At 53.4% G+C, this 57,671-nt stretch carries 48 protein-coding genes and 1 riboswitch (1 of these 49 running past the window's edge); of the genes, 30 read left to right on the top strand and 18 right to left on the bottom strand.

Translation table 11 applies throughout. From position 1 onward, the window contains the following. Positions 1–473: 473 nt before the first annotated feature. Both ACFQ2I_RS10665 and ACFQ2I_RS10660 read left to right on the top strand, forming a co-directional pair. Complete coding sequence (locus ACFQ2I_RS10665; protein WP_377564131.1) at positions 474–1,292, top strand: Cof-type HAD-IIB family hydrolase; 819 nt, start codon at positions 474–476, stop codon at positions 1,290–1,292. 67 nt (positions 1,293–1,359) lie between these two features. Continuing rightward, complete coding sequence (locus ACFQ2I_RS10660) at positions 1,360–2,241, top strand: protein-glutamine gamma-glutamyltransferase (protein WP_377564130.1); 882 nt, start codon at positions 1,360–1,362, stop codon at positions 2,239–2,241. 138 nt (positions 2,242–2,379) lie between these two features. Here the strand turns inward: ACFQ2I_RS10660 and ACFQ2I_RS10655 are convergent, their stop codons facing one another. Next, positions 2,380–3,060, bottom strand: a complete 681-nt coding sequence (locus tag ACFQ2I_RS10655; RefSeq protein WP_377564255.1) for a peptidylprolyl isomerase — start codon at positions 3,058–3,060, stop codon at positions 2,380–2,382. A gap of 313 nt (positions 3,061–3,373) precedes the next feature. Here ACFQ2I_RS10655 and ACFQ2I_RS10650 point away from each other — a divergent pair, with 313 nt between their 5' ends. Next, positions 3,374–4,063, top strand: a complete 690-nt coding sequence (locus tag ACFQ2I_RS10650) for a class I SAM-dependent methyltransferase (protein ID WP_377564129.1) — start codon at positions 3,374–3,376, stop codon at positions 4,061–4,063. 92 nt (positions 4,064–4,155) lie between these two features. Here the strand turns inward: ACFQ2I_RS10650 and ACFQ2I_RS10645 are convergent, their stop codons facing one another. The 4 genes from ACFQ2I_RS10645 to ACFQ2I_RS10630 all read right to left on the bottom strand — a co-directional run bounded on the left by ACFQ2I_RS10645 (position 4,156) and on the right by ACFQ2I_RS10630 (position 8,012). Beyond that, positions 4,156–4,620, bottom strand: coding sequence for a MarR family winged helix-turn-helix transcriptional regulator (locus ACFQ2I_RS10645; RefSeq protein WP_377564127.1), 465 nt, complete (start codon positions 4,618–4,620; stop codon positions 4,156–4,158). 120 nt (positions 4,621–4,740) lie between these two features. Continuing rightward, positions 4,741–5,694: a 2,3-diaminopropionate biosynthesis protein SbnB gene (locus ACFQ2I_RS10640; RefSeq protein ID WP_377564126.1), complete on the bottom strand. Its 954-nt coding sequence runs from the start codon at positions 5,692–5,694 to the stop codon at positions 4,741–4,743. 34 nt (positions 5,695–5,728) lie between these two features. Then, positions 5,729–6,694, bottom strand: coding sequence for a 2,3-diaminopropionate biosynthesis protein SbnA (gene sbnA / locus ACFQ2I_RS10635; RefSeq protein ID WP_377564124.1), 966 nt, complete (start codon positions 6,692–6,694; stop codon positions 5,729–5,731). A gap of 13 nt (positions 6,695–6,707) precedes the next feature. After that, positions 6,708–8,012, bottom strand: coding sequence for a hypothetical protein (locus ACFQ2I_RS10630; RefSeq protein ID WP_377564123.1), 1,305 nt, complete (start codon positions 8,010–8,012; stop codon positions 6,708–6,710). Positions 8,013–8,192: 180 nt separating this feature from the next. On the opposite strand from ACFQ2I_RS10630, the gene ACFQ2I_RS10625 reads away from it, so the two are divergent. Beyond that, positions 8,193–9,005 (top strand): YheC/YheD family protein, encoded by an 813-nt coding sequence (locus ACFQ2I_RS10625; protein ID WP_377564122.1) that lies wholly within the window; start codon positions 8,193–8,195, stop codon positions 9,003–9,005. Between the two features lie 72 nt (positions 9,006–9,077). Here the strand turns inward: ACFQ2I_RS10625 and ACFQ2I_RS10620 are convergent, their stop codons facing one another. After that, entirely contained in the window at positions 9,078–10,307 is a 1,230-nt protein-coding gene (locus ACFQ2I_RS10620; protein WP_377564121.1) for an S-layer homology domain-containing protein, read from the bottom strand. A 345-nt stretch (positions 10,308–10,652) separates the two neighbouring features. Between ACFQ2I_RS10620 and ACFQ2I_RS10615 the strand changes: the two genes are divergently transcribed. The 12 genes from ACFQ2I_RS10615 (at position 10,653) to deoC (ending at position 25,358) form a co-directional block, all read left to right on the top strand. Further along, positions 10,653–11,228, top strand: a complete 576-nt coding sequence (locus ACFQ2I_RS10615; protein WP_377564119.1) for a TetR/AcrR family transcriptional regulator — start codon at positions 10,653–10,655, stop codon at positions 11,226–11,228. Between the two features lie 82 nt (positions 11,229–11,310). Next, positions 11,311–13,335, top strand: coding sequence for a YhgE/Pip family protein (locus ACFQ2I_RS10610; protein ID WP_377564118.1), 2,025 nt, complete (start codon positions 11,311–11,313; stop codon positions 13,333–13,335). Between the two features lie 186 nt (positions 13,336–13,521). Next, positions 13,522–14,640, top strand: coding sequence for an ABC transporter ATP-binding protein (locus ACFQ2I_RS10605; protein WP_377564116.1), 1,119 nt, complete (start codon positions 13,522–13,524; stop codon positions 14,638–14,640). Further along, a complete protein-coding gene (locus tag ACFQ2I_RS10600; protein WP_377564115.1) occupies positions 14,630–15,448 on the top strand; it encodes an ABC transporter permease in 819 nt (272 codons plus the stop codon). Before ACFQ2I_RS10605 ends, ACFQ2I_RS10600 begins: the two co-directional genes overlap by 11 nt. After that, positions 15,435–16,241, top strand: coding sequence for an ABC transporter permease (locus ACFQ2I_RS10595; RefSeq protein ID WP_377564113.1), 807 nt, complete (start codon positions 15,435–15,437; stop codon positions 16,239–16,241). Before ACFQ2I_RS10600 ends, ACFQ2I_RS10595 begins: the two co-directional genes overlap by 14 nt. Beyond that, positions 16,238–17,311, top strand: a complete 1,074-nt coding sequence (locus tag ACFQ2I_RS10590; RefSeq protein WP_377564111.1) for an ABC transporter substrate-binding protein — start codon at positions 16,238–16,240, stop codon at positions 17,309–17,311. The genes ACFQ2I_RS10595 and ACFQ2I_RS10590 overlap by 4 nt, the downstream gene beginning before the upstream one ends. A gap of 221 nt (positions 17,312–17,532) precedes the next feature. Then, entirely contained in the window at positions 17,533–18,195 is a 663-nt protein-coding gene (locus ACFQ2I_RS10585) for an HAD family hydrolase (RefSeq protein ID WP_377564109.1), read from the top strand. A 217-nt stretch (positions 18,196–18,412) separates the two neighbouring features. Further along, positions 18,413–19,672: a Glu/Leu/Phe/Val family dehydrogenase gene (locus tag ACFQ2I_RS10580; protein ID WP_377564108.1), complete on the top strand. Its 1,260-nt coding sequence runs from the start codon at positions 18,413–18,415 to the stop codon at positions 19,670–19,672. Between the two features lie 36 nt (positions 19,673–19,708). Next, positions 19,709–20,686 (top strand): diaminopimelate dehydrogenase, encoded by a 978-nt coding sequence (locus ACFQ2I_RS10575; protein ID WP_377564105.1) that lies wholly within the window; start codon positions 19,709–19,711, stop codon positions 20,684–20,686. A 596-nt stretch (positions 20,687–21,282) separates the two neighbouring features. After that, positions 21,283–23,007, top strand: a complete 1,725-nt coding sequence (locus tag ACFQ2I_RS10570) for an ABC transporter ATP-binding protein (protein WP_377564103.1) — start codon at positions 21,283–21,285, stop codon at positions 23,005–23,007. Positions 23,008–23,081: 74 nt separating this feature from the next. Beyond that, a riboswitch (cyclic di-AMP (ydaO/yuaA leader) is annotated at positions 23,082–23,255 on the top strand. Positions 23,256–23,443: 188 nt separating this feature from the next. After that, entirely contained in the window at positions 23,444–24,559 is a 1,116-nt protein-coding gene (locus tag ACFQ2I_RS10565) for a KamA family radical SAM protein (protein ID WP_377564102.1), read from the top strand. Between the two features lie 109 nt (positions 24,560–24,668). Then, a complete protein-coding gene (gene deoC, locus ACFQ2I_RS10560) occupies positions 24,669–25,358 on the top strand; it encodes a deoxyribose-phosphate aldolase (protein ID WP_377564100.1) in 690 nt (229 codons plus the stop codon). A 183-nt stretch (positions 25,359–25,541) separates the two neighbouring features. Here deoC and ACFQ2I_RS10555 read toward each other — a convergent pair whose 3' ends face one another. Further along, on the bottom strand, positions 25,542–26,423 hold the full coding sequence (locus ACFQ2I_RS10555) for an aldose epimerase family protein (RefSeq protein ID WP_377564254.1): 882 nt from the start codon (positions 26,421–26,423) through the stop codon (positions 25,542–25,544). A 128-nt stretch (positions 26,424–26,551) separates the two neighbouring features. Then, positions 26,552–27,730 (bottom strand): peptidylprolyl isomerase, encoded by a 1,179-nt coding sequence (locus ACFQ2I_RS10550; protein WP_377564099.1) that lies wholly within the window; start codon positions 27,728–27,730, stop codon positions 26,552–26,554. Between the two features lie 235 nt (positions 27,731–27,965). Between ACFQ2I_RS10550 and ACFQ2I_RS10545 the strand changes: the two genes are divergently transcribed. The 3 genes from ACFQ2I_RS10545 (at position 27,966) to ACFQ2I_RS10535 (ending at position 34,169) form a co-directional block, all read left to right on the top strand. Next, the gene (locus tag ACFQ2I_RS10545; protein WP_377564252.1) at positions 27,966–31,838 is read left to right on the top strand and encodes a response regulator; all 3,873 of its coding nucleotides are present in this window, start codon (positions 27,966–27,968) and stop codon (positions 31,836–31,838) included. A 107-nt stretch (positions 31,839–31,945) separates the two neighbouring features. After that, positions 31,946–32,659 carry a response regulator transcription factor gene (locus ACFQ2I_RS10540; RefSeq protein ID WP_377564098.1) on the top strand — a complete coding sequence of 238 codons (714 nt, stop codon included), beginning with the start codon at positions 31,946–31,948 and terminating at the stop codon, positions 32,657–32,659. Between the two features lie 193 nt (positions 32,660–32,852). Then, a complete protein-coding gene (locus tag ACFQ2I_RS10535) occupies positions 32,853–34,169 on the top strand; it encodes a putative bifunctional diguanylate cyclase/phosphodiesterase (protein ID WP_377564095.1) in 1,317 nt (438 codons plus the stop codon). 102 nt (positions 34,170–34,271) lie between these two features. On the opposite strand, the gene ACFQ2I_RS10530 is transcribed toward ACFQ2I_RS10535, so the two are convergent. Together ACFQ2I_RS10530 and ACFQ2I_RS10525 are read right to left on the bottom strand one after the other, a co-directional pair. Continuing rightward, positions 34,272–34,490 (bottom strand): hypothetical protein, encoded by a 219-nt coding sequence (locus ACFQ2I_RS10530; RefSeq protein WP_377564093.1) that lies wholly within the window; start codon positions 34,488–34,490, stop codon positions 34,272–34,274. A gap of 129 nt (positions 34,491–34,619) precedes the next feature. Then, the gene (locus ACFQ2I_RS10525) at positions 34,620–34,952 is read right to left on the bottom strand and encodes a hypothetical protein (RefSeq protein WP_377564092.1); all 333 of its coding nucleotides are present in this window, start codon (positions 34,950–34,952) and stop codon (positions 34,620–34,622) included. A gap of 94 nt (positions 34,953–35,046) precedes the next feature. On the opposite strand from ACFQ2I_RS10525, the gene ACFQ2I_RS10520 reads away from it, so the two are divergent. Next, a complete protein-coding gene (locus ACFQ2I_RS10520; RefSeq protein WP_377564091.1) occupies positions 35,047–35,931 on the top strand; it encodes a serine/threonine protein kinase in 885 nt (294 codons plus the stop codon). On the opposite strand, the gene ACFQ2I_RS10515 is transcribed toward ACFQ2I_RS10520, so the two are convergent. The 3 genes from ACFQ2I_RS10515 to ACFQ2I_RS10505 form a co-directional block, all read right to left on the bottom strand. Then, positions 35,896–36,522 (bottom strand): TraX family protein, encoded by a 627-nt coding sequence (locus tag ACFQ2I_RS10515; protein WP_377564090.1) that lies wholly within the window; start codon positions 36,520–36,522, stop codon positions 35,896–35,898. The genes ACFQ2I_RS10520 and ACFQ2I_RS10515 overlap by 36 nt on opposite strands. A gap of 259 nt (positions 36,523–36,781) precedes the next feature. Further along, positions 36,782–37,078, bottom strand: a complete 297-nt coding sequence (locus tag ACFQ2I_RS10510) for a hypothetical protein (protein WP_377564089.1) — start codon at positions 37,076–37,078, stop codon at positions 36,782–36,784. 94 nt (positions 37,079–37,172) lie between these two features. Beyond that, positions 37,173–37,739 (bottom strand): helix-turn-helix domain-containing protein, encoded by a 567-nt coding sequence (locus ACFQ2I_RS10505; protein WP_377564087.1) that lies wholly within the window; start codon positions 37,737–37,739, stop codon positions 37,173–37,175. 175 nt (positions 37,740–37,914) lie between these two features. On the opposite strand from ACFQ2I_RS10505, the gene tdh reads away from it, so the two are divergent. Together tdh and ACFQ2I_RS10495 are read left to right on the top strand one after the other, a co-directional pair. Next, positions 37,915–38,973, top strand: a complete 1,059-nt coding sequence (gene tdh / locus ACFQ2I_RS10500; protein ID WP_377564085.1) for an L-threonine 3-dehydrogenase — start codon at positions 37,915–37,917, stop codon at positions 38,971–38,973. 55 nt (positions 38,974–39,028) lie between these two features. Continuing rightward, complete coding sequence (locus tag ACFQ2I_RS10495) at positions 39,029–40,207, top strand: glycine C-acetyltransferase (protein WP_377564084.1); 1,179 nt, start codon at positions 39,029–39,031, stop codon at positions 40,205–40,207. Positions 40,208–40,454: 247 nt separating this feature from the next. Here the strand turns inward: ACFQ2I_RS10495 and ACFQ2I_RS10490 are convergent, their stop codons facing one another. Next, positions 40,455–41,990 (bottom strand): FAD-dependent oxidoreductase, encoded by a 1,536-nt coding sequence (locus tag ACFQ2I_RS10490; RefSeq protein ID WP_377564083.1) that lies wholly within the window; start codon positions 41,988–41,990, stop codon positions 40,455–40,457. Positions 41,991–42,063: 73 nt separating this feature from the next. Next, complete coding sequence (locus ACFQ2I_RS10485; RefSeq protein ID WP_377564081.1) at positions 42,064–44,277, bottom strand: helix-turn-helix domain-containing protein; 2,214 nt, start codon at positions 44,275–44,277, stop codon at positions 42,064–42,066. Between the two features lie 383 nt (positions 44,278–44,660). Here ACFQ2I_RS10485 and ACFQ2I_RS10480 point away from each other — a divergent pair, with 383 nt between their 5' ends. The 6 genes from ACFQ2I_RS10480 (at position 44,661) to ACFQ2I_RS10455 (ending at position 54,842) form a co-directional block, all read left to right on the top strand. Next, positions 44,661–45,524 (top strand): ABC transporter permease, encoded by an 864-nt coding sequence (locus tag ACFQ2I_RS10480; RefSeq protein ID WP_377564251.1) that lies wholly within the window; start codon positions 44,661–44,663, stop codon positions 45,522–45,524. A gap of 18 nt (positions 45,525–45,542) precedes the next feature. Further along, a complete protein-coding gene (locus tag ACFQ2I_RS10475; protein ID WP_377564079.1) occupies positions 45,543–46,409 on the top strand; it encodes a carbohydrate ABC transporter permease in 867 nt (288 codons plus the stop codon). 62 nt (positions 46,410–46,471) lie between these two features. After that, positions 46,472–48,040, top strand: coding sequence for an extracellular solute-binding protein (locus tag ACFQ2I_RS10470; RefSeq protein WP_377564078.1), 1,569 nt, complete (start codon positions 46,472–46,474; stop codon positions 48,038–48,040). A gap of 94 nt (positions 48,041–48,134) precedes the next feature. Beyond that, positions 48,135–52,718 (top strand): heparinase II/III domain-containing protein, encoded by a 4,584-nt coding sequence (locus tag ACFQ2I_RS10465; protein WP_377564077.1) that lies wholly within the window; start codon positions 48,135–48,137, stop codon positions 52,716–52,718. Next, a complete protein-coding gene (locus ACFQ2I_RS10460; protein ID WP_377564076.1) occupies positions 52,715–52,948 on the top strand; it encodes a hypothetical protein in 234 nt (77 codons plus the stop codon). The genes ACFQ2I_RS10465 and ACFQ2I_RS10460 overlap by 4 nt, the downstream gene beginning before the upstream one ends. After that, positions 52,938–54,842, top strand: coding sequence for a hypothetical protein (locus ACFQ2I_RS10455; RefSeq protein WP_377564074.1), 1,905 nt, complete (start codon positions 52,938–52,940; stop codon positions 54,840–54,842). The genes ACFQ2I_RS10460 and ACFQ2I_RS10455 overlap by 11 nt, the downstream gene beginning before the upstream one ends. A 346-nt stretch (positions 54,843–55,188) precedes the next feature. Here the strand turns inward: ACFQ2I_RS10455 and ACFQ2I_RS10450 are convergent, their stop codons facing one another. The 3 genes from ACFQ2I_RS10450 to ACFQ2I_RS10440 form a co-directional block, all read right to left on the bottom strand. Then, entirely contained in the window at positions 55,189–55,590 is a 402-nt protein-coding gene (locus ACFQ2I_RS10450) for a hypothetical protein (RefSeq protein WP_377564073.1), read from the bottom strand. A gap of 13 nt (positions 55,591–55,603) precedes the next feature. Then, positions 55,604–56,221 carry an ImmA/IrrE family metallo-endopeptidase gene (locus ACFQ2I_RS10445; protein WP_377564072.1) on the bottom strand — a complete coding sequence of 206 codons (618 nt, stop codon included), beginning with the start codon at positions 56,219–56,221 and terminating at the stop codon, positions 55,604–55,606. A gap of 90 nt (positions 56,222–56,311) precedes the next feature. After that, the gene (locus tag ACFQ2I_RS10440; protein ID WP_377564071.1) at positions 56,312–56,746 is read right to left on the bottom strand and encodes a helix-turn-helix domain-containing protein; all 435 of its coding nucleotides are present in this window, start codon (positions 56,744–56,746) and stop codon (positions 56,312–56,314) included. Positions 56,747–56,959: 213 nt separating this feature from the next. On the opposite strand from ACFQ2I_RS10440, the gene ACFQ2I_RS10435 reads away from it, so the two are divergent. Both ACFQ2I_RS10435 and ACFQ2I_RS10430 read left to right on the top strand, forming a co-directional pair. Continuing rightward, the gene (locus ACFQ2I_RS10435; protein WP_377564070.1) at positions 56,960–57,445 is read left to right on the top strand and encodes a hypothetical protein; all 486 of its coding nucleotides are present in this window, start codon (positions 56,960–56,962) and stop codon (positions 57,443–57,445) included. 199 nt (positions 57,446–57,644) lie between these two features. Continuing rightward, positions 57,645–57,671, top strand: partial view of a phage tail terminator family protein gene (locus ACFQ2I_RS10430; protein ID WP_377564069.1) — the 5' portion only. Its footprint extends 393 nt past the window's final position; only the first 27 of its 420 coding nucleotides appear in the window; the start codon lies at positions 57,645–57,647; the stop codon falls past the right edge of the window.

Genomic DNA, 57,671 nt, shown 5'->3' with positions numbered 1-57,671 from the left:
CAATATTGGTAAGTTAATAGCAAGAAATACAGTTGGACGAGATGACTAGACGAGATGACTAGAGATGACAAGGTGAGTTGACTAGACGAATGACTGGATGAGATGACTAGATGAGTGTACATAGCGAGCACTGCATATATTGCTCCGGCGTTCGCCATTAACGGATTTGAGGTCGCGGATGAAGTGGGATTGGTCGTAGCAGCCGAGCGTTAAAGCCAACTCCATCCAGTCTCCCGCATACCCTTTGTCCAATTGCTCTGCTACGATCTGCATGCGGTACAGCTTGATGACCCGCTTGGGGCTGACGCCGACATAGTGGGTAGAGACGGGCAAGACGATCGATTATGGGTGGTAATGGAAAAATCGAGATGGCGCAAATAGTTGGCAGGAACCTCTCCTATTCTTTATACTGATGTATAAAGAGAGCTAGCGGATAGTTATGCCGTACAGGAAATGGGAGAGGATGAACCGCCATGAAATGCAAAATCGTGTTTTTTGATATCGACGGTACCCTGGTCAATGAGCAGAAGGATATTCCGCAGGACACCGTTGAAGCGATTCGTGAATTGAAAGCAAGCGGAGTGGAGCCTGTTGTCGCCACCGGACGGGCTCCTTATTTTATTGGACCGATACTGGAAAAGCTGGGCATTGAATCCTACGTCTGCTTGAACGGCGGTTACGTCGTCTATAAAGGGGAGCCGATCTATCGATTCGCCATTGCTAGAGATATAATGGGCAAATTGGTCGATAAGGCTGAAGAGCATGGGCATGGCCTGGTGTATGAAGGGGCAGAAGCTTATTACGCCAATCAAGAGACGAATACGTTCATGACCGATTCGGTGCTCTCGCTTAAAGTGAATCCTCCTGGCTACGACCCGGAATTCTGGCAGAAGGAAGACGTGTATCAGACGTTCCTGCACTGCGAGGCGCAAGAGGAGACGCTGTATGAGTCGCTGAAGGATGAGTTGACCTTCATCCGTTGGCATGAATGCGCAATGGATGTGCTGCCGAAGGGCGGCTCCAAGGCGAAGGGCATTGAAGCGATGTTGAACAAGCTGGGATATGATGCTTCCCAAGCCGTCGCCTTCGGAGACGGGCTCAACGACAAGGAGATGCTGGAATACGTCGGGTTCGGCATTGCGATGGGCAATTCCCATCCCGATCTGCTGCCGTATGCCGACTACGTTACCGCCCATGTCGACGATTCCGGCATACGCCGCGGGTTGGTGAAGGCGGAGCTGCTTCCGGCCAAGGCTGTTGCTGCGGCGCATAGGGGCGCGGGCGCGGTGTAACACTCACCAATTGTCACGGGCATACGTACAATAACCTAACCATATCAATGGCTTGGGGGTAAGTGACGTGATTGTGATCATGAACGACAGCATTAATAATCTATATCCCGGCGTGCTGACGGGTCTGGAACAACGAATTGTGAGCAAGAAGCAGGCCAGTCCCATGATTTACCGGTATCCCAGCATGGATGCCTTATTATTCGAGCTGAGGATGCGTTCCAATATTGTGCAAGCTGCCAAGGATATGAATGCCAGCGACGTGGGCTTCGCCACATTCAGCAATTCCCGCTGCAACCCTCAATACTGGATACGAACGCCGAATGGAGGCTTCCTGCTTAGACCCGGCGTACCGCCTTCGATAGGCATCAATGACATTTTCCAGAACGGTCAGCTGTATGCGTTTGAATGCGCAGGCGCGATTATTATCATGCTGTACAAGGCGGTGCTGTCGACGATCGGTGAACCGTTGTTCAACTATTATTTTCAGAACTTGTTCCTGAGAGATTGGCAATATGACAGAGATCTGCGCTTGATTACTACCTATAACCTGGCTGAGACTTATCCTGGCGACGTCCTGTACTTCAAAAACCCGGATCATCATCCCGCTAATCCGGAATGGCAAGGAGAGAACGTCATTATGATGGATGAAAATCTGTACTTCGGCCATGGAATCGGCATGGGGACGGGGCAGGAGATGATCGCAGTCTTGAATCGCGCAAGGCGGCCGGGCAGCATGGTATCTGCCTATCTGCAAAATCTGGTGCTGACGCCGGACTTCGAAGCTGTTCGCAGACTGACGATGCGGGAGCAGGTGGAGGCGGAAGAGGTGGCATTGGCGGCGATGTCGACAGCTGATGGAGATGAGGGCGTTGGGATTGTTGGCGCAGCGGATGAAGCAGCAGCTGTAATGGCTGCGGAGGATGCTGACGACGAGCAATTGTCGGTATGAGGTGACAGGAATAGAGGGGCTTAAGTCGTGCTGCATTTGATGCGGTGCGGCTTTTTGTATGTTCATGTGCCGGGTTCGGGCGCTGTCTAAACAAAAATGCCCCGAAGCCCATATGGACACGGAGCATTTGTAATGTCGTTAACTTGTTTTCTTCGGCTCCTCGAACGTCATGCCTTTCTTATCCACCGTAACTTTCTTCATGGAGATCGGCTCCAGCGGCTTGTTCTGCCCGTTGCTGTCCTGATTGACAATTTCATCGACTGCATCCATGCCTTCGATGACTTTGCCGAATGCCGCGTAATCTCCATCCAGATGAGGCGCTTCATCGACCATTATAAAAAACTGCGAGCCGGCCGAATCCGGCATGCCCGATCTAGCCATGGAGATAACGCCGCGGTCATGCTTTAAGTTATTTTCGAACCCGTTTTTGGTGAATTCGCCAGGGATCGAATAACCCGGACCGCCTGTGCCAATCCCATCCGGATCTCCGCCTTGGATCATAAACCCGGGAATGACGCGATGGAAGATGACATCGTCATAGAAGCCCTGGTCAACGAGTGCAATGAAGTTGTTCACCGTATTGGGCGCAACCTCGGGATACAGCTCCACTTTAATAATGCCGCCGCTGCTCGTCTCGATAGTGACCTCAGGATGTTGGTCGGAGCCAAGCAACACGGGCTCCTTGTCTGCCGGAGCCACTGTCTCCGCAGGAGGTTGAGTTTCCTTTGGCGCTTCCGAGTTTGTAGCGGAATTACCTGCGGAGCCTTGCGAATTGTTCTGCTTCGCCTGATTTACACCGCAGCCTGCCGCCACCAGCATAGTGAGCGCGATAACAAGCAGGGCGCATAATCGCAGTGTTGTTGTAAGTTGTTTCAATGGGGTAGCCTCCTTCTTCATGTTCCACAGTCCATATTATCACAGTGATGGAAGCCAAGCCAATGGGTGCAGCCGGTGCAGTGCGGACGGTTGCAAGCGGACTCTGATCCGCGCAGGAGCAAGTGTAGCGGTTGCCACAGCGCCTAATCGGCTCGAATATGGACAGATTTGATCCTCATCCGGTTAAGGGGCTTGACCTTCTCGCAGCGTCAACGTATACAGTGTGAAGGAACACATGCGAGAAGGAGATGGAACAATGCCGAATCATGAGCAAATTTATGCAGAACAAGCGACCCGTTATGAAGCGATGATCTCGAAGCAGCCCGATCTGCTGGAGGTTGTGAAGGGCATATGCCCTGTGCGGGGGCTGGACGTCGTGGATATGGGAGCGGGGACGGGACGGCTGACGAAATTGCTGGCGCCGGATGCGAAGTCGATTGCCGCACTTGATGCGTCGGTAGCGATGCTGCAACTGACGGCTGCAAGCCTGCGGCAGTCCGGGCTGGTGAACTGGAGCGTGCATACGGCCGATCATCGTACACTTCCGCTGGAAGACAACTGCGCCGACCTGGTCGTATCGGGCTGGAGTATTTGTTATCTGTGCGCGACAACTCATGAAGAGTGGAGGAGCAATCTTGCTGCCGTCATGAATGAAATTGAACGAATTCTGCGACCGGGCGGAACGGTCATTATTTTCGAAACGATGGGAACGGGGTGTGAGACGCCTTCGCCGCCGTCCTTCCTCGTACCTTATTATGAAGCGCTCCAGGCAGAGTACGGCTTCCAGCACAGCTGGCAAAGAACCGATTATACGTTCGGAAGCGTGGAGGAAGCAGAGGAAATGACGAGATTTTTCTTCGGTGACGAGCTTGCCGATGCGGTGGCGCGGAGAGGAGAGTATGTCGTGGCGGAATGCGCAGGGGTATGGTGGAAGACGCTTGAATGAACGGAGGTGACAGAAGGTGTGCGGGGCTGAAGCGTGAAAACGGTGAAAAGGCTGGTTGTAGGCAATGTGACTTCAGCTGGAAGGGCGAGATTTTATCTGTTGTTTGATGAATCGCTGCCGGGCGCTTTTCTCATTCTGTCTAATAATGTATGTACTTGATCCAGCAGCGCCGCTCCCTCTTGAGGGGAGGCGTTCAACTGACAGGCAAGCTTGTGGGGGATGGAGACAGCCTTCTCACGCAGCGCTCTCCCCGATTCTGTCAGGGTGATCACAACGCTTCGCTCATCCTGTATGTCCCGGGTGCGGACGATCCAGCCCGCTGCTTCCAGCTTCTTCAGCAACGGCGTCAAGGTGCCGGAATCCAGATACAGCTTATGGCCGAGTGTATTGACGGTAACGCCATCTTCTTCCCATAACGCCAGCATCGTGACATATTGTGTATAAGTTAAGCCCAGGTCTTGCAGCAAAGGCCGATACAGCTTCGTTATTTCGCGCGAGCACGCATATATGGCGAAGCATAGCTGCCGGTCTAGCTGCAGCGGGTTGTTTGTCGTCATCGTGATCCTCCCGACAATTGAGTGGCTCTCAATTCAATTGTATTAAATCCAATATAGCGAACAGGCTGGTTGAAGTCAATTTTGAAGAGGTTGGCAAGTGTTGTAATGTACGGAGTCCTCTTATTCCAATGATAAGCCGATATTCAACCGACGGCTTTCCCGGACGAACCAGCCTGCCACGGCGATATCGAATACAGCCATGCCCATGGGAGCGAACAGCACGGATTCCTTGCCAGGATCGGTCAGGACGACCGACAAGGCGTTCCGGCAGACGACATCCCGGAGCGATAGCGTATCCTCTTCCTTCAATCCGTGAAGAAGATGCAACTGCTCGATATCCGTATTCTCCCGGCACACTTCCGTCCAGTCATCTACGACGATGTGGGCTACAGACTGCAGGGCTTCTGCTTCGTAGTCGCGCAGCGAGACATGCAGCAGCAGACTCCCTGGTCGCGGAGGGACATTCACATAACGTGAATGGCTTGCCGTACAGGTGATTACGACACTGCATTGCCGATACAAGGATAACCAGCTATCGGCAATCGAAGTTACGGCTTGCAGCGATGGCGGTACAAGCTCCAGATCAACCGGGCGAATGTCGTGGATGAGCACTTGGCTGACGGCATCGGGGAATAATGCGGCGCACATCTCCAGGTGGAGACGACCGATAGGTCCCCAGCCGATAATACCGATACGAAGAGCTGCCGGAGCGGGATGAATGTCTGCATAACGGCGCAGCATAACCCCGCTTACCGCTGCCGTGCGGACCGCGCTGACCAGTGCGCCGTGCAGTAAGGCGAACGGCGCTCCGCTGTCGGCGTCGTTCAGGATGGTGACGCTGTGCGCCCGAGGCAGCCCCTGTCGCAGATTGTCCGGGAAGCTGGCGATCCACTTCAAGCCTGCCGTATGAACGGCTCCGCCTACATATGCCGGCATAGCGATGATACGGTTGCGCGGATCGCCGTATCGCAAGTAGGGCTTCAGCGGCTGAGCGCAGTCGCCGTTATCCAGCAACCGTACAGCTTCTTCTATCTCCTGCAGCAGCGCCTGCCAATCAGTCCCGATCCGCTTCATATGCCTCTCTCCCAAATAGATCAAGCCGCATCCCTCATTTCTCTGACAAGCGTGTTCCGAATTGCTCCTCTACCCATGCTTCATTGTATACCGTGTCCAAATAGCGCTCTCCGCGATCGTGAATGATGGCTGCGATAACGGACTCTTCAGGCAGACGGTCCATGAGCGTCTGCACAACCGATATAACGGCTCCGGAGGAAGGGCCGGCCAGAATCGATTCTTGCCGCAGCAGACGATGGCAGCCTATCGTCATGTCCCGGTCCGTCACCTTCACAGCATAATCCATTGCGATGCCTTCAGCGAACGGGGGGACGATGCCGGCTCCCAATCCGGGGTAGAGCCGCTTGCCCGGCGAACCGCCGAGAATGATGCTGCCGGCAGCGTCGACGGCGATTGATTTGGTCGGCAGACCGTGCTTTCGGATATATTGCGAGCAGCCCAGCATGGTGCCGCAGCTGCTGACGCCCCCTGCCACGTAATCAACGCTGCCCAGTTGCTGGGCAATCTCACGCATCGTTCCTTCTTCATGCGCAAGCGGATTGTTGCTATTGCCGTATTGATTGGGCCAGAAGCTGCCGGGGATATCCTCCAGCAGCTCCCGCACCCGCTGCAGTCTCGCGGGCAGGAATTCCCCGGTGTCCGGGTCCGGCTCTGCCACATAAGACACTTCCGCTCCGTAGATCCTCATAATGCGAATGTTCTGATCCGTCGTGCGGGGATCGATGACGCTGATGAATCGCATGCCCATGCAGGAGCAGATCGCCGCCATGCTGATGGCCATATTGCCGGAGCTGGATTCCACGACGACAGAGCCCGGTCCGACCGTTCCTTCGCGCCAGGCGTGCTGCAAAATGCGCAGAGCGGGGCGGTCCTTGGCGCTGCCGGTAGGATTCATCAGCTCCAGCTTGCCGTACACTTGAATTCCGCGTCGATTAGCGAACAGCTTCGACAAGGGCACCAACGGTGTGTTCCCGATATGTTCAAGCCAACTGCGATCCATACGCCAATTCCCCCTACGAATAAATGCGCTTCCCCTTCACGGCGCCGCCGGGGAGCTGCTCATGCTCCTCCAGGACGATGATCTCGATGTCCTCCAACAACCCGTTGCGGATCATCATCCCGATAGCGGGTATCTTGTCTCGCAGCTCCGACTGCAGAAGCGCCAGCTTCCTGCCGTCCCCCCGCAGCTCAGTACTCTTCACGACAAGCTTCAGCCGGTTGCCCTCCACCATGACGCGCAAGGCCGCATCCTTCAGCACACGGCTCGTCACTTCTTCAATGTCATACAGGCTGATCTTCTCGCCGTGCTTCAGCTCCGTTCCGATTCGCTTCACGATAGCGGAGAAGGCGCCTCTTCGCTGTCCGTTCACTTCTACCGTCGTAAAGTTCCTGACCACATCGTAGGTCACGTAGCGTATGGCGGGGAATTGCTCCCGTATAAGGGAAGTGAGCACGAGTACTCCTTCGTTGTCCGCCAAGTCTGCGAGGCTATGCTCAAGCTCTGGCAGATCATCCGGCAACGGATCGGGAGTCTGTTCGCTTGCATCCAGCTGTTTCATCGCCTGCAGACCCTTCCAAGTTATACACTCGCCTTCGACGCCCTTCGCCAGCACATACAGACCCAGCTCATGGTCATAAGCGGCGATGGAGCCGATCTCGATGGAGCCGTAGGTGTCCAGCACATCGCACTGCGACAGGCCGAAGCGCGCGGCGATGTTGCGCTGCCATTCCGGCGGTGCGATCTCGCCGACCAGAATGATCTTGCGGATGCCGAGCCAGCTCGGATCGGGCGCAGCTGCGGCGATGGACTCCAGCAGCGACGGCATCGTGTAGAGCAGCTGCGGGCGGAAGTCCGCCAACTGCCGGACATGTTCTTGTATCGGTGCGGTGAACGGGATGCTTCTTCCTTCCATGCCCATGCCCATGAAGATAGCCAGCGCCGTGCTTGCGGCATGGCCGGTGCCCAGATCCGCTATGGCTCGGCCGCCGCTCAAGCTGCTCCCGAGCCACCTTTGGAACGTTTGCCGTTTGCTGCGGATATATTGCTCCTCGTCTTGCCAGGAGTAGCGAATCTCTTTCCTATGACCGGACGAGGTGCCCGATGTGTAATAGCGCGACAGCTCTTCTCCTGCCTCGCAGCACTGATTCAGATGATATGGCTCCAGCCGCCTCGCGGTGAGAAGGGGAAGTCGTATAAGTGCGATATTCTCATTGCCGGACGGCATGCCGCTCGGGAACAATTCTCTATACCAAGGGTGATAGTGTGCAATCATGTGCAGATGCGTTCCTGGCACGCGCCAGTTTGCCAGTTTTGTCATACAGCGTTCGTTCCCCCTTCGCGCAACAACGCCCTTTCCATAAGCATATGTGATTATCGCCTGTTGGTTCGCCTTGGATGTCAGCTGCCTACAGCGAATTTTCTATTCTTTCGTATAGTAATAGTAGGGAAGTCTCATAGAGATACCAGTCTAGCGAAGAGAGGAGATTAGATGAGGAGCATGGCGAAGTCGAGTGTGAAATCAAGCGGCGTCTACCGGATTGCGGACAAGTGGGCCAAAACGAATGTCATGCTGACTGATGAAGGCTTGCGTTCATATATCCCTGTTACAAAAAAGCTGAGCAAGCAGATGTTATCTACTATGCTGGAAAAGCACGGGATGGTCTATGTGAAGCCGGCATTCGGTTCGCTGGGAAAAGGCGTCATGAGGGTCGAGCGACTGTCGGGCGATCCTTCATCCGGGTATATCTATCAGTTGGGCGGCGAGCGCAAGACCTTCCAGAGCTTCCAGCCGCTCTATCGATCTATTATGAAGGATGCAGGCGGCAGAGTGTATTTAGTGCAGAGAGGGATACATGTATTGACTTATAACGGCAGGCCGTTCGACCTTCGTCTCGTTGTCCAGCAATCGCCAAGCGGTGGCTGGGAAGTGACAGGAACGGTAGCCCGTGTAGCCCATCCCGGGAAAATCGTTACTAATGGAAGCCAAGGCGGCACGATTGTACCGGTGGAACAAGCGCTGCAAGGATATGGGAATCCTCTTCAGCGAATCAAGCTGATGAGACAACTGGAGCGAATAGGCGTGAGTACGATGCGGAAGCTTCATCGCCGCTATCCCGGGCTGCGTGAGCTCGGCCTTGATATTGCGCTTGATCAGGGGCTGAAGCCTTGGATTCTGGAAGTGAATACGACGCCGGATCATTGTCCGTTCGCCATCTTGCGAGATCAGACGATGATTACCCGTATTGTGCATTATGGCAGCCAATATGGCCGCAAGTACCGGCTGAACTGCTTCAAGGCGCAGAGGGGGTAAGGTTCGATCGGGAGAGCGGACTTAATAGTAACATAAGAGCAGTCCCTGCTCATACGGGACTGCTCCTGCCATTCAAGCTTTCTTCGCGATGGAGAAAACGACTGTGTCGCCGTCGATCATAATCTGAACGGTATCCTTACCGATAAAGGCTTGCTCGGATTCAGGGATTTCACCTTTCTCGACACGATTGCACACATTGGCGAACAGCTCACGGAATGCGCTGGCGTTGTAGCCGAACAGTCCGTTCGCGAAGCCGTCGACGACCTCCTGATTGCGTGCAAGCGCTCCTTCTCTTAGCGAGATTGTCACGCCATATGTATTGTATTGCGGGTCTAACCAGATCGCAGCTTCTTCACGAGGGGAGGTTGATCCGGACGGCCTGTTCTGAACGCTGTCCTTCTCCGTCCGATCGCGATACAGGCGCAAGGTCGTGCCGTACAGATCGTGATTGCTGCCACGCAGCTCGCTGATGACTGTCAACGTCTCATAGGCGTCCCACATTATTTGATCGGGGAAGACGATTATTTTGTTGCCGCCCTCGGCTGTAGGAACGATTCGCTCCAGATTGTCTGGCGACACTTCGATGGCGATGCGCTTCGTCTTGTCCCGCAGTCGCTGGAGGATGACGAGCGCTTCTGCACGGGTTACTTGCTCGCCTACGCCGAAGAAGCCGCTGGGGTAGCCTTCCATAATCCCTTTCACAAGCGTCTCGGCGATGAAGCGCTGTTCTCTCTCCGAAGCGCTTATGATATCGCCGTAGGCTTCCGCCATACGTTGGCCGAATCGGCTATCTTCAAGAAATTCGGTTTCTTGAAGCGTATAATAGATAATTTCAGCTACATTCTCACGCTTCATGTCCGCCTGGAAATCGGCATAGCGCTCCTTGTTCATAAAGTGCAGGTCGCTGGCGATATCGATAAAGTCCTTCGCCCAATAGCCGACGGTGTTCGGCTTGAAGCTGAAGTAACGGTAATCCTGCTTTATAATGGCTTGATTCTCGAGGCTGAGCGCATCCAGAAATCCCTTGTTCCAGCTGCGCGAGCCGTTCTCGTGGAGCTCGCTGTAGGAGAGAATAAGCATTTTGACGAATTGATCGACTTTCACAGGGTCGTTCGGCCGGAACGTTCCGTCCGGATATCCATTCAGTATGCCCTTGCCCACCATCTCCTGTATCGTATCCCTTGCCCAGTGCTCGTCAATATCGTGGAAAGCTGCCGCATCTGACGAAGCTGCAGCGGCAGAGAGGCCGAGCGACGACAGAAGCAGGGCGATGCTAATCGTGAATAAGGCCCATCGTTTCATGTGAATATTTTCCTCCTTATATGGATATAATCCGACATTCTCTAGATAACCATAACTAGTAATGAATGAGAATGGGCTATATGATGCAACTATATCAGGGGATAAGGTCCTAATTCCAATGGTGAAGGCGGGATGCAAGTTATACGAGCATGGCGATGAATGGTTCTTTTCTCTCGGTGGAGGGCGCGGTTGGGGGTCTGGGGTCACGAGTGTGGCCGCGCCTCATGTCAGCGACTTACTATTGATTTTCCCTCGTGAGACGTGTTACTATTTTTTTGGACGAATTGACCGCAATGGTATTGTGGTCATTCAGTTCGTGACGCGATAGAGTCGGGAGGTGGCAAGATGGCTGTTGATCGCAAGCAGCAAGTGATGGAGGCAGCGGCGAGATCGTTCGCTTTATTCGGATATAAGGCTACGACGATGGACGGCGTGGCCAAGATCGCAGGCGTCGGGAAAGGAACGATCTATACGTTCTTCGCGAATAAAGAAGAGCTGTTCCAGCATATTATGAACGCGATGCTGCAGGAGATGAAGCGAGTCGCCGAGCATGCGTATGACGAGCGGTTGACGTTCTTCGACAATCTGCACATTGTTCTGGAGCGGCTGCTGGAATTCAGGGAGCAACATGAGCTGGCCTTGAAGCTGTCGCAGGAGGTTCGGGAGATCGGCACGCCGGTGGCGGTCGAAGCACTGCAGCAGATGGAGAGAACGGTCGTGAGCTATATTGCGAATCAGGTGGCTGTCGCGGTAGAGCGGGGGATGATCAAGCCGTGCGACCCAGAGATGACGGCATTCATTATGCTGAAGCTGTACATGGCGCTTACGGTGGAATGGAAGTTAAAGCATGAGCCTCTGGAAGAGAAGCGGGTTGCGCAATATATGCGGTTTTATTTGGAGCAGGGCTTGGCGCCGGAATGAAAGGTGCCGTTTTTTTCTGAAATAATCGACCAAAAAACTAAATTAGTCAACTAGTGCTATATAAGGGATAGGAGTGAAAGCTATGAAGTTAAGAGGAATGAGGCAATTCGGCCACGAGCTGGCTGCAATTGTTCGCAACAAGAAGGTGCTGATCCCGGTTATTGCGGTGCTGCTGATTCCGGTCATGTATGCCGGTATGTTCCTGGGGGCGTTCTGGGATCCTTACGCCAAGCTACAGGATTTGCCCGTCGCTGTCGTTAATTCCGATGTCGGCACGGAGCTGAATGGTGAGAAGGTGCATATCGGGAAGGAGTTCGAAGAGCAGCTTCGCGAGAACGAAGTGTTCCGATGGGACTTCGTCACCAGGGATGAAGCGCTGGAGGGTTTGAGGGAGAATCGTTACTATATGGCGATCGAGATTCCGGCGAACTTCTCCGAGAAGACGGCATCTCTTACATCGGAGGTGCCCGAGCCGGCCAAGCTGATCTATCTGCCGAACGAAAGCTTTAACTTCCTCGCCGCCCAGATCGGCAATACGGCTGTGGAGCAGATGAAGGGAATGCTTAATAAGGAAGTGACGGAAGCTTATACAGAGACGGTATTCGACAAGCTGCAGGAAGCGGCCGACGGTATCGTTGCGGCGAGTGAAGGGGCGAGCCAGATTGCCGACGGTACATCGAAGGCGAAGGATGGCGCCCAGCTGCTGATGCAAAATCTGAACAAGCTGTCGATCGGCACCACTTCATTGACGGAAGGAACGGCGAAGCTGAACGATGCCGGCAAGCAGCTGCACGGCGGCGCGGCCGAGCTGAATGCGGGAGTCAGCCAGCTGGCTGACGGGCTCGGACAATTGTCAGCTGCAGGCGGGAAGCTGGCGGAAGGAGTCTCCGGAGCCAGACAAGCGGCTTCGGAGCTTGAAGATGGTCTACAGACATCGGCAGATGGCACGGCGCAGCTGAATGCTGGCGTGAAGCAATTGATCGCCGGGCTGGAAGGAGTGGCCGCTTCCAATGAAGAGCTGGCGGCCAGTGAGCAGTTCGCTTCGCTGTTGGCAGCGGGCAAGGAGCTGTCAGCGAAAGTATCCGCAGCGGCAGCGGGACAGGATCAGCTGCATGCCGGTGCAGAGCAGCTGGCGAGAGGATTGGATGAGCTGCAAGCGGGAGCGGGCACGCTGCAGCAGAAGCTGGCTGGCGCGCAGCAAGGCGCGGCTGGTCTGGCGGAGGGAAGCGGCAAGCTGGAGGCCGGCTCTCAGGAGCTGTCCGCAGGTCTGCAGAAGCTGAATGACTCTGCCGCATCGCTGTCCTCCGGCTCCAGACAGCTGGAGAACGGAGCGTCGGAGATCGCCACGGGACTGCTTGAGCTGGACAATGGCTCGCATGAGTTGTCGTCGAAGCTGAGTGACGCTTCTAAGGAGACGGCCGACATGGCGCTGTCCGAGGAGCAGAGCGATATGTTCGCTGATCCGATTCGGCTGGAGGTTGACCGCATGACGGAAGTGCCGAACTACGGTACAGGCTTTGCGCCGTACTTCCTGTCGCTTGGCTTGTTCGTAGGCGCCTTGCTGATTACGATTGTTTATTCCGTGCGCGAGCCGGTCATTAAGCCGGACAACGGCTGGAGCTGGTTCTGGAGCAAGTCGCTGACGCTTGTAGCGGTCGGCGCGCTACAGGCGCTCATTGCAGATGCTGCGCTGCTGCTGGTGCTGAAGCTTGAGGTGCAGAACTTGCCATCGTTCCTTCTGTTCTCCATTATCAGCAGCATTACGTTCATGATGCTGACCCAGTTCTTCGTCACCTTCATGGGGAATCCGGGCCGCTTCGTCGCTATCGTCATTCTCATTCTGCAGCTGACGAGCTCGGCGGGCACGTTCCCGATGGAGCTGACGCCGAACTGGCTGCAGAAGGTGACGCCTTGGCTGCCGATGACGTATTCCGTCGCGGGGCTGAAGGATGTCATCTCCGGCGGCGACATCAGTCGGATGTGGGACGATGCGGGCATGCTTGGTCTATTCTCCTTGCTGTTCGCAGTATTGACGATGGCTTATCTGATGATCAGCCATCGCCGCGAGCATGCAGCAGCAGAGCAGGCTAACCCGACAACGGCATAATGAGAGACAAGGGCGGAAGCGCCGGGAATCGTTCCCTGCCGCTTCCGCTCTTCGGCGTAATGTAAGCAAGCTGGCGACGGATTCATTAGGGGAAATATGGGGATGATGAAACAAAGCAGATGTGATAAGATGGTTAAGTTTGTGATTAGTAAGGGCAATAGAAGCAGGGGTAAAGGAGAAGGCGGAATGTCGGAAAGCAAAGGAAATACCATTATACAATTCCAGCATGTGACCAAGCGTTACGATGCGCGCGAGCCTGCCGTGCTCAATGATGTAAGCCTCGAGCTGGAACGTGGCAAATTTTATACGCTGCTGGGACCGTCCGGCTGCGGCAAGACGACGATATTGCGTCTGATTGCAGGATTTACGGAGCCTTCGGAAGGGCATATTTACTTCAACGGGGAGCTTATCAATGAAGTGCCCGCCAACGAACGGCAGGTCAATACGGTGTTCCAGGACTATGCGCTGTTCCCTCACTTGAACGTGTTCGAGAATGTAGCGTTCGGGCTGCGGATCAAGAAGCTGAAGGAGCCCGTCATTCGGCAGAAAGTGGAGGAGTCGCTTCGCTTCGTTAATCTCAAGGGGTATGAGAATCGCGAAATAACAGAAATGTCAGGCGGACAGCGCCAGCGCGTCGCTATTGCCCGTGCGATCGTCAACGAGCCGGAAATATTGCTGCTGGACGAGCCGTTGTCTGCGCTTGACCTGAAGCTGCGAACAGAGATGCAATATGAACTTCGCGAGCTTCAGCGACGTCTGGGCATTACGTTCGTCTTCGTCACGCATGATCAAGAAGAAGCGCTTGCCATGTCCGATGAGATCTTCGTGCTGAATGAAGGTCGCATCCAGCAGTCCGGCACGCCGAACGATATTTATGACGAGCCAATTAACCGGTTCGTAGCCGACTTCATCGGGGAGTCCAACATCGTCAAGGCGCGCATGCTGCGGGATTTTCAGGTGGAGATCGCGGGCAAGGTGTACGAATGCGTCGATCAAGGGCTGAATCCCAATGAAGCGGTCGATGTCGTCATCCGTCCGGAGGATCTGGAGATCGTGCCGCCGGAGCAAGGCAAGCTGCAAGTGCGAGTCGATACGCAGCTGTTCAGGGGCGTGCATTACGAGATAAGCTGCTATGACGACTCCGGTAACGAGTGGCTTGTTCATTCCACGCGCAAGGCGACGGTAGGCGAGCGGATCGGACTGCGATTCGACCCGGAAGCGATTCACGTCATGCGGCTCGGAGAGACGGAGGAGGAGTTCGACAGACGTCTTGAATCTTATGAGGAGCATGATGATGGAGAATAGAAGCCGCGCTTTGTACCTCATTCCATATATGCTGTGGATGGTCGTCTTCGTCGTCGCCCCCATTGTGCTTATCGCCTACTATTCCTTCTTTGATGTGGAAGGTTCATTTACGCTCGGCAACTACGCCAAGTTTTTTACGCCCGTATATTTGAAAATGACGGCAAGCTCATTCTGGTATGCGTTCCTCATTACCTTATTTGCACTCTTGATCGCGTATCCCACGGCTTATCTGCTGACGAAGACGAAGCATAAGGAGTTGTGGCTGCTGCTCATCATTTTGCCCAGCTGGATCAATCTGCTGTTGAAGGCGTACGCTTTCATCGGACTGTTCGGTACATACGGCTTGGTGAATAGCTTGCTGGAGGTGACAGGCATCGGAGGCAGGCAAATTCTGTTCACGGATTTCAGCTTCGTATTCGTATCTGTGTACATCTTCATTCCGTTCATGGTACTGCCTATCTACAATGCGCTGGAGAAGCTGAATCCTACCCTCCTCTATGCTGCGAAGGATCTGGGCGCTTCGTCATGGACGGCATTCAAGCGCGTCATCTTCCCGCTCACAATCGGCGGTGTGAAGGCAGGGTGCATGGCTGTGTTCATTCCTGCTCTGTCGCTGTTCATGATTACCCGGCTGATTGCAGGCAATCGGGTTATTACGCTGGGAACGGCGATTGAACAGCATTTTCTGGTGACGCAGGACTGGGGAATGGGCGCTACGATCGCTGTATTCCTTATTATCGCGATGGCGCTGATCATGGTGCTAACGGGGAATCGGAAGCGAGGGTTGATCGACATTGTCAAAAAATAAATGGAAGCTGTCCCGCTTCTATCTGATTGCTGTATTTATCATCCTGTACGCGCCGATCTTCTATCTGATGGTATATTCGTTCAACAGCGGCGGGACAATGCACAGCTTCGAAGGCTTCACCGGGGAGCATTATGCAGAAGTGTTCCAGGATACGCGGCTGCTTATCATCGTGCTCAATACGTTCGTCATTGCGCTGCTGTCAGCTTCCGTCTCTACGATTATAGGCGTTCTGGGGGCTATCGCCATATTCTATATGCGCAGGTACCGTCCGAAGCAGACGTTGCTGACGCTGAATAATGTGCTGATCGTCAGTCCGGACGTCATCATCGGCGCTTCCTTTCTGATCCTGTTCACGATAGTGGGCATTCAATTGGGCTTCGTCTCAGTATTGCTGTCGCATATCGCGTTCAGCGTGCCGATCGTCGTCATTATGGTGCTGCCCAAGCTGGAGGAAATGAGCCCATCCTTGATCGATGCTGCCCGCGATCTGGGAGCAGGAACGCTGCAGGTACTGACGAAGGTGGTGCTGCCTTCTATCAGCCCCGGTATTTTTGCAGGGTTCTTCATGGCATTAACGTATTCCATGGATGACTTCGCGGTCACGTTCTTCGTCACAGGCAACGGCTTCTCCACGCTGTCCGTCGAGATCTACTCACGGGCGCGGCAAGGGGTGTCGCTGTCTATTAACGCGCTGTCCACGCTGATCTTCTTGTTCACGATACTGCTGGTGATCGGTTATTACTTCATTAACAAGCGCAATAACCGTCTGGAAGGGAAGGGGGCTGGAGCATGAGTAAGCTGCTGAAGGCGCTGCTACTGGTAATCGGCACGGCGATTGCGCTCATGTATGTGACGGCCTACTTGAACTCGAGCGAGGGTTATACAGGCGACAATACGCTGACGATCTATAATTGGGGGGATTATATCGATCCCGAGCTGATCGATCGCTTCGAGCAAGAGAGCGGGATCAAGGTCATCTATCAGACGTTCGATTCCAACGAGGCGATGATGACGAAGATTAGCCAGGGAGGTACGACGTTCGATGTCAGCGTGCCTTCCGAATACGCCATCAGCCGCATGAAGGAAGACGGGCTGCTGCTGCGGCTGGACCATGCCAAGCTGCCGAACCTGAAGCATATTGACGACCGGTTCATGGATCTCAGCTTCGATAAGGGCAATGCCTATTCCGTTCCGTACTTCTGGGGGACGGTCGGTATCGTCTATAATCCGGAGCTAGTCGGAGAGCTGGACTTCCTGAGCTGGAACGATCTGTGGGACGCTTCGCTCCGCAACGATATTCTGCTGCTGGACGGAGCGCGCGAGGTAATGGGAATGGGGCTGAACAGTCTCGGCTATTCTCTGAACGATACGGACAAGGCACATCTGCAGGAGGCGCTTCGCAAGCTGTCGGAGCTGACTCCCAATGTGAAGGCAATCGTCGGCGACGAGATCAAGATGCTGCTGGCCGGCGAGGAAGCGGCCGTCGGACTTGTCTGGTCCGGTGATGCGTCGGAGATTATGAGCGATAACGAGAAGCTGGATTACGTCGTGCCGCGCGAAGGGTCCAATCTATGGTTCGACAACATGGTCATTCCGAAGACGGCTCGCAATATCGATGGGGCCCATCAATTCATCAACTTTATGCTGTCGCCCGATGTTGCGGCGCAGAATGCCGAATATGTGGGGTATTCCACGCCCAATCATTCTGCGCTTGCACTGCTGCCGGAGGAGATTGCCGGCGATGAACGGTTTTACCCCGACGAGGAGCTGACACGCAGGCTGGAGGTATATGACAATCTCGGTCCACACATGCTGGCGCATTATAATGAGCTGTTCCTGGAATTCAAGATGCACAGGAAATGATTGCGATGAGATATAGAAGAACTTATTGCCGGCTCTATAAGCTTGGAGGAGTGGAGGAGTGAACAATTATTCCCCATTGCAGAGACTGCCTGACCGATAACGGAAGTGCAGTCTTTTTTTGTTCACTAGAGACTGAAGATAAGCTATGATTATAGGATAGGGGGAAGTAGCGGTCTGTTGTTATAAAGAGCCACAATAGGATCTGAAAGGAGGAAGCGAACATGATAAAAGCAATAATATTTGACTTTGATGGCACAATAATTGATACAGAGACACCATGGTATTACGCGTTTCGCAATGCGTACGAGGAGCATGGGGTGGAATTGTCGCTGGAGCAGTATTCGGAATGTGTCGGAACGAGCCACCATGCATTCAATCCTTATGAATATTTGATGACGGAGCTGAATCTCCCGATCGATAAGGAAGAATTCCACAGGCGCATTCACAACGATCATGCACGGCTGATGGAACAGCAAGGAATCCGCGAGGGCGTGTTAGAATATCTGGAGGCGGCGAAGGCGGCTGGAATGCGCATCGGTCTTGCCTCAAGCTCCAGGCGCAAGTGGATTGACAGATATCTGTCACAGCTGAAGTTGGCGGATTGCTTCGAAGTGATCTGCACTGCGGACGATGTCGATCAGGTGAAGCCGGACCCGGCACTATATAAGATGGCAGTAAAGGGACTTGGCGTAAAACCAGAGGAAGCAGTTGCGATAGAGGATTCTCCGAACGGGGCCAAAGCTGCTGTAGCGGCGGGACTGGCCTGTATTATCGTGCCCAACGCACTTACGAATCTGCTGCAATTTGATGAGGCGGAGCGCTGCAAGTATGGCCAATCCTTAATGGATATTGATTTTAACGAAGTGGCGGCAGGCCGATTTTAACGCTTGCTCTCTTTCCTTGATCAATGATTGCCAGGCCTTGTGTGAAGTTACATGACATGTAAACTATGAATTTTTCGTTACAGTTGAATGGACTTTTTTATGAAGAACTTGCATTTTTTCGATAATAAAATCTTTAAAAATGCTTTATTGTCGGTTAGAATCAAAAAAGCGGCTAATAATTGGAGTCGAAAACTAGAATCGAAAGGTAGAATGAAGGATGACAGTAACAACTATGCAAGAAACATTGAATCCCTATGAAATTGCCCAACAGCAGGTAGATACTGCTGCGAAGCTGTTGAATCTGCCGGAGCACATTACACACATCTTGAAAAATCCTAAACGTGTCCTCTCCGTCAGCTTCTCCGTGAAGATGGACGACGGCTCTGTGCGGGTATTCCAAGGATACCGTGCGCAGCATAATGATGCTGTCGGTCCGACAAAAGGAGGCATTCGCTTCCATCCCGACGTCACGCTTGACGAGGTCAAAGCGCTCTCCATGTGGATGAGCTTCAAGTGCGGCGTAGTGGGCCTGCCGTATGGCGGAGGCAAAGGCGGCGTTATATGTAACCCGCGCGAGCACAGCAAGGCAGAAGTAGAACGGATTAGTCGCGGCTTCATGGAAGCTATCGCTGACTTCGTGGGGCCGGACAAGGATATTCCTGCTCCAGACGTGTACACAAATGCGCAGACGATGGGCTGGATGATGGACACTTACAGCCGAATGAAAGGTGTATATTCGCCAGGCGTCATTACAGGGAAGCCGCTTATTATTGGCGGTTCCAAAGGTCGGAATGAAGCTACGGCGCAAGGCTGCGTATATACGATTCTCGCAGCTCTTGAAGATATGGACATTCCAGCTGACACAGCAACGGTTGCGGTTCAAGGCTTCGGCAATGCGGGCCGGATTGCCGCTAGATTGCTGGCGGAGGCAGGCTGCAAAGTAGTAGCGGTAAGCGACTCCAAGGGCGGCGTCTATCAACCAGACGGACTTGATGTTGCCGTGCTTGAAGAGCTGAAGGATAATGCTTCGATCGCGGATTACAGCGGGGCGCAGCAGATCTCGAATGAAGCGCTGCTTGAGCTGGACGTTGATATTCTGGTGCCGGCTGCTCTGGAGAATGTCATTACCTCCAGTAATGCCAAGCGGATTAAAGCCAAGCTGGTTGCGGAAGCGGCGAACGGACCAACGACGCCAGAAGCGGATCGCGTCCTGTCGGAGAAGGGCATCATCGTCATTCCGGACGTGTTGGCCAATGCGGGCGGCGTAACCGTTTCGTACTTCGAATGGGTGCAGAACTTGCAGCATTTCTATTGGAGCGAGGAAGAAGTGCTGGAGAAGCTGCAGGGAAATATGATACGGTCTTATCAAGCTGTGCGCGATCTGGCAGCGCAGTTCGAAGTAGATCTGAGGACGGCTGCGTATATGATCGCCATGAAGCGTATTGCTGCTGCGATGGAAGCGAGAGGCTGGGTGTAGCGTCGACAATACTTTAGAGAAAAGGTGTGTGACAGCATGAAGGAGCAGATCCGTATTGGGATCGTCGGGTATGGCAATTTGGGCCGAGGCGTCGAGCTTGCCATCCGTCAGAATCCGGATATGAAGCTGGATGCCGTATTTACGCGTAGAGACCCTTCCACGATTCCTTCCGAGGCGAAGGTATATCCGATTGAGGATGCTGAGAAGTTCAAAAATGATATCGATGTGATGATCTTGTGCGGCGGTTCCGCGACAGACTTGCCGGAGCAAGGTCCGCAGTTCGCTTCTATGTTCAACATTGTAGACAGCTTCGATACGCACGCGAAAATTCCGGAATACTTCGAAGACGTGGATCGTGTGGCGCGTGAGCATGGTCATGTCGGCGTTATCTCCACAGGCTGGGACCCGGGCTTATTCTCCATGAATCGCCTGCTTGCGGAAGCTATTCTGCCTGAAGGCAATGAATATACGTTCTGGGGCAAGGGCGTCAGTCAAGGACATTCCGATGCCATTCGACGGGTGAAAGGCGTGAAGTATGGCGTTCAGTATACGATTCCTAGCGAAGCGGCTGTGAATCGTGTACGCGCCGGAGAGAACCCTGAGCTGAGCACAAGAGAGAAGCACATTCGTTCTTGCTATGTTGTGGCAGAAGAAGGGGCTGATCTGGCAGCGCTGGAGCAAGAAATCGTATCCATGCCGAACTACTTCGCGGACTATGATACGACTGTGGAGTTCATTAGCGAAGAGGAAATGAAGAAGAATCATTCCTCTATGCCGCATGGCGGCATGGTGCTTCGCAGTGGCAAGACTGGCGAGAATACGACGCAGATCATCGAGTTCGGCTTGAAGCTGGAAAGTAATCCGCAGTTCACGGCAAGCGTCCTGGTCGCATATGCTCGCGCGGCGCATCGCTTGTCCCGGGAAGGACAAGCGGGTGCCAAGACGGTGTTCGATATTCCGCTCGGCCACTTGTCTCCGAAGTCTGCTTACGATCTTCGCAAGGAATTGCTGTAGATTTTATCCGTTATAACCATAGTTATGAAGTACCGTTCCCCCAGTGTGCCATTGGGAGCGGTACTTCTTTTGCTATATGAGTGTTTATAACATTACGAAGTGGGATTGTCTTCCCCCTTGTTTAGGCGATGTAGCCTCGGTTGGAGGGTTGAAAGTGTCCGAATGGTGGGCTGTTCCGCTTGGCGAGGTAGTGTGCGTTTATGCAGGTAAGGAGTGTGCTAAGTGGATTTCGTGCAGTTGTTGCATCCGAAATCGTTATTGTGTCGTCGAACAGATGGAATTAGTACAGTTGAATGATGTGAAATAGCACAATTTTCTTGTGAATGGTCGGATTAATGACATAAAATCCAGTTGATTGTGTCCGAGTGGAGTCAATCCAAGAAATTAAGGGCATTAAATCCAGTAAGTAGATACATATTGAATCAGTCAGAGGATATCTAATCAGTGAGTGGATATGTGATACGAGGTATTTTTCTGTTAAAAGCTAAAGCTTGGATTGACAGCAACCTCACAATTGTATACCATTCTATTGATAACCATTATCAACACTTGTCGGTTAATTCGACAGAACACAGAAGAGAGAAGAGGAGCAAAGAATGCTGCGACGATTTTTTTCTTATTATAAACCGCATAAGAGATTGTTCCTGCTGGACTTCTTCAGCGCGGTGCTGCTTGCGATACTGGAGCTTGTATTTCCGGTCGCAGTCGGATATGTGATCAGAGAGCTGTTGCCGAACGGCGATTGGGGGATCATCGTTGCTGCTTGTGCCGTGTTGCTCGTCATATATGCCATTAATACGGTGCTTACCTTTGTCGTCAACTACTGGGGACATATACTTGGCATCAATATCGAGACGGAGATGAGGCGGCGGCTGTTCAATCATATTCAGAAGATGTCCTTCCGCTTCTTCGACAACAATAAGACAGGTCATCTGTTGTCCCGCATGACCAACGACCTGTTCGAGATCGGCGAGGTGGCTCATCACGGTCCGGAGGATATGTTTATTGCCATCATGACGTTGCTTGGCGCGCTTGGCATCATGGTCTATATTAACCCCGAGCTTGCACTGCTCACCTTTGCTATTGTGCCACTTATCTTGTGGTTGGTGTTGTTTTTCAACAAGAAAATGACGGTTGCGGTTCAGAGGCTGCTGAAGGATATGGCGGATTTCAACGAAAGGGTAGAAGATACGGTGGGCGGCATTCGCGTCGTACAATCGTTCGCTAACGAGAAGTATGAAAGAGGTCTGTTCATGGAAAGTAATCTGCGCTTCCGCCTGGCGAAGATTCTATCCTACAAAATTATAAGCATGAACAATTCCATCACCTATATGCTAATGAGACTTGTATCGCTGTTCGCCCTCTTGGCGGGCGCCTATTATGTGCTGCAGAAAGGAATGAACTACGGCGATTTTTTCACCTTCCTGCTGCTGACGAACATATTCTTCAAGCCGATTGAGAAAATTAATGCCGTTATCGAGAGTTATCCAAAAGGCATTGCCGGATTTAAACGCTACATGGAGCTGATGGATACGAAGCCGGACATTGTAGACGCTCCCGGCGCCATAGCAGTCGATCAGTTGAGAGGCGATATTCAATATCGCAACGTGACGTTCGGTTATGAAGGCGAAGCGAAAGTGCTTCGGGGCATCAATCTGACGATAAAAGCCGGAGAAACAGTTGCCTTCGTTGGGCCGTCCGGTGCGGGCAAGACGACGCTGTGCAGCTTGCTGCCTCGTTTCTATGAGCTAGACGAGGGAAGCATCTCGGTGGACGGCTATGATATTCAAGAGATGAAGCTGGAGTCGCTGCGCAGAGGGATTGGCATTGTTCAGCAGGATGTATTCATGTTCGGAGGCACGATACGTGACAATATCGCCTACGGCAAGCTGGATGCCAGCGACGAGGAAGTATGGGCTGCGGCGCGCCGTGCGCAGCTTGAGAGCTTTATCAGCGAACAGCCGCAAGGACTTGAGACGGTGGTGGGGGAGCGAGGCGTCAAGCTGTCCGGCGGTCAGAAGCAGCGTCTGGCGATCGCCAGAATGTTCCTGAAGAATCCACCGATTCTAATTTTGGATGAAGCGACTTCCGCGCTGGATACCGAGACGGAAGCGGCGATTCAGCAGTCGCTGGCCGAGCTGTCCGCAGGGCGTACGACACTGGTCATTGCCCATCGACTTGCCACGATCAAAAATGCGGATAGAATTGTCGTGGTCACAGAGGATGGCATTAGCGAGCAAGGCCGTCACGATGAATTGGTTGCGGCGGGCGGTATTTACAGCCGTCTGCATGCGGCACAATTTGCCACTGCTGCGCACTGATCGACTTGTTAAAACATTGTGAATGCTGTTGAATCGCGTTCGGAGCAGTTGACGTCTGTCAAATGTTGACTTACACTGGAATAGCGCTTAATTTCCAATGCTAGGCATTGGAAAGCGGGGGAACCAATTGTTGCGAAGCTGCCTGGCAGCTACGCACGGGGCGAATAGATGGAGCGGCAGCGCTCGTCTTAGGGGACCATCTTACCCGAGTCCGTCAGCTAACCTCGTCGGCAGTGGATGGGTCACAAGCATAGTGAATCGTGAATACGTTTGATCTGACCCTGGTGCATCAAGGGCGGATTCGGACAGGATGAACCTGCCCGCTCCGCTTCAAGATGCTCGGACCGCTTGCGTCCGAATGCTGGGGTCATTTTTTGTGGGGATCGGTACCATCCACTGGCATAACGCGCAGACCAAATTCTGAGGAGGAGTTGGAATGCCGCAGCCTAAATACATTATGAAGCTGGACAAGATTGCAGAAATTCCAGAACGCGAGCGGGAACTGCTAAAGCCAATTACGGAGAAGTTCGCGTTCAGGGTGAACGATTATTACTTGTCGCTGATCGACTGGAATGATCCCGACGATCCGATCCGCAAGCTCGTTATTCCGAACGAAGGCGAGCTGATGGAATATGGCAAGTGGGATGCTTCGGACGAGGAGGCCAATTATGTCGTGCCGGGCTGCCAGCATAAGTACCGGACGACGGCGCTGCTCATCGTATCGGAAGTATGCGGGGCTTATTGCCGTTACTGCTTCCGCAAGCGGCTGTTCCGTAATGACGTGAAAGAAGCCGTCTCTAATGTGGAACCGGGTCTCGCTTACATTGAAGAGCATCCGGAGATTAACAACGTGCTGCTGACGGGGGGAGATAGCCTGATTCTGGGCACGCCGAAGCTGCGATCCATTATCGAACGGCTGCGCAGCATCGATCATGTGAAGATTATCCGTCTGGGCAGCAAGATTCCCGTATTCAATCCAATGCGCATCTATGAGGATGAAGCACTGCTGCAGCTCATCTCTGAATTCTCCACCCCGGAGAAGCGAATCTATGTCATGGCGCATATCAATCACCCCAGGGAGATTACAGAGGAGGCCAAGCGCGGCTTCGAAGCGTTACATAAGGCAGGGGCGATCGTCGTGAACCAGACGCCGATCATACGGGGCATTAACGACGATCCCGAAGTGCTGGCTGAGCTGCTGGATCAGCTGTCATGGGCGGGCGTGACGCCGTATTACTTCTTCATTAATCGACCGGTCGCAGGTAATCGCGACTTTGTCGTGTCGCTGGAGAGGGCATATCAGGTAGTTGAGGAAGCGAAGGCCAGGACGAGCGGTCTCGGCAAGCGAGTCAGACTGTCTATGAGCCATTCCTCCGGCAAGATTGAGATATTGGCGATTGCGGGTGGCAAGGCCTACTTGAAGTACCATCAATCGCGGGAAGGACAGTATGGGCAGTTCATGGTGCTGGATTGTCCGAAGGAAGCGGCATGGTTCGACGACTTGCCGGGCAGCGAGCGTTATTGGCAGGCGAAGGAGGAGGTTACGGTCTAGGCAAGTAGACAAAGGCCTGTACGCGTCTGTGATATAATATATTCGTCTGTAGTAAAGACTAGGAAAGCGGAACATATCAGAACAGACAGCAGAACAGGGGGCAATGGCGATGGGGAGCGCATTACAAGCATCGGAGGCTAATATAGCTGCATTGATCGATCATACATTGTTGAAGGCCGACGCTACGGCAATGGAGATTACGAAGTTGTGCGAGGAAGCGCGGGACTATTCATTCGCGACAGTGTGCGTCAATGCTAGCTGGGTGAAGCTTGCGGCGGAACAACTGAAGGGGGGCCCAGTCGGCGTGACGACGGTCGTGGGATTCCCTCTTGGTGCGACAAGCTCGGCGTCCAAGTCGTTCGAAGCGGCTCAAGCAATCACGGACGGTGCGACGGAAGTGGATATGGTGCTCCATATCGGTAAGCTGAAGTCGGGCGATCTGGAGGCGGTAGAGGCCGATATTGCAGCTGTCGCTGAAGTGTGCAAGGGCAAGGCGGTGCTGAAGGTTATACTGGAGACGGGCATGCTGACGGATCAGGAGAAGGTTGCGGCATGTGAGCTATCCAAGCGTGCGGGAGCAGACTTCGTGAAGACGTCGACCGGATTCGGGAAAGGCGGAGCCACGGTAGAGGACATTGCGCTGATGCGAAGCGTGGTGGGGCCGGAGCTTGGCGTGAAGGCGTCAGGAGGCGTTCGTGATCTGAAGACAGCGCAGCAGATGATTGCTGCAGGGGCGACTCGTATCGGCGCCAGCTCCAGCATCGCAATCGTAACCGGAGGTCGAGGCGAAGGGTACTGATGATGGAATACGTATGCTGAATAGGCAAGCTGACGATTTCGATAGACCATCCACAAGTTTGCGTGGATGAAGGTGACGATCACATGCGCTTATCAGGTTCATACAGTATAAGGACAGCCGGGAAGCAGCCGTAAACGGTCGCTCCCCGGCTGTCCGAGTTTATTTATGGTATGCCTTCAGCCGTTATGCCCGGCTAATGATCAGGTTACAGGAGAGCGTCTCTCCCGCTTCCAGCAGGACCAGCTCTTCCTGACGATTCAATTCGCCCGTCTCGGCCATCCATGGCTCTACGCAGATGAAGGGATGGTCAATTACAGACCATAGCACAACATATTTGAAGGGATCGTCATAGCGCATTCGCACCTTCACGCCTTCACGTATCGGGAAGGCGATCTCACGTCGCTCGGCGTCCAGCAGACAGACGGATGCCCCACGATTGTTCAGATCGATCACGCCGGTGTAAGGCTTCACGACATTATCGTTGTAATCCACATAGCGAGTAGCGTCGGTATCATAAGGAATCGACTTGCTTCCCTCGATGGCGAAGTAGGGATGGAACCCTGCGTAGAACGGCATGGCGCCGGAGCCCGCTTGTCCGCAATTGCGGTAGTGCTGGCGGGTATGCAGCTCGCCGCCGACAAGGGCATAGGTGAATTCCAGCTCGTAGTGGAAGGGGTAAGCGGACAGCGACTCCTTGTTGCTCTGCAGGCGCAAAGTTATTGAAGCTTCGCTATTCGTGCTCGTGCTGATCACTTCCCAAGGCGACGTGCGTGCGACGCCATGATTGGCCATCTCATAACGTGTCCCAGCCCACTCGTAGCTTCCATTCTTCAGATGTCCGCAGATCGGGAACAGGATAGGATTGCCTCCCCGGATATTGGCGGTTGGGTGCTCTAATGTCGCCTTATCCAGATAGAAGAGCTCTTCTCCATGCAATTGGCAGCCGATGACGATGCCGCCCCGCTCCGGGCAGACCAGCACTCTGGACGAAGTGCCCGGCTCCTTCAACTCGTATATCGTGTACGTATCCTCATATTGGCTTACTTCGAATTGGCTCACGATCATGACCTCCATTTAAAATAAACTTCTACGTTCTCATTCTGCCCGAAACGGAGCAATGCGTAAAGGGCGGATCGCCGGAAGATACGAGGTATCCTCAAGCAATCCGCCCGAATGGCTAGTATAACGACGTATTATTCCGCCGAAGCTTCGCCGCTTTCACTGCCTGCTGTACCGGAAGCTTCTGATTCAGCTTTCTCCTCAAGCGTATTCGTAATGATGGCTTTCTCGTGCTTCTCCTGCAGCCACGTATTGGTCAGAGGATTAGCTTCCTGGTTGAGCAGCATCGTGCGGATCGCAGCTCTCTTCTCTTCGAAGACCGGCTCCTCAGCCGGCTTGCTGTCCGTCTTCTTAATAATATGATAACCGAAGCTCGACTGGACGATATCGCTCACTTCGTTCACTTCCAGAGCGAAGGCCGCTTCTTCGAATTCCTTCACCATTTGGCCCTTTCCGAAGAAGTTCAGATCGCCGCCGGCAGCAGCCGATCCTTCATCCTTGGATTTCTCCATCGCCAGCTCTGCGAAGTCAGCGCCGCCTTCCAGCGCCGCAACTACCGCTTTCGCCTCATCTTCCGTTTCTACAAGAATGTGGGAAGCGCGGATCTGTTCCGTAGTAGACCAGGTCGCTTTATTCTGATCGAAATATTGCTGCACCTCATCGTCGGTTACTTCAGTCTGCGGCTCCAGCAGCTTGATCAGCAACGTCTGAATGCGCATGTCTTCGCGCAGCTCTTCTTCCGTAATGCCTGCTTGCATCAATTGCATGTCGAACACTTCCTGAGAAGGGAAGCCCAGCTTCAGAGCGTCCAGCTGATTGGTCACGTCATCTTCTGTAATGGTAATACTTGCCGCTTCCGCTTCTTGGCGAATCAGCTCTTCCGTAATCATGTTGTCCAGTGTGGCGGTTCCATAACGCTTCACCATGAATTCGTACAGATCTTCCTTCTTAATATTGGTGCCGTTCACTGTCGCTACATTGCTGTTGTCCACGCCGAACGGCGGCTTTAAGATAACAACGACTAACGCGACAGCCAGCGCTGCGGATAAGAGTATCCATCCCCAAGGGCTCCTCTTGACGACAGTAGTCGGAGCTTCCGCCGTAATGGAAGGTACGGCCGCGATGGCAGCAGCAGCTACCTCGTCTTCCGAATGATGCTTGTCCGTCTCCGTCTCTGTCTCTTGTTCCGACGCGACAGGCTGTTCGGCGGCAGAGGCAGTTTCCTCTTCGTACGTATAACGCTCTTTTTTGACGGACTGCTCGTCCGCTTGATCCCCTTTATTCTCGTTGTTCAGCGAATCCTTGTTATTCATCCTGCAAGCTCCCTTCGAATATACAGTTTCTACATTACTATAACAAATGGTGTTCCAAAAAACCTTAATCTTAAATAAAAAAAGCTTACAGGAAATGTCGAATCTTAGGCAAGCACTTGCTATACTATGAATGACATGGCTGAACGGCGCAATATGGAGAGGCTATTATATATGGTCCAAATGCAAGGAACGGCATAAGGATGAGAGATTAAGAGGGGGATGCTGGTTGAATAAGATGTCGCTCAGAACGAAAGGTCTGCTTCTCATTGTATTAATCTCGTTTATTCCCCTGCTTCTGGCAGGCGTCGGCAACTACTCCGCGGTAAAGCAGTCTCTGTTGCAGTCGGAGAAGGATAAAATGATGAGCCAGCTTCGTAGTCAAAGTAATGATATCGCGGCATGGATGCATATCCGCAAAGCCGAGGTGATGGTGATGAGCAGAACGGATGCGGTGCGCTTCGGCACGGAAGAGCAGAAGCTTGATTACTTCACAAGCGAGATGGATCGCAATGGGTTCCAGTACCATAACATTGGCTATATTGACATGCAGGGCAATGCGTTGCGCAGCGACGGCAAGCGACTGTACCAGGGCTTCGAGTCGTTCTATCATGCGGCGAAGAGGGGCGAGATTCATATGACGGATCCCTATATCCCTACCTTCTTGGATACGCGGCAAGCCATTATTGCCGTGCCGGTATACAATCATTCAGATGTAGTGTCAGGGGTCATCTATGCCTCCATTCGCTACGAATCCTTCCACGAATACTTCGACTTCGATAATTGGCCAGCGCCGGTATTCGTCTATAACGATCAGGGCGAACTTATCTACAGCACAGATCCAGAGCTGCACCCTTCCCGTTCTCTGACGGATCGGGAGTCTCACTTCAGCGACAATGCCAGCCTCATGCTGAGCGGCGAAGGCGGAGAGGTGAAGCTGGCGTCGAGTGGACAGCGTTATGTCGTGTTCTATGCGAAGGTAGCCGGCACGCCTTGGCGGCTAGCGCTTCAGGCGCCGCTGCGGATGCTGGAGGCGCCGCTTGCGCCGGTATTCTGGCGTACGGTGATGACGATCGCCGCATCGGAGATCATTATTGCATTGTTCTTCTATCTCTACTTTGAACGGATCGTGAAGCGTCTGGAAGGCGTGCTGAAAGTAACCGAGCAGGCGGCTTCGGGGCAATTCCAGGCACAGCATCTGGATACTTCTGAGCGGGATGAGATCGGTAAGCTGGCGGGCTCCGTCAACGGGATGATGGAGCATCTGCAGGAAATGTTCGACCGGCTGAACGCAATCATTAATCAGAATCAGTACGCCTTCATCGTGCTGGACGACCAGTATCGCGTCGTTCATATGAATAAAGCTGCCGAGGAAATGCTGGGTTATCAAGCGGAAGAGCTGGTAGGACAAGCGACGCCGCTTGCCTTCATCGATTCGGAGGAATTACGCAAGGAAGCGGAGCGGCTGACGCAGCTGCTGGGCAGAGAAGTGCTGCCCGGGCTGGAGGTGTTCAAGGAGCTGCGTAAAGAGCACTTCTCCTATGAGCGGGAGTGGACCGTTATTCGCAAGGATGGCAAGCGAGTGCCTACGCTTCATAGCTCGAATGGTCTACGCGGCAGCGACGGCAAATTCTCGGGCGTCGTAGGCATGCTTCGGGATATAACGGATCGCAAGCACGTCGAGAAGGCACGCAATCGATTGCTGGATATCGTAGAGTCCGCCAAGGACTTGATTGCTTCTGCCGATATGAAGGGTCGAATTATCTATATGAATCGTGCCGGAAGGGAAATGTTGGGTCTTAGCAATGAAGAACGGACCGTGGAAAGCCTTGCGGTGGAGCATTATGTCGATTCCCAGACGTACGAGCAGCTGCTGGAAGGGGCGAGGCTGGCCAAGGAGTACGGCTATTGGGAGGGCGGCGCGGAGCTGCTTAAGAGGGGCGGCGAGCCGTTGTTCGTATCGATGGTCGTCGTAGCGCATAACGATCCGCTGACGGGCGAGTTGTTCTTCTCCTGCATCGCCAGAGACGTCTCGGAGCAGAAGCTTGTGCAGGAAGAGCTCGTTCGCGCTACGCTGGAGGCGGAAGAGGCGAACAAGACGAAGGGGCGCTTCCTGGCGATGATGAGCCACGAGGTGCGGACGCCGCTTAACGGCATCATTGGCCTGACACAGCTCATGCGCAAGATGGAGCTGACCGAGCTTCAGCGCGATTATATGGACAAGATGGAGACTAGCTCCGAGAGTCTGCTGCGGATCATCAACGATGTGCTGGATTTCTCGAAAATTGAAGCGGGCAAAATTGAAGTAGAACGGCTTCCGTTCCAACTGGAAGAAGTGCTTGAGAAGCTGGCAAACGGACTAAGCGTGTTCATGGGCGGGAAAGAGCAGTTCGAATTCATGATCCGCCAATCCGAACAGCTGAAGTATATGCTAGTAGGAGATGCGATGAGACTGGAGCAGGTGCTGCTTAATCTGTGCATGAACGCGATTAAATTCACCCCGAAGGGGATTGTGAAGCTTGAGATTGATGTGGAAAGCCGCAGTACAGAGACAATCAGCCTCTCCTTCACCGTGGCGGATACGGGAATTGGCATGAACGAAGAGAAACGACGGCGTCTGTTCCAGCCGTTCACACAAGGCGACAGCTCTACGACGAGACAATTCGGGGGGACGGGGCTCGGTCTTGTCATCTCCAAAAATCTGGTAGAGCTCATGGGAGGATCTCTTGAGGTGAACAGCGAGGAGGACGTCGGCAGTGTATTCCGCTTCACGCTTCCATTTGCAATCAGCCCTTATCGCCATGAACAGACCGCTGTCTTGGGCGACATCGGAAGGGAGCAGCCGATATGGGTCGTAGAGGACAATATGCAGATGATGCGCTTCTGGGAAGAGATGCTGGAGCAAGCGGGATTATCCAGTCTGACGTTCAAAGATTGGCATTCTGCGCGTGACCGACTTCGTGACCTGGGGGAAGGAACCAAGCCGCAGCTGCTTGTCATGGACATGGAGATGCCCGATATGTATGGTATCGACACATGGCTGGAATTCCGTCAGGCAGCGGAACAAGCGGCTATCCCGATCATTGCCGTAACGACGACTTATGGCCGGGATGAGTTGCTTCAGTTACAATCGCACCAGCAGCCGATGGCAATACTGATCAAGCCCGTGACGCGATTGGCACTATGCCGTGCGCTGAATGTAGTTTTGGCTAATAAGGAGAAGGACGTTGAGCAGGCAGAGGAAGACAGGAAGATTGCAGTCGTATCGAGAAAATATCAGCCAACTGTTAGAATATTGTTAGCGGAAGATAACAAAATCAATCAACTGGTTGCGGTCGAGCTGCTAAAGGAGCTTGGCTACGAGGTCGGGGTAGCGCAGAATGGCGAGGAAGCGCTGGAATTGCTCGCAGACGGGCAGTGGAATCTGGTGCTGATGGATATTCATATGCCAGTCATGGATGGTACGGAGGCGGTCCGTATCATGAGGAGCAAGAGGAAGTATGACCATATTCCGGTCATTGCCGTAACAGCGAATATGGTGAAGAAGGACCATGAATATTATATCCGGCTTGGTATGCGCGATGTCATCACGAAGCCGTTGTCGCTTGATACGCTGCAGGAGAAGATTAACGTCTGTCTGGATGAGGCAGCCAGCGGCAACAAGCTGTCTATTGCGAACGGCGACGGACTGCTGCCCGGTACATTGTCCTACTATAGCGCTCCCTCCGGCATTCCCTCCTCTCTGGGCGGTATAGCGGGAATGGATGTGGCAAGCGCACTGGAGCGGGTTAACGGAAAAGTGCCGATATTGCTGCATATGATCGGACAATTCAAGATGGATTATGGACGGTTCATGGATCAGCTCCGGCTAAAGCTGGATAACGGCGATTCGCATGCGGCCATACGTATGCTTCATACGCTGAAGGGAGCCGCCGGTTACTTGTCCGCTTATGAGTTGTCGGATGCCGCCGGTGAAGCGGGGAAGTGGCTGAATGGCGAAGCTGGGCTGTCTACCGGAAAGAGCATGCAGGCATTACTCGCGCGGCTGGAGAAGGAACTGACGAAGCTGCTGATTGGATTGAAGGATGTGCCGACCAAATTCGACAAATAGTCTAACATTTTTCTAACAAAATATTGTTCCTTATGTTTAGGTATTGTATAGTAGAGTTACAGAAATGATTGGACAGAAATCTTCAATCCTATTTAAGGGTGACTGCAATGTATAAAGTATTAGTTATTGAAGATGACGTCATGATGAGCAATATGCTGTCTATGTATTTGTCTGAAGAGGGCTACCAGGTGGAGCAAGCGGATTGTGGAGAAGAGGGCTTGCACAAGGCTGCGGACTTCGTTCCCGATCTGATTTTGCTGGACCTCATTCTTCCGGATTTGGACGGAATGGAAGTATGCAAGCAAATACGGGAAACGTCCAATGTCCCCATAATGATTCTCTCGATGAAGAGCGAGGTATCGGAGCGTGTGCAGGCGCTAAAGGCTGGAGCGGATGATTATCTATGCAAGCCGTTCAGCATGCATGAGCTAACCGCGCGGGTGGAGGCGCTGATTCGCCGTTCTCATACGGTACAGGCGGAGATGAATGAGAAGAAGGAAGTCACCTCGTCCATCGGGCCATCAGAGCTTATTCAATTGGATGCGAATAGAAGGCTGCTCATCGTAAGGGGTCAGCGTGTGGAGACGACGTTCTCGGAGTACGAGCTTATAAAGCTGTTAATGGCTCATCCGGGGAAGGTATTCAGCAGGGAAGAATTGATTAATGCGATACGGGGATTTGATTCCTTCGTGACCGATCGTGCCATTGACGTTCATATCGTCAATCTCCGTAAGAAAATCGAACTGAACCCGAAGGAACCTCGCCTGATCAAGACGGTGTGGGGGTTCGGGTACAAGTATGTGGCCGAGCCAGCCATGTAGTTGTGACGGGATCCGCAAGCTGAACAGGCTTCAGGTGAAGAGCATTCCGGTTATCCGGGATGCTTATTTTTTATTTTCGGGAGCAATCATTAGGTTTTCTAACAAAGATGCGATCCGGGCTGCAGCATTATTCTAATAATTGTATGTGAATATTAAGCTTAATAATGATGATTAATGAAAGGAGCTTTTTGTGATGGAGGCAGCTATTGATATGCCTGGACGGAAAGCGGCATTTCTTGAGCTTGAACTTGCCATCGAGCATGCAAGGACGACGGGACATCATATGCTGGTTGCCCTTGTGGATATGGATCGTTTTTATCGCTTGAATGAAACAAAAGGGAATGACTTCGGGAACTATGTGTTGGGTGTGATAGCGAACCGTCTATGCGAGGCTGGCGCGACGCTCTCCGGTGGCCTCTTCAACGAGACGAGTAGATTTGGCGGTGACTGCTTTCAAATTGTGATCGCTTTCCATGAGCAGGAACTGGTTCGGGTCACGCATGTGCTGGAGGCGATCAAGTTCGCCGTTGAACGCCCCATTGCAGATGGGGAGCAGGAGCTCTATCTGACCTCGAGCATAGGGGCTAGCTTGTATCCGAAGGACGGACTGACGAGCGAGCAGCTGTTATGTCATGCAGAGCTTGCGCTCTACCGCTCTAAGGAAAGTGGCGGTAATCGGGTTGAAGTATACAGTAGTGAAGATACCGTTCAAATGAACAGGAAGATTACGATCGAATCTTCGCTTCGTCCGGCATTGGTTCAACGGCAATTCCACTTGAGCTATCAGCCGGTCTATCAGTTGGACAACGGCCGGTTAAGAGGGTACGAAGCGTTAATTCGATGGCAGCATCCGGAGCTCGGCAACGTCAGTCCGGAAGAGTTTATTCCGATTGCGGAATTCAATGGATTAATTGTCCCCCTCGGCGAATGGGTGCTTCGAGAAGTATGCAGGCGATTGTCGGATATGCTTCGGTATGAGGGGTTGGACCACCTCCGCATATCCATTAATATTTCTTCGCAGCAGCTGATATCCCCCTCCTTCGTCTCCACGGTCATCAATGTTGTTGACGAATATGAGCTGAAGGCGGAGTCACTGGAGCTGGAAATATCGGAGCGCCGGATGGCTCTTCATGACATTCAACAGGTGGCTGAAGCGTTAAGCGAGCTTCATGCTGCGGGCGTGCGAATCGTATTGGATGACTTCGGGAAGGGATATTCGTCTTATACAAGTCTAAAGTACTTGCCCATACATAGTGTGAAGATTGATAAGTCTTTTGTGAAAGATATCGATCTAGGGGGGGCGGACCGTTATATTGTGGAATCTATGATTCAACTGGCTCGGAGGCTTGGGCTTGAAGCGATAGCCAAGGGAGTGGAGTTCGAAGAGCAGATGCTGCTCCTGAAGGAGTGGGGTTGTCATTATGTGCAGGGATACTTACTGGGTAAGCCGATGGACCCTACTCAGCTGGACGCTTCAGTGTTCCGCAGAACCGTTGAGAACGATGGCTAATCGATGCCACAGGGACTGCTATTCGCTGTAAGAATCAATGGAAGAAGAAAGGGCTGTTCCGGGGTCGTTTGACCATTGGACAGCCCTTCATCGATTATCAGGTTAGCTGACTTCCAAGTAAAGCTTGGTTCCATCATTATATTGGAAAATAGCGACGTCGCGCACCATTTCAACCGATCGGATTCGCTTCCACTTTTTCCGGAAATCAAAGTCTAGTTCCAATTCGTTCAATTTATGATGAAGAAGATCGAAGGATGTTGATTGCTCGTTAGGGCAATAGACAGGTACTGAACGATTTTTGAAGGTAATGATTTTCATCATTGCACCATTCACCTCCGTTGCGTTTTTCCCATTATACCGCTAACGTTTTAGCCCCTTATGAAGCTGTCGTCAGGTTATTGTTTATTTTGTTAATACTTTTCTAACAATCCCTTCATGACGTTAATCTGCCTAAGAGCTGCTGTATTTCCACTTCTTCTTGTAATAGCCGTGCCCGTAATGATGATTGTAGCGCGGCGGGTGCTGCGGGTAATACGGCTGCTGCGGATGTGGCGGATGCTGCGGATAATAGGGCGCTCCTTGCGGCGGCGGAGCTCCGTGATGATGGCTCGGATGCTGCGGCGGCCCTGCTGGATATTGCCCGTTGGGATAAGGCGGGTGCGGCGGCGGATATTGTGGTGGATACGGATGATGCGGATGATAGTATCCTTTCTTATAATCGCTGCTGCTATAGAAGTGATGACCATGTCTGCCTGCCAAGGAATAGAAGATTCGTTTCAACATCGTAACTTCTCCTTTCTTCTCTGCAACTTCATATACTTTACGACCGTGTAAATAGAAAGTTTCTAAAAAAATGATAAGCTAGTGGGAGGAGTTGATGAAGATGTGGCACGCAATGATGCGACTCGCCTCCCGAACCTGGCATAGATGGCGGGAGATTCGCAACAATTGGAGCGATTATCCTCTACAAGAAGGAACGGTATGGGGAGGACAGTATGAAGTGCGGCGTTTTCTGGGGATGGGCAGCTACGGTCAAGCTTACGTGTGCCGAGATCAGAGAAGCGGGGCGACCGTTCTACTGAAGCGGAATAAGCCGAGCAAGCGAATGCTTGGCATCCAGCTTCTGCAGCGTGAGAGGGACGTGATGCAAGCGTTGTCCCACGAGCAGATTCCGCGTCTCGTCGCATACCGGTCAAGCGGCTCCGAGGAAGCGATCGCGATGGACTATATTGAGGGGCATAATCTGGAATATATCATTTATGAGCAGGGAGACAGCTTTACGGTTCAAGAAGCGCTGCAAGTGTTGAGGGGGCTGCTTCAGCCGTTGAAGCATCTTCATGACTCCGGCTACGTGCATCGCGATGTACGTATACCGAATGTGCTGATGAGGGATGGGAAGCCGTATCTGATTGATTACGGCCTGGCATGCCGTATCGGCGAGCAGTTGCCGGGGCCGCTGAAGGAAGCATTGGGTGAGACGGATGCTCCGGCGGATAGCGCCGCTGCGCTCAAGACGCGAATGCGCCGCGCGCATCCAGCAAGCGACTGGTTCGGGCTTGGTCATCTGTTCCTGTTCCTCATGTATGCGGGCTACACGCCTCCCAAGGATGGGATGGAACGAAGCTGGGAGGAAGAGCTGGAGCTGCCCGATGCGGTCAAGCTGTTCCTGCGCAAGCTGCTGAATGAAGATCAAGGCTGGCCTAGTACAGCGGAGTGTGAACGGGAGCTAGATGATCTGCTGAAGCGCGGCGATTGCGATTAGATGAGCCGGATAGAAGCTGCGCCAGATCCATCTGGGCATGCGGATGCGGTCCATACGGATCAACAGCTGCGGCATATAGAAGATAAGCCCCGTCCCCAGCAAGCTGAACGGCTGCAGAGACACCCCGCCCGTAAAAATGGACAGCAGCTCCAGACCTGCATGCATGAGCAAGGCAAGAGAAGACGGTGCGTAGCGGTAGATGAGCATCAGCAGCAGAGCGTAGCCGCCGTAGTCGAACGGAAGCGCCTCAAGCGGGATGAATGCGGCTCCCGCAATGAGGAACTGAAGCGCTGGCGAATCCTTATATCGATCCAGCAGACGCAGTGCGAGCAGACAGACGAATAAGGTTGCAATGACATTGATCTGCGTAATATGGAAGGCCCATTGATAAGGGAGCTGCGAGAGCAAGGCCAGCAGGCCGACCCGCAGGAAGTAGCGGTTCATATTACGGGTTCGCTTATAGCCGATAACCATGGCGTATATGTACAGCGGCATGGCAAGTCTGCCGATGATGCGCCATAGGGGATCGGAGGGGTACCATACAGCGCCAATATGATCGATAAGCATCGTGAGCATAGCTAGAAATTGCATGAGAGACCACCTTCATCTGTCGGGTTTACGGCTAGTCGGAATAGTCATTCTAGCGATCTTCAGTATAGCAGAAAATGGGCGTTCGCGCGGTATGCAGTGAAAAAGTGGCTTCCGCAAGCCGCGCACAGAAAGAGCAGGACTTATTACAGTCCTGCTCTCTCTGCTGCTTGTCGCAGCCATGCCGCATAACTGCAGCGATTCTGCAAACAAAGCGTCATGTCTGTTCCTTTCCTCCGACGGGCTGCAATCGCCGAATCCCCTACAAGAGCAATGTAATGACGAGCAGCTCGAACAGCACGAGAGGAAGTATGGCGTTGAAGCGGCTGTTATAGGATCTGGGGTCTTGAATCGTGCACTGCAGATAGAGAATGTGCTGATCGACATGCAGAATCATCCCTTCATACACATGGCCGTCGATCGTCTGTACGCGTACGAACCGGTGCATATGTCCCCCGCACATCTTCATGAGGCGCTCCCGAATTTCCTGTACCGTAGCTGTATGCTGCGGATTGGCTTCGTAAATAACCGAAGCTTCGTTATCCCGTTGTTCGGACAATGCGATAACCTCCTATCTCAAGCATTCTAGTCTATAGCTATGCAAGAGACGGGAAAGTCATGCCGTTCATAAGCGCATCGCGCCTGTCGGCCGGTCAGCGGTTGGAGGAAGGGTAATGGATAAGGGTAGTGAAGCGGATCGTACGGTCCGTATCGTTGCAATAGGTGTGAGGCTGATCGCCGGAGAAGCGCATGGCCAGGCTTGGCTTCAGCAGATAGCTGTCTCCTCCCACTTCGACGCGAAGCTCTCCGTCCATCGCGATAACGAACTCTTCGACCCCTTCATAGTGTGCTTCCGATGTATGGGAAGTGAACGGCTCAATCACCACGGTGTATACTTCGAATCCTCGATCCTGCTTGAATGGGAAGATGGGATATGTGCGATAGGCGCCATCCTCGGCAATAAGCGGCGATGTCTCCTCCAGCTTGACGATGGATACTTGCGGAGACGAGTCCTCCATTAACGCAGCGAACGAGATGCGAAGACCGTTGACAATTTTCCACAGGATGGAGATGGTCGGATTGGACTCTCCCCTCTCGATCTGCCCTAGCATTCCTTTGCTGACTCCGCTAAGCTCGGCTACGGCATCCAGGCTTAGACCGCGGGATTTGCGGATATCTTGCAGGTTTTTGCCGATTTTCTGATGAATCGCTTCTGACATGGCTGTACTCCTTCCAATTACCTCACAAAAAATAATAAAAAATAATAAAAAATATACACAAAGGTATGTACATTATAATGCACAAACGTGTAATATATTATACAAGATAAAGTGGTAAGCGTTCTATTTTCGGTTTCACTCTATTGTAGACGAAAATGCGAGGAGGGGCAAAGAGATGTCTCAAGGCAAAACGATGATTGGGCTGGTGAAGGAGACGCGCGGTCCCGGAGCGGTGTTGAAAGAAGTGCCAGTGCCGGTATGCGGAGTGAACGAGGTGCTGGTGCGGGTGAAGACCTCTTCGATCTGCGGCACGGATGTGCATATCTATAAATGGGATGACTGGGCGTCGCGCACTGTACGTACACCGAATGTATTCGGACATGAATTCGCGGGCATTGTGGAAGCGATCGGCAGTGAAGTGACGAATGTCAAGGTGGGCGACTATGTATCGGGAGAAGGCCACGTCGTATGCGGCATCTGCAAAGCTTGTCGGACTGGTAACGCCCATGTATGCAAAAATACATTAAGCTTCGGTATTACGATTCCGGGCTGCTTCGCGGAATATGCAGTCATAAGGGCCAGTAATGTGATCCACAACGACGCAAGCGTGCCGCCGGAAATCGCTTGTCTGCAGGATCCGCTAGGCAATGCGGTGCAAACGGTGTTAAGCGGAGACGTGGTAGGCAAGAGTGTCGTCGTCGTCGGAGTTGGACCCATTGGCCAGATGGCAATTGCGGTGGCGAAGGCTTGCGGAAGCGGCAGAGTGTTCGCTGTAGACATTAATCCTTACCGCCTGAAGATGGCCGAGGCGATGGGGGCGGACATTGTGATTGACAGCAGCAAGCAAAGCTTCGTGGATGTCATTCGTGAAGCAACAGGCGGAGAAGGCGCAGAGGTCGTTCTGGAGATGTCGGGTCATCCCGTAGCGATTCGAGATGCGCTGAAGGCGGCTGCACAGGCGGGGCGTGTTAGTCTGCTAGGCATTCCGACGCAAGAGGTGCCGTTCGATTTGGCGCAGGATATTATATTTAAAGGTCTGAATATTCAGGGAATTACAGGCAGGCGGATGTATGATACCTGGTATCAGCTGAAAGGGCTTCTAGACCGGAAGCGCATAGATTTGACGCCGCTAGTGACGCATCACTTCACGCTGGATCGTTTTGAGGAGGCCTTCGATCTGATGGCGTCCGGCAATTGCGGCAAAATTGTGTTTTGGCATGATCGCGTGTCTTGAAGCGAGATTAGAATGATTACAAAAAGGCCGACTTTGACAAACGGGAGGAATTGTAATGGCGGATTTTCGACATATAGAGGAACAATTGAGAGAACTGAAGGAAGCAGGGCGCTATCGTCCCATGACGGTATGGAAGGACGGCTCCGATGCCTGGATGACCGTTGAAGGCGGGAAGCGCGCGCTGCAGATGTCCTCCAACAACTACTTGGGATTCACGCATCACCCCAAGCTGAAAGCGGCAGCAATCGCTGCTACGGAGAAGTACGGCGTCGGCTCGGGCTCGGTGCGGACAATTACGGGGACGCTGTCGATTCATGATGAGCTGGAGTGGAAGCTCGCAGCATTCAAAGGGACGGAGGCGGCACTGGTGTTCCAGTCCGGATTTACGACGAATCAAGGCGTGCTCGGTACAATACTGGGACCGGACGACGTGGTCATTAGCGACGAACTGAATCACGCCAGCATTATCGACGGCATCCGCCTGACGAAGGCAAGCCGCCGCATCTTCGCGCACAAGGATATGAATCAGCTGGAAGCGGTGCTGAAGGAGTGCGGCTCCTATCGGCAGAGAGTGGTCGTGACGGACGGCGTATTCAGCATGGACGGGGATATTGCGCCGCTGCCTGCTATCGTTGAGCTGGCGGAGAAGTATGATGCGCTGGTCTATGTGGATGACGCGCATGCCAGCGGCGTACTGGGCAAGCATGGCAAGGGCTCTACGGACCACTTCGGCCTGCACGGCAGAGTCCACTTCCAGATCGGCACCTTGTCCAAGGCAGTGGGCGCGGTAGGCGGCTATGTAGCGACGGCAAGGGCGGCCAAGGAGCTGATGATCAATAGCGCCCGTTCCTTCCTGTTCAGCACGTCGCTGCCGCCGTCTGTAGCGGCAAGCTGCATCGCGGCTCTGGAGGTGCTGCAGGAGGAGCCGGAGCTGACGGAGCGGCTGTGGCGGAATGCGGATGGCTTCCGCCGCCGTCTGCAAGCGCTCGGCTTCGATACCGGCGAGAGCGAGACGCCGATCATCCCGATCATTGTCGGCCAGCCGGAGCGGGCGCTTGCCTTCTCGAAGCGGCTGTTGGAGGAGGGCGTCTGCGCGCAAGGCATCGTCTATCCGACCGTCGCGATGGATAAGGGCAGGGTGCGGCTTATCGTGACCGCGCAGCACAGTGAAGCGGATCTGCGCTTTGCCGCTGATGTGCTGGAGAATGTAGGCAAGGAGTTCGGGCTGGTGTAACACCGTGCGTCCGGTACGTCTGATCATCACATAAGCAAAGCTGAGCCAGCTATTTTGCATAGCTGGCTCGGCTTCGTATGCGTTCAAAATGATCACATAGCCCCGCCAAGAGTGCCTCGTCCATCCCCAAGTTGCTCCAACCCTTTCTTAAAGGAAGCCGATCGGCAACGCGATAGGTTGCCAACCGGGCCAGGAGCGAATACTTCAAGAGCCTCTGCATGATGAGGATGCAGAGGCTCTTCTGGTGTTATTGGGAAGCGATAGTCTTTAACGGTTTGTCAGCAGGACCTTCGATGACCTCGCCGCTAATCGAGAATCGGGAGCCGTGACAAGGACAGTCCCAGGTGCGGTCCCCGTCGTTCCACTCCACTTCGCAGCCCATATGAGTACAAGTCGTGTCTACCAGATGGAGCTTTCCATCCGAGTCCTTATAAGCGCCCGCTCTGCGGCCCTGGACTCTGACAATTGCGCCCTCATCTTCGCCGAGCTCCTCCATGGTCCTATACGTCATCCCCAGCTTGCCGGCAATGAGATGCTTGGCGACGTCGGCATTCTCGACAGCTAGATTTTTGAGCGTGCCCAGAGACATGGATCGTGACGGCGCGAACAGTTGCTCATACGGATTCTGTCTCCCCATAATAAGATCACTAATCAGCATAGCCGCTGCTGTGCCGCTTGTCATGCCCCACTTCTTGTAGCCCGTTGCGACGAATATATTAGGAGATGACTCTGTGATCCTCCCGATGTAAGGCATGTCATCCCCGGTGATCAAATCTTGCGCCGACCAGCGGTAAGCGATCTCCTGCAGCTGGAAGTGGCGGACAGCATATTGTCCAAGCATCTCGTAATGGTTTATAGTACATATGCCTTGTCCCGTTTTATGGCTTTGCCCGCCGATCAGAAGCAGCTTTGACCCGTCTTCCATGGCCGCGCTGCGAATGGAACGCTTAGGTTCTTCCGCGCTAATGTACATGCCGCCTGGGAATTCCGCTTCTGTTTTGATTCCAAGCACGTAAGAGCGTTCGGCATACATTTTGGCAAAGTAAAAACCGCCGCCGTCATAAAAGGGGAAGTGCGAGCAGGATACGACGTACTTGCAGGTCACTGTATGCCCTTCACTGGTTACAACCTGAGGCAAGGAGCCTTTTTGCACATCTACCGCTGTCGTTCCTTCATAGATGTCGACGCCCTCTTTTACGATTTCCCGGATTAGAGTGCTCAAGTAGCGAAGCGGATGGAATTGAGCCTGCTTGTTCATCCTGACGGCTGCTTTCGCTGGAATAGAGAGGGGAATGCTGTCAACGAACTCCCCTTCAATTCCAAGTGCAGAGTAAGCGTTCATTTCACTTTCCAGATCGGGGATATAATCTACCGAATTCGTGAAGACATAAGCATCTTCGACAGAGAGCCCGCAGTCCATATCGTACTGCTCAATCGTATGCAAGATGAACTGCATCGCATCCCGGTTCGCTTGGTAATATAAGGCGGCTTTTTCTTTGCCTGCTTTCTTGATCAACATGTCGTATATCAGATCGTGCTGGGAGGTTATTTTTGCAGTTGTATGTCCAGTCGTTCCATGCAGCAGCTTGTCAGCTTCCAGCAGTACGACCTTAAGGCCGGCTCTCGCCAGCAAATACGCTGTAGTGATGCCGGTGATACCGCCACCGACAACAACCGCTTCCGTGTCTATGGATTGAGATAGTTTGGGGAAGGAAGTCATTCCATGGACACTATCCATCCAATAGGATTCAGGGAATTTGGGCAATGCATTGCTTTCGGTCATAGCTATTCTCCTTTAACCATCTTTTCAACTCCTCTCATTACTTCCCTAATCGGAGAAAACTATTCGATGATGATTATAGTAATGACCTGCGAAACTCCCCCGGCGGCATGCCTTTCACCTTCTTGAAGTTGCGTATGAAAGAGTTGACGCTGTAATAGCCTACCCGTTCCGCGACTTCGGAGATCATAAGATCGGAGGAGGTAAGCAGCTCCACCGCCTTATTCATCCGCACATCGTTCAGATGCTCGCTGAACGTCTTCCCGTGCTTCTCCTTGAAGTAGCTGGACAAGTACGTTCGGCTCATCTTGAGCTTGTCCGCCAGCAGATCCAGCGAGACGCCTGCTCCGTAATGCTGCTCCACGTAATCCAGCATACACTTCACCACCGGATCGCTTATCTCCCGCCGCTCCTTCATGAGCGCGAGAGCGGACGGAAGGAAGGCGCGGAAGAAGTCTTCGAATTGGGGCAGTGTATAACAAGCCCTGATCGCGTCAAGCGGCGACGCGGGATGCACGCGCAGCACATCCTCCGGATGAAGGGAGGACGCGGTGCGGTAGACGATGCCTCTGGCGAATTCCTCTACTTGCTTCTGGCTTGCACCGCGCTTCTCCATGCCCGCCAGCTTCCGAATGACAAGCCTCAGCAGCTCGCTCTCATTGCCTTGCTCCAGATGAGTATAGAAGGCGCTCCCCTCATCCTCGGCCATGATCTCCTTCTCAACGGAGTCTTCCATAATTAATTGCGTCGTATCGGACAGCTTGCGGCTATCCAGCATGCGCAGAATATGCTGATAAGATTCCGCAGGAGCCGTCCCGGCATCGTTGTGCTTAGCAGCTATTGTGGCCAAATAATACGCATGGTCGAGATCGAACACTTCTGTCAGCTCCTGCAGATGCTCCTCTATCGTCTCTGGAGACACCTCCTCCGCTTCGGGCAGGAAAGAGACGAGCAGATTGCTCTCCACCTGGAGCGTTGTGGCGTCCTTGAATAGCGTACGGAAGTACGCCTGTAGAAATTCCTGTACCACCTTTGCAGCGCGATCCTGGCGAATGTCCGTCCCAGTCTCGTCATCCATTCTCTTGAACAGCAGTCTTACGCCCACGAACCAGTAGGGCTTATCGCTTTCCGCAGGGAAGCGGCGATCTTCCTCTTCCGAATGAATGTACAGTCGCTTCAGCTTCGACGTGAGCAGGTAGTGCTGCAGAAGCGAATTTTTGCGCTGCAGGTCCCGGTCCATCGTCCTGTTGTCCTGCGACAGGCGAGTCAGCCTGTCGTTGATCAGATCGAATTCTTTAATGTGCGTCGACGTCGCCGGGGAAGCGGCCTGTCCTTCCATGGCCGCCAATATGCGGCTGACCGGCGTGTGCAGCCTGCGAGCGAAATAGACGGCCGCCGCCAAGCCAAGCAATAAAGCCACCGTCAAGATAAGGGCCAGAATGACGTTCAGCTTGGTCATTTGCGCCGCGATATTCGTCGTGGGAACAGCGCTGACATAGGTCAATCCGGTAGTGGAGCCTCGTGTGAAAAAGTAGTAGTCGTCGCCGATCTTCCGATAGTTGATATGACCGGGCTCCTGCACACGCAGCTGCCCGAATTCCAGCTCTGCATCCATGCTGCCGCTGCTAATAAGCTCCGTGCCATTGCCGTCGAATAGATAGAAGCTGTCCTCGCCGGAGCGCTGAACATAAGCATCAATCAGCTTCTCCTGATCCAGGAAGAAGAGAAGGGACATCTGTCTGGCATACACATTCTGAACGAGTATGGGCACCATTGTTCCGATATCGCTGCTGGAGCTGAACACTTTGTACTGGAATGAGGCGGACGGGTAGATGCGGAAGTGATGGTTGCCCTCCAATTCCCCTTGCCAGAATGTGAATTCGTAATCGGGATGGTGATAGTAGCGTTCGAACATCTCCTCTGCCCCGCTCGTTCCGGCTTTGTCGACGATGAACGCATGGTCGCGCAGATAGAGCATGATATCGTCGATGAACAGCATAGGATCGCGAATCGTAGCCAGAATAAAATCGTTGCGAATCATGGATGCGCTTTCATAGTTGATGCTTCCGTCCCTCGTCTTAATGACCGAACCCAGCCGCTCGTCCAGAAGCATCCCGATGCCGATCGTGCGAATGCGAGTGAAGTGGCTCTCATACAAGTTGACGGCGGATTGCAGGTTCAGTGAATTATTCTGGATAATCTCATCATGAATCGTAGAGCGGAAGAAGGTGTATGTGAGCAAGTTGAAAGACAGCAAGAGAGCGATGATGCTGAGAAACCAGGTGAGCATTCGGACAAAAAGGGTCTTCCGAGAGCGCCGCCATGAGGGAAACGATAGCAATGCACGTAGCTTCATATGGTTGTCCCTTTCCATTACTAAGATAAAAAAAGTATAGCACGAGCGCTTCAATCTGCGGTATAGCAAGGATTCGATCGAGAATGCGCATCTTGTTCGATAGTTATCCGATTGTGCGATTATAGTATGCACTGCACAGGATCATACATCATGCGGGTGGCGGAGGGCGCACGGAGGGGGGTATGATGAGGCCAACTTTATTAGATTGGAGACTGACTATGAAAATGATGGGGATGCCGCCGGTTGCGGACGCGACGAAATCGCGCACCATTGTCCGGACCAGATTCTGGTCCAAGCTGCTGCAAGGGAAGTATTTGATGCTTATGTTCCTTCCCTGTCTACTGTACTATATTTGCTTCAAATACTTGCCGATGTTCGGCATCATCATCTCATTCAAAAATTACAATCTGTTCCGCGGCATATGGGAGAGCGAATGGGTAGGCTTCCACTATTATCGGATGTTCTTCAGCAATCCGGACTTCCTGCTCCTGATGAGAAATACGTTCTTGCTCGGCTTCTATAACCTCGTCTTCGGCTTCCCGGCTCCCATCATACTGGCGATCCTGTTCAATGAGCTGAGGAGCATGGTGTTCAAGCGCTTCGTGCAAACCGTCAGCTACTTGCCGCACTTTATATCCAACGTCATTGTGGCCGGCATGGTCGTCATGTTCCTCTCTCCAACGGGAGGGTGGGTGAACGAAATGCTCGGGATGTTCGGCATCGGACCCATCAACTTCATGGTGGAAGCGGAGATGTTCCGGTCCGTCTTCGTCGGATCGGAAATATGGCAGCATACGGGTTGGGCGTCCATTATTTACTTGGCAGCGCTTACAGGTATTGATCCCTCCCTATACGAGGCGGCGGAAATTGACGGCGCGAGTCGGATGAGGAAGATATGGCATGTCACGTTGCCTGGCATACGTACCGCCGTCATCATATTGCTCATCTTGAATATCGGCAAAATTATCGAGATCGGCTTCGAGAAAGTGTTCCTGCTCTATAATCCAGCGACATATTCTACGGCGGATATCTTGAGCACGTACACATACCGTGTCGGCATTACGCAGGGCAACTTCAGCTATGCCAGTGCAATCGACTTGTTTACCGGCGTTATCAGTCTACTATTTCTGCTTTCCGCCAACTATTTGAGCCGCCGGTTTTCTGATTCCAGCTTGTGGTAATGAGAAGGAGGACAATGTATGCGTAAGCGATTTTCTATATTTGCACTTGTTAACTTGGTCGTCATGCTGATCGTTATTGCCGTTACGCTATTCCCGTTCCTTCATATGGCGGCGATCTCCCTTAGCCATATGACCCCTGTGTTGAAGGGTGAGGTGAGCCTGTGGCCCAAAGGATTGAACTTCGGCAACTATGAGCTGGTGCTGAAGGATCCGCGTATTCTGCAATCCTATATGAACACTATCATCTACACGACTCTGTATACGTGTATCGCTCTCATCACAACGGGGCTTGGAGCGTACGCCTTGTCGAAGAAGGCGATGCCGTTCCACCGGGGCTTCACCATATTGATCGTCATCACGATGTTCTTCAACGGCGGTATGATCCCCACCTTCCTCGTCGTGAAGGAGCTGCATCTGATCGATACGTTATGGGGCATGGTGCTGCCGGGCGCGGTCAGCACCTGGTACCTCATGATTATGCGCACCTTCTTCCAGGCGATGCCGGCGGAGCTGGAGGAGTCCGGCAAGCTGGACGGCCTGACCGACATCGGGCTGTTCATCCGCATCATCGCGCCGTTGTCGAAGCCCGTCTTCGCCACGATCGGCATGTTCTACGCGGTGTCGATGTGGAACAACTTCCAGCTTCCGCTGCTCTATCTGCGCGACCCCGATCTGTTCCCGCTGCAGGTCGTGCTTCGCAACATCGTGCTGGTCGGACAGATGAACGGCACGGATGCGATGGGCATCGGCGAAGATCAGATGGTCGTCGAGGAATCGCTCAAGTATGCCACGATTATGGTGGCGACGATTCCGATCCTGCTCGTCTATCCGTTCCTGCAGAAGCACTTCGTCAAGGGGGTGATGATCGGCGCCATCAAAGGCTAGGCAGAAACTGGTATACTAGCAATAATCGCAAGGGAAAAAAGAACATTCGGGGAGAGGTCGCTATGAAAAAAACGATGAAGATGGCACTTGCTTCGGTTATGCTCGGCTCGGCGCTTGCAGGCTGCAGCTCCGGCGGGAATGATCCCGCCGTGTCGGAGAAGCCCGCCGGGCAGACGCAAGGCAACGCCTCCAGTGAAGGCGGCAAGGAGAACGGTTCTGCTGCGAAAGAGAAAAACAGCTTCACGATGCTGGTAGAATCTCATCCCAATTGGCCCTATGACAAGGAATGGGTGATATGGGACCTGATCGAGGAGAATACAGGAGCCTCCTTCGAGGTGACGACGCCGTCCGGCAAGCTGGATGACACGATTAATCTGACGATTTCCTCCGGAACGATGCCGGATGTCATGTTCATGGGCAACCGGGATATGGCGAACAAGTATGGCCAGCAAGGGGCGCTCGTCAATATTCTGGATTATACGGATAGGATGCCGAACTTCGCCAAGTGGCTGGAGCAGTATCCCGAAGTGGCCCAGTCTCAGCTGGCTGCCGACGGGAAGATGTATATGTTCCCGAATGAAGGCTTCGGGGAGACGAACCGCCAGATCTGGATTCACCGCGACGACGTGTTCCAGAAGCATGGCTTGAAGTCGCCGGAGACGTTCGACGAGCTTCTGGAAGTGCTGCGTGCATTGAAGAAGGAATACCCGGACAGCTATCCGTTCACGTTCCGCTTCGGACCGAACCTGGGCATTCTGAAAAATCTGGCAGCCCACTTCGGTATTCACGACACCTACTACATGGATAACGGCGAGATCAAGTACGGACCGATCGAAGACAATTACAAGAAGATGCTGGAGTATCTGAGTACGATGTACAAGGAAGGGCTTATTCCTCCGGATTGGCTGACGGTCGATACGAAGAAGTGGCAGGATATGCTGTCCACGAACAAAGCTTTCGTCACGGTTGACTACATCGGCCGTGTAGACTTCTTCAATCTGGCTATGCGCGCAGAGATGCCGGAATATACAATGAAGTTCATGGCTCCTCCCATTGGCTTGCCGGACGGAGAGGCGCTTAATTACAACGGGCATGTCGTCAATTCAGGCTTGACCGTCGCCTCCACATCGAAGAAGATCGAGTCGTTCATGAAGGTAATGGACTTCTTCTACAGCGAAGAAGGACGCGTCATGTCCAGCTGGGGCAAGGAAGGCGAGACGTTCAAGAGCGAGAGCGGACAGAAGCAATTCCTGGGCGACTACAAGGAAATTACCGAGCTGAGAAAGTCGACAGGTCTGGCGACTAACGGCACATATACATGGATTGATTACGATGCGCATCTGTCTCTGGCCTCCGACGAGTTGAAGGGTGCTTACGAAGGAGCGCGCCAATACGATGCGCCTTATCGTCCGAAGGCGGAGCTGAACGAGCAGGAGCTTGAAGTCAATACGACGGTAGGCGAGCAAATTCAGAAATATCAGCAGGAGAATGTGACGAAGTTTATTTTGGGAGACAAGGACTTCAGCGAGTGGGAGGGCTATGTGGAAGGCCTCAAGAAGCTGGGGCTGGAGCAGATGATGGACATTCAGAAGGCTGCGTTCGAAAGAGCGAAAAACGTAAGCTTGAAATAGATCCGCTGGCGGGCTGCAGAATCGGAATCGATGGGGTTCCAGGCTTCTTGCAGCCCGTCCTTGCAGTACACGAGAAGAGGAGGATTAATGACGGATGAAGGGGAAAAGATGGATAGCCATTTGTGTGAGCGCGTTCATGCTGTTGGCGCTATGGCCAGTATACGGCGGTATAGGCCGGGTGGCGGCAGTAGGCAGCGGCGGCACTTCGAGTGCGAATATTCCGGTAGCGGGCGATTATCGCGCAGTCGTTCCGATTGCAGCTGCAGCACCGATTGTCGACGGCAGCTTGGTTGATTCTGCGTGGCTCATTGCGACCGAGCTGTCGCCGCTGCGGACTTTTTTTGATCAGGTGCAGGATCAGCGTGTGAACGTCAAGCTGACGCATGATGGAGATACGCTGTATGCCGCAATCGAAGCCTACGATCCCGACTCGGCGTTGGCGCTTGTAGATGTGGTGATTGCAGGCGAGGATAGCGGCGGCTCCTACTACCATGTGCCAATAGCTGTGGGAGCGACGGGGGATTCGTCTTACGTGACGAACTGGGGAAGTCATCGCTATGGCGAGGATGGAATGGTGCCTTCCGCGTATGAGGTCGTTCATGTGAGAGACGGCGGCTATGTGAGGGCTGAAGTAGCGATTCCCGCGAGCAGTCTCGGCATGCAAGGAATTGCAGCTGGCGACAGCTGGCGGTTCAATATCGTGGCGATTAAGAAGCTGGGGGAGGAAGCCTTCAGCTCCTGGGTGCCTGTACGCGAATCTTACTTTGTGCAGGATAGCTCCAATGAGATTGTATTCAAGGCGTATATGCTGCCAGAGGGCAGGATGGGAAGCGTATCCTTTGGAGGTATGGGGACACTGCCGGGTTACGCTAAGGCTGCTCAGGCATGGGAGCCGGTTGGCGCAAGTCTGCAGTATGACAGCTTTCAGCAGAAGACGGTTGCCTTCCAGGAGCCTTTCGCGGGAAGTTATGAAAGCGATTACAATTTTTGGTGGGTGAGTCCGGACGGCAGGATGGAAGTCATTGATAGCCCGAGCATGCAAGTCGCCGGAGGCGAGGTTCAGGCGACCTTCCAGCATCCTGAACCGCGGCAAGACGGCATGTACCGATTGGCGATTCATGCCGATGGAGCGAATGAAGCGGCGCTGTATACAGGGGAGCTTGCCTTCGACCGCTATGCGATGATCAAGGCCGGGGAAGGGCCGCCAGCGCCGCTTCCGCCGGATGGTGCGACGATTGTTGCGGCGGAACCGGCGTCGGCAGCCGTACAGAAGGTGCTGTCGATCATCCCGGAGAAGACGGGCATCTACTTCACGGGCATCCCGCACTTGCCGGATCTGAGGCCGGAGAGCTTGTACAATTGGAGCCCCGATCAACCGAATGTTATCTCGACGAAAGCGGACGGAACCGTCTACCCCAGCGCCGAATATCCCGAGACGGGAGTGATGCGGGTGACGAACAGACTGGGGCAGGAAGTAGAGTATCCCTATTATGAGGATGCAAGCGGCAGGAAATACTTCTTGTCAGCCCATGTCTGGTTCATGCAGCATGCGTATGCAGTCAGGCAGACGGAGATCATATCCCGTACGGACCCGCTGGGAGCAGCCCGCTTGCTCGCCCGCTTCGCGGAGCTGTATCCGGCTTACGTATCGACGCAGGACTATCCCCATCAGTCTTATCCGCTCAACGCAGATGCGGGCGCACCGTATGCGTTCTATGGGGGGACGTGGCATCGCTGGTATGTGATGGACTTCTACTATTTGAAGCATCTGGTGTCCGCATATGAGAATATCAAGAAGACCAACGCCTTCCAAGTGCTCGGCGACGAGCTGAACCGGAATATTGAGGAGGAGGTGGTGGGCGGCCTGTTCCGCGCTTCGGTGGAGCAGTTGGAGGCTTATCCGTTCACGGCGCATAATTTGGAATTCCACAATTGGCAGGCAGTCGCGCAATTGGCGGAGGCGCTGGAGGACCCCCGTTATATTCATGCGGTTACGGAGAAGCTGTCCCGCTTCACGGAGGAGATGTACTTGCATGACGGCTTCTTCAAGGAGGTGACGTTCTCCTACCATCGGCAATCGACGAACGGGGTTGTAGCCAGCATCAAGCGGCTGAACGGCTGGAGCGATCCGACGGGATACGTGTCGGCGAGAACGGGACTGCGATACGATAATTTGCAAATATTGGATCAATTCCCGGTGCTGGGCAATGCGATGGAGCTGAACCGGTCTATCGTCTATCCGAACGGCAGGTACGTACCGCTGCAGGATACATGGGCGAATGAGCTAGTCGCAAATCCCGATGTGCAGTCCGGCTCCAGGCTAATACCGGCTGGCGGCATCGCCCGGATGGTGAACGACGGGGCTCAAGTGCATATGACGTTCCCGCCGAAGTACGGGCATGAGCAGAAGGACCCGCTCAATATGACGCTGTTCGCGAAGGGGCAAGAGCTGCTGCCCGACATCGGCTATACGCATACGAACTATCGGCAGTGGACCCGCTCAACGCTGGGGCATAACACGGTGGTCGTTGACGGCGCGGATATGAATGTGACGAGCGGGCTGGGCGAGCTTGCCGCAGCCAATCATGGCGGCAATATCGAGGTGTTCGGCGCGGCAGGCGATCTGCTGCAGGTGACCAGAGCCAGTCAGCAGGCGGCTTATCCTCAGACGGAGGATTACGCCCGGGAGCTATGGCTGATCGACTTCCCGGAGGAGACTTCGGCCGACAGCTATGTCGTGGATTTGTTCCGGGTGAAGGGTGGAGAACGACATGAGTACACGCTGCAAGGGGATGCGAATCGGGATGCCTGGTTCACGCCGTCGGTGACCATGTCAGTGTATGGCGACTATCTGCTTCCGCCGGGAACAGTGGTTACACCGCCGCAAGACGAACTCGATCAAGGGGATGCCGGAGGTCACTACTACGGCTACGCGTATGTGAAGGATGTCCAGGACGCTTCGCTTGCCGACGGCCGCTATGAGCTGGCATTGACGACTCATGACGGTGAAGGGGCGGCTGCAGGATTGCATATCCACGGTCTGGCTGGAGACGACGGCGCTCAGTTGTTCCTCGGACGATCGCCATCACTGCGGGCGACGCGGACGGAGCCGGGAGGATCGCGTTATTTGGACAATAATGTGCAAGCCGCTCTGTACGATATGCCTAAGATGGTCGTGCGCCGGGAAGGCACAGGGCTTGCTTCGCAGTTCGTTCATGTGATGGAGCCGCTCGCTCCCGGGCAAGCCGCACGTGTCAGCGGGGTGGAGAGACTGACGCCAAGCAGCGGGGAAGAGGGAGATGTAGCGGTCAAGATCGCTTACGGAAATACGACGGACTATATTCTCAGCTCCCGGAATGGAGAAACGCCGCTTGTCGTGCAGGATATGAGGCTTCAGGGCAAGCTTGGCTTCATTCGGGTGGAGAATGGAGTAGTGACTCGGATGGTCGTTATCGGAGGGGATTTGCTGCAGAAGGGGACGAAGAAGGTATACGGCCCTAAGAGGATAGAAGGCGTGATCGCATCGGTCAAGCGGCTGGCGGACGGGGATTCGGCGGACGGCATATTGACGGCTGCATCAGTTCCGAAGGCCGCTGTCGGTCAATATGCGATCGTGACACATCCAGACGGGAAGAAGAGCGGCTTCCGCATTAAGGATGTTAAGAAAGCGGGCGAAATGACGCTTGTGGAATCGGATGGACTTGATCCCGGCTTTACCGTCTATGCCGACGGTTCGTCGCGCATGCGCTACTTTCCGTTCACGGCATGGGAGGGCGAGCATCGCTTCCATATCGACCTCATCACAGAGAGACTGGGAGATTCGCCGAGGTTCCATGACGGGAGCGGGAATCCGCTGACCGAACTGCCGCTTGCCGGTCCGGCGCTGGCCAGCAACGATCTGCGCAATCTTGGCAATAGCGGCAAGACGGCGGAGCTGATTATGGTGTGGAAGGATGAGGAAGGCGTGGTAAGGGAAGTAGCTTCAACGGGAACGAATCTGAAGAGCGGTGCAGAGGAATCGTTGTCCGCTTCAATTGAAGGAAATTGGTCCGAAGGAGGTACGCTGGAAGCGTTCCTGTGGGACAGTCTGGACACTATGCGTCCATTGACAGCGCCGTCCGCTACAGCATCCAGCGCATCATCTGGCGGGAGCAGCAGTGCAGAGGGCGGAGGCTTCGGCGGAACAGGCAATGTGAAGCAAGGTTCCGGTGCGGTCAGCGAGAAGCGCGGTTCGGGTGGAACAGGCAGTCTGAAGCAAGGTTCCGGTGAGTTGTCTTCAGGCAAGGATACGAAAGTTACCGTTGCATTGATGACGAAGAACGATGCCCGGAGCTTGGAAGTCACGCCTCCGCCAGTCAGCAACTTGCTTGAGGTGGCGGTGAATACCGGGAATAAAGAAGTTGTCTTCTCGGGTAGAACGCCGTTCGGCGCATACAGGCCAGTCACAGCATTATTGCTGGATGCGGGTGGCGGAGTGCAATACATCGGCCAGACGGAGAGCGACGGGGGAAGCTTCTTCTCGTTCCGAATGTCCTACGATGTGTTGTTGTCCGGGAATTACACACTCCGCTTAGGCTCTGCCGACTATGATCGTGTGCTGACCTATACATTCCCATTGCCGCTTACAGGTACTGCCAATGTAGGGAGCGCGGGACAGAAGGGAGAGGCTGTACAATGAGAACAAGAATAGGCTCGCTAGGGATATGGCTGCTGTCCTTCCTGATGGCTGTAGGTATCTTGCCTTTATCTGCGTCTGCAACAGGAAGCGGATGGACGCTGATCGAGATGGAGCGGCACGAGTTCGAGGAGACGGCTGTCGGCGGGATTCCGCGTTCCGCCGGCCAGCGCAGGAGCGGTTGCCGTTACGGAAGCGGTATATGCCGGAGGTGCCAGAAGCTTGCGCATTAGCGACGACAGCGTCTCGCAATACAGCGTGTTCCGGGCGCTGCCCGGCTCCATGGAGAAGGTGTCCATGTCTGTGGACGTGCTGTCGCAGCCTGCTAAGACGGTAGAGCTTGGGTTGAAGGATGCGTCGCTCACACCGGTTCGCTTGTACTTGCAATCGAACGGTGCGCTGCAGTATTACGACGGAGCTTTCCACGATACCGGCTTGACTTACGATACCGGCGGATGGAACAGGGTGCGGGTGGATCTTGACCTGGCGGAAGGAGCGTTCTGGCTCTCCGTTAATGGGGGGAGCGCTGTGCGAATCGCCATCGCCGCCTCTGTGCGTCCCGTATCGGTGAACGACATGTATATCCGTTCCGGCGGCAGTCTGAAGGACTACGACATCTATATCGACAATTGGTCGGTGTCCAGAGTGCTAGGGATTCCTCAGCCTTTCCAGACCTTGTTGCCTGCAGAAGGTGCGGAAGATGTACCCCTAATCGCGACGCTGCAATGGGAGCAGTCGGCGGATACCGAAAGCTACACGGTGGCAGTCAGCAAGCAACCGGATATGAGCAGTCCTGTATGGGAGCTGGCTGCCGGTTCCAGCCTTAGTGTGACCGTTCCGGAGTTGGATGCCGGCACATGGTTTTATTGGCGAGTGACGGCAAGCAATGCGCTGGGGAATGCAGAGACCGCCATCGCCTCCTTCCGAACGGAAAGCGCTCCTATTGTGCTTCGGCCAGTAGTGGAGCTGGAGCGGAATGGGTTCGAGGAGACGGGACTGGGCTTCGTCCCGGGAGGCTTCCGATTGGCGCCCGCCGGGACGATGCTGGTCGGCGTATCGAATGAGCATGCTTTCGAAGGAAGCCTCAGCTTGAAGGTCGAAGACGACAGTGCAGCGCAATACAGCGTGTTCCGGGCGCTGCCGGACGCGATGGAAGCGGTATCGGTGGGAATGAGCGTCTATTCGCCATCCGGCAAGACGGTAGAGATCGGGCTGAAGGATGCCGGATTGACACCGGTTCGCTTGTATTTGCAGCCGAACGGGCTGGTGCAATATTACGATGGCGCCTATCATACCTTGAACGGCTTGCCATACGATCCGGCGGTCTGGACTGACGTCCGCATTGATCTTGATCTGGCGGAAGCCAAGTTCCGAGTGACGTTGAACGGCACCGCACAAGCGGAGGTTGCCATTGTGCCTGGCGTGCTTCCTGCGTACGTCGATGATATGTATGTCCGTTCCGGCGGTTCGGCAAGCGGATATTCGTTCTATGTGGACAATTGGACAGTATCCCGATTTCTGGGCATGCCGCAGCCGTTCCAACTGATATGGCCTGCGGCAGGGATGAGGGATGTGGCGCTAGAGCCCGTCATTGCCTGGAACGAATCAGTAGATGCCGCGGAATATACTTTGCTGCTTAGCGAGCAGCAGGATTTCACAGGGGCAGTTACTTATGCAGCAGGTACGTTGACGAGCTTCGTGCTGCATAAGCTGCAGCCGGAGACGGGCTATTATGCGAAGGTCGTGGCGAGTAATCAGTATGGCATGCAGGAGACTTCGCCGATCTACTTCGAGATCGCTCCGGACCGGGCTTTTACCGTAAAGTCGGTGGAGTTGACCTCGCTGCTGAACGGCACGGTCGTTACGCTGGCCGACAACGAGCCGGTGCTGCGCTTGAAGGCAGAGCTGGCTGCACATCTGAACGGAGCGGGGACGATTGTCATGGCGGTCTATAATAGAGCGGGTGGGTTGGCCCATACTGTCTATTGGGACAAGGCGGCGGAGACCTACGATGCGCTGTCTGCCTCCGTGACTCTTACGCCGAGCGATATTGGCCATATAGATGTATTCGTAGCGGCCTCCCGCTCAGACTGGACGCCTCTGTCCAATGTATGGCGGGTGGAGTAAAAGCTGAGTTAGTCTGAGAATGGGTGACGTGAGAAGCCGCGGTGATGCCGCGGCTTCTTGCGCTATTCATAGGAGAGCTCGTATATGATGCGAGACGTGATGTCCAGTCAGTGAAAGCAGCTTCCAATCGCTCATTTTGCTCACATAGTTCCCGAAAGAGAGCCGGAAAGTATGCGCTATCGCTCAAAATGATCACATAGCCCCGCCAAGAGTGCCTCGTCCATCCCCTAGTCGCTCTCTATCGCTCATTTTGCTTACATAGCCCCGAAAGAGAGCCGAAAAGTTGCGCTATCGCTCAAAATGATCACATAGTCCGCCCAAAAGTGCGCAGCGGCCAGTAGAGCGATCACCGACTTCTCGGCATCAACTGCAGCATCTCTTCTATATCGGATATTCGCAGCATGAGCCTTCCGACGTCTTCGGGCTTGAAGGGATATCCGGCAATGCTGACTATGCCTTCGACATAAGTACGCAAAGCTGGCATGTGAATGCCCACCAGCCTTGCAGAATCATTGGCTTGAAGGACGTAGACATGATCCGGTACAGCCAATGCCGGTACATCGTAATCCCATTCATCGGCTTCGGCTTTCTGGAAGGGGGCATCGATCGGCACAGTAAGCATTCCCTGCCAGTCATGCTCTTCCGGCTCCCCCTCCAGGATCAGCCATATGGGGATCAATCGCCCTTCCTCACCGTCCGGTTCATACAGGACGGTCCCTCTCCAGTTCTCTCCCCAATTTTCTCTCATAAGTGCTATCCCCTTATTCTTTTTTGATTTGTCGCTCCAGCTTGGCAAGCAATTTCTTCGTCGCTTCCGAATAAGCGGCGCCGGCAGATGAAGAGGCCAGTCTTTCACGAAGCCGCTGATCCTGATGCTCCTGTTCGATGCGGCGCTTCATCCTCTCCAGTCTGGCATAGACGAAGCTGGAAGGCAGCATGAACGCTTCGGCTATGTCCCGTGCGCTACACTGCTCGCCCGCTTGCTGCCGAGTCCCCGCGAATCGCTCCAGCATGAACGCAGGCAATGCCGCATACTGCTGGAACAGACCGGCTTGCATTTCCTGCAAGTTGACGAAGGAAGGCGGCAGCCTGTGCTGGTTGCCCACATGCATGGCGGGATGGCAAAGCTCGTGGAAGAAGGCAAGCCGCTGCTCGACTTGATTCATATGAATATGAAGAAAGATGAGGCAGTCGCCCTCTTCGTCGTAGATGGCTTTGGTCTCGCCTTCGGTATAAGCGATATGGGCATTGAACAACGAGGCAATATAGTCTAAGTCAGCCAAGTCCGACGGCTCCTCGATGCCGCTGATTTTATATAAACGATAGATCCAACGTTCCATGTCCGACGGACGATAGAGTTCGAAGTTTAGAGCAATCATAGAACCCGTACCCCTCCGAAATAATAAGAATATATGTTCGTATACAGAGTGAAAATAAAAACCCTGACGGGTTTTTTGTACATTTACCTGCTACTTTGGCGATGAAGGCCCTCTAAACTTGCTTTGCTCGTTAGCCGCCCTGCGCTTCTCTTTAAACGCACGGAACATTTCCAGCTCGCGTCTTAGATGCTCCGCTTCTTCTTCATCCATCTCTTCCGGAGGACCGCCCAAGTAGGCGATATAGACGCCTTCATCAGGCGCAGGACGGTTCTGACTGTCCTCTGTAAGGGGAGAGAGCTCTTCCTTCTGATGATAGGGATAAGGTGAGTCCGAGATGCCCAGCAAGTAATCGCTGTTCGTCTGCAAGGCATCGACAATGGCGACCAGAGTGTCGTGCGGCGGCGCGCTGCGGCCATGTTCATAGTTGCTGATGGCTGCTTTCGTGACATTCACTTTGCATGCCAGCTGCTCTTGCGTAAGCTTATGATGTTTTCGGCGTTCCGTTAACCGCTCGGCTCTGAACACAACGATCTCTCCTTGCTCTGAAAGTACAAGATTATTGTACTAAATGATTGGCGTTTTGGGAAGAGTGGCGGCCTAATATATAGACGGAAACGGGTAGTTGCAGAGTTATGAATAGTCGTAATAGGGTCAGGATAATCTTGACATACAAGATTCTTGTACTTAAAATACGAAGTAAAAGTACAAGTATCTTGTACAATGTGGAGGGGATGTACGATGTTAGGGACAGCCGCAAGAAAGATGATCGATAAACCGACCATTCATGAGCAGAAGAAAGCTCAAAATATATTGAAAAAATATATAGAGTTGAAGCATGTGGTAGAGGATTATCGGTTATATGAGGAAGAATTGAAACGTACGATTTATGAAAGTGAAACGACTAAAAGACTGGATCAAGATGAGCTTTATGCCAATAAAACGGCCAATGCGGTGCAGCTTGCGCAAAATCAGAAGCGTGCTGCGGAAGAATGCGGCATCATTATGAAAGCTTTGGAGCGGGCCGTACATATGATACCGGACGAAGAAGCGAGACAAGCCATCTCACTGCGTTACTTGAAGGGATACACCTATACGGAGACTCTATTATATATGAACCGCGGCGAGAAGAGCTCGACGATGGACCGTAGAATAAAGGAAGGCTTGCTATCCGTTGCGCGTACATTGAAGGCTTGGGGCATGCTAGATTGGCCAATTGGGGATTGATGGGGGTAAGTTGAGGGACACACGGGGCATTTTCCATGATATTCTTTAAGTGTCAAAAAATATTAAATTGATGAAAGGCGCTCTCCAATACTGGAGGACGCTTTTTTCTATTGAAAGAAAGGGGTGAACGGGATGCGGCATTAGAATTGAAGAATTCGCGTTATAGCAAGAAATAGGAGGTGAGACAGTTATCGTTACGGTGAATTCGATTCGTGAAGGAGTGCTG

It is taken from the genome of Paenibacillus chungangensis, assembly GCF_042675905.1.
Classification (GTDB): domain Bacteria; phylum Bacillota; class Bacilli; order Paenibacillales; family Paenibacillaceae; genus Pristimantibacillus; species Pristimantibacillus chungangensis.
This window is presented reverse-complemented; position numbering and strand designations above follow the sequence as displayed.

Bases quoted from the DNA above. Each gene is read 5' to 3' on its own strand.
- ACFQ2I_RS10665 (WP_377564131.1), top strand. From the start codon at position 474: ATGAAATGCAAAATCGTGTTTTTTGATATCGACGGTACCCTGGTCAAT.
- ACFQ2I_RS10655 (WP_377564255.1), bottom strand. From the start codon at position 3,060: ATGCTGGTGGCGGCAGGCTGCGGTGTAAATCAGGCGAAGCAGAACAAT.
- ACFQ2I_RS10650 (WP_377564129.1), top strand. From the start codon at position 3,374: ATGCCGAATCATGAGCAAATTTATGCAGAACAAGCGACCCGTTATGAA.
- ACFQ2I_RS10645 (WP_377564127.1), bottom strand. From the start codon at position 4,620: ATGACGACAAACAACCCGCTGCAGCTAGACCGGCAGCTATGCTTCGCC.
- ACFQ2I_RS10640 (WP_377564126.1), bottom strand. From the start codon at position 5,694: ATGAAGCGGATCGGGACTGATTGGCAGGCGCTGCTGCAGGAGATAGAA.
- sbnA (WP_377564124.1), bottom strand. From the start codon at position 6,694: ATGGATCGCAGTTGGCTTGAACATATCGGGAACACACCGTTGGTGCCC.
- ACFQ2I_RS10630 (WP_377564123.1), bottom strand. From the start codon at position 8,012: ATGACAAAACTGGCAAACTGGCGCGTGCCAGGAACGCATCTGCACATG.
- ACFQ2I_RS10625 (WP_377564122.1), top strand. From the start codon at position 8,193: ATGGCGAAGTCGAGTGTGAAATCAAGCGGCGTCTACCGGATTGCGGAC.
- ACFQ2I_RS10620 (WP_377564121.1), bottom strand. From the start codon at position 10,307: ATGAAACGATGGGCCTTATTCACGATTAGCATCGCCCTGCTTCTGTCG.
- ACFQ2I_RS10615 (WP_377564119.1), top strand. From the start codon at position 10,653: ATGGCTGTTGATCGCAAGCAGCAAGTGATGGAGGCAGCGGCGAGATCG.
- ACFQ2I_RS10610 (WP_377564118.1), top strand. From the start codon at position 11,311: ATGAAGTTAAGAGGAATGAGGCAATTCGGCCACGAGCTGGCTGCAATT.
- ACFQ2I_RS10605 (WP_377564116.1), top strand. From the start codon at position 13,522: ATGTCGGAAAGCAAAGGAAATACCATTATACAATTCCAGCATGTGACC.
- ACFQ2I_RS10600 (WP_377564115.1), top strand. From the start codon at position 14,630: ATGGAGAATAGAAGCCGCGCTTTGTACCTCATTCCATATATGCTGTGG.
- ACFQ2I_RS10590 (WP_377564111.1), top strand. From the start codon at position 16,238: ATGAGTAAGCTGCTGAAGGCGCTGCTACTGGTAATCGGCACGGCGATT.
- ACFQ2I_RS10585 (WP_377564109.1), top strand. From the start codon at position 17,533: ATGATAAAAGCAATAATATTTGACTTTGATGGCACAATAATTGATACA.
- ACFQ2I_RS10580 (WP_377564108.1), top strand. From the start codon at position 18,413: ATGACAGTAACAACTATGCAAGAAACATTGAATCCCTATGAAATTGCC.
- ACFQ2I_RS10575 (WP_377564105.1), top strand. From the start codon at position 19,709: ATGAAGGAGCAGATCCGTATTGGGATCGTCGGGTATGGCAATTTGGGC.
- ACFQ2I_RS10570 (WP_377564103.1), top strand. From the start codon at position 21,283: ATGCTGCGACGATTTTTTTCTTATTATAAACCGCATAAGAGATTGTTC.
- ACFQ2I_RS10565 (WP_377564102.1), top strand. From the start codon at position 23,444: ATGCCGCAGCCTAAATACATTATGAAGCTGGACAAGATTGCAGAAATT.
- deoC (WP_377564100.1), top strand. From the start codon at position 24,669: ATGGGGAGCGCATTACAAGCATCGGAGGCTAATATAGCTGCATTGATC.
- ACFQ2I_RS10555 (WP_377564254.1), bottom strand. From the start codon at position 26,423: ATGATCGTGAGCCAATTCGAAGTAAGCCAATATGAGGATACGTACACG.
- ACFQ2I_RS10550 (WP_377564099.1), bottom strand. From the start codon at position 27,730: ATGAATAACAAGGATTCGCTGAACAACGAGAATAAAGGGGATCAAGCG.
- ACFQ2I_RS10545 (WP_377564252.1), top strand. From the start codon at position 27,966: ATGTCGCTCAGAACGAAAGGTCTGCTTCTCATTGTATTAATCTCGTTT.
- ACFQ2I_RS10540 (WP_377564098.1), top strand. From the start codon at position 31,946: ATGTATAAAGTATTAGTTATTGAAGATGACGTCATGATGAGCAATATG.
- ACFQ2I_RS10535 (WP_377564095.1), top strand. From the start codon at position 32,853: ATGGAGGCAGCTATTGATATGCCTGGACGGAAAGCGGCATTTCTTGAG.
- ACFQ2I_RS10530 (WP_377564093.1), bottom strand. From the start codon at position 34,490: ATGATGAAAATCATTACCTTCAAAAATCGTTCAGTACCTGTCTATTGC.
- ACFQ2I_RS10525 (WP_377564092.1), bottom strand. From the start codon at position 34,952: ATGTTGAAACGAATCTTCTATTCCTTGGCAGGCAGACATGGTCATCAC.
- ACFQ2I_RS10520 (WP_377564091.1), top strand. From the start codon at position 35,047: ATGAAGATGTGGCACGCAATGATGCGACTCGCCTCCCGAACCTGGCAT.
- ACFQ2I_RS10515 (WP_377564090.1), bottom strand. From the start codon at position 36,522: ATGCAATTTCTAGCTATGCTCACGATGCTTATCGATCATATTGGCGCT.
- ACFQ2I_RS10505 (WP_377564087.1), bottom strand. From the start codon at position 37,739: ATGTCAGAAGCGATTCATCAGAAAATCGGCAAAAACCTGCAAGATATC.
- tdh (WP_377564085.1), top strand. From the start codon at position 37,915: ATGTCTCAAGGCAAAACGATGATTGGGCTGGTGAAGGAGACGCGCGGT.
- ACFQ2I_RS10495 (WP_377564084.1), top strand. From the start codon at position 39,029: ATGGCGGATTTTCGACATATAGAGGAACAATTGAGAGAACTGAAGGAA.
- ACFQ2I_RS10490 (WP_377564083.1), bottom strand. From the start codon at position 41,990: ATGACCGAAAGCAATGCATTGCCCAAATTCCCTGAATCCTATTGGATG.
- ACFQ2I_RS10485 (WP_377564081.1), bottom strand. From the start codon at position 44,277: ATGCTCACCTGGTTTCTCAGCATCATCGCTCTCTTGCTGTCTTTCAAC.
- ACFQ2I_RS10480 (WP_377564251.1), top strand. From the start codon at position 44,661: ATGCTTATGTTCCTTCCCTGTCTACTGTACTATATTTGCTTCAAATAC.
- ACFQ2I_RS10475 (WP_377564079.1), top strand. From the start codon at position 45,543: ATGCGTAAGCGATTTTCTATATTTGCACTTGTTAACTTGGTCGTCATG.
- ACFQ2I_RS10470 (WP_377564078.1), top strand. From the start codon at position 46,472: ATGAAAAAAACGATGAAGATGGCACTTGCTTCGGTTATGCTCGGCTCG.
- ACFQ2I_RS10465 (WP_377564077.1), top strand. From the start codon at position 48,135: ATGAAGGGGAAAAGATGGATAGCCATTTGTGTGAGCGCGTTCATGCTG.
- ACFQ2I_RS10460 (WP_377564076.1), top strand. From the start codon at position 52,715: ATGAGAACAAGAATAGGCTCGCTAGGGATATGGCTGCTGTCCTTCCTG.
- ACFQ2I_RS10450 (WP_377564073.1), bottom strand. From the start codon at position 55,590: ATGAGAGAAAATTGGGGAGAGAACTGGAGAGGGACCGTCCTGTATGAA.
- ACFQ2I_RS10445 (WP_377564072.1), bottom strand. From the start codon at position 56,221: ATGATTGCTCTAAACTTCGAACTCTATCGTCCGTCGGACATGGAACGT.
- ACFQ2I_RS10435 (WP_377564070.1), top strand. From the start codon at position 56,960: ATGTTAGGGACAGCCGCAAGAAAGATGATCGATAAACCGACCATTCAT.